Annotated in this window: 55 protein-coding genes, 1 tRNA gene and 2 pseudogenes (1 of these 58 running past the window's edge); 24 read left to right on the forward strand and 34 right to left on the reverse strand. The window is 50.6% G+C overall.

All coding sequences use genetic code 11. From position 1 onward, the window contains the following. The first annotated feature begins 484 nt into the window (after positions 1 to 484). On the forward strand, positions 485 to 715 hold the full coding sequence (locus EYQ01_09685) for a hypothetical protein (protein ID HIE66055.1): 231 nt from the start codon (positions 485 to 487) through the stop codon (positions 713 to 715). A gap of 2,681 nt (positions 716 to 3,396) precedes the next feature. Here EYQ01_09685 and EYQ01_09690 read toward each other — a convergent pair. After that, a pseudogene (locus EYQ01_09690) lies at positions 3,397 to 4,047 on the reverse strand (IS6 family transposase). A gap of 94 nt (positions 4,048 to 4,141) precedes the next feature. Here EYQ01_09690 and EYQ01_09695 point away from each other — a divergent pair. Beyond that, the gene (locus tag EYQ01_09695) at positions 4,142 to 4,390 is read left to right on the forward strand and encodes a hypothetical protein (protein ID HIE66056.1); all 249 of its coding nucleotides are present in this window, start codon (positions 4,142 to 4,144) and stop codon (positions 4,388 to 4,390) included. Between the two features lie 14 nt (positions 4,391 to 4,404). Here EYQ01_09695 and EYQ01_09700 read toward each other — a convergent pair. Beyond that, a tRNA-Leu gene (locus EYQ01_09700) sits at positions 4,405 to 4,494 on the reverse strand. Between the two features lie 463 nt (positions 4,495 to 4,957). On the opposite strand from EYQ01_09700, the gene nirD reads away from it, so the two are divergent. Further along, positions 4,958 to 7,978: a nitrite reductase small subunit NirD gene (gene nirD / locus EYQ01_09705; protein HIE66057.1), complete on the forward strand. Its 3,021-nt coding sequence runs from the start codon at positions 4,958 to 4,960 to the stop codon at positions 7,976 to 7,978. 257 nt (positions 7,979 to 8,235) lie between these two features. Here nirD and EYQ01_09710 read toward each other — a convergent pair whose 3' ends face one another. The 6 genes from EYQ01_09710 to EYQ01_09735 form a co-directional block, all read right to left on the reverse strand. Then, positions 8,236 to 8,553 carry a P-II family nitrogen regulator gene (locus tag EYQ01_09710; protein HIE66058.1) on the reverse strand — a complete coding sequence of 106 codons (318 nt, stop codon included), beginning with the start codon at positions 8,551 to 8,553 and terminating at the stop codon, positions 8,236 to 8,238. Positions 8,554 to 8,555: 2 nt separating this feature from the next. Then, complete coding sequence (locus tag EYQ01_09715) at positions 8,556 to 11,801, reverse strand: hypothetical protein (GenBank protein ID HIE66059.1); 3,246 nt, start codon at positions 11,799 to 11,801, stop codon at positions 8,556 to 8,558. Next, the gene (locus EYQ01_09720) at positions 11,749 to 13,335 is read right to left on the reverse strand and encodes an MFS transporter (GenBank protein ID HIE66060.1); all 1,587 of its coding nucleotides are present in this window, start codon (positions 13,333 to 13,335) and stop codon (positions 11,749 to 11,751) included. Before EYQ01_09720 ends, EYQ01_09715 begins: the two co-directional genes overlap by 53 nt. Positions 13,336 to 13,497: 162 nt before the next feature. Then, a complete protein-coding gene (locus tag EYQ01_09725) occupies positions 13,498 to 13,815 on the reverse strand; it encodes a P-II family nitrogen regulator (protein ID HIE66061.1) in 318 nt (105 codons plus the stop codon). Beyond that, positions 13,812 to 14,915, reverse strand: coding sequence for a hypothetical protein (locus EYQ01_09730; GenBank protein ID HIE66062.1), 1,104 nt, complete (start codon positions 14,913 to 14,915; stop codon positions 13,812 to 13,814). Before EYQ01_09730 ends, EYQ01_09725 begins: the two co-directional genes overlap by 4 nt. Before the next feature lie 288 nt (positions 14,916 to 15,203). After that, positions 15,204 to 15,617, reverse strand: a complete 414-nt coding sequence (locus tag EYQ01_09735; protein HIE66063.1) for a hypothetical protein — start codon at positions 15,615 to 15,617, stop codon at positions 15,204 to 15,206. Positions 15,618 to 15,862: 245 nt separating this feature from the next. Here EYQ01_09735 and EYQ01_09740 point away from each other — a divergent pair, with 245 nt between their 5' ends. The 10 genes from EYQ01_09740 to EYQ01_09785 all read left to right on the forward strand — a co-directional run bounded on the left by EYQ01_09740 (position 15,863) and on the right by EYQ01_09785 (position 23,781). Then, positions 15,863 to 17,740, forward strand: a complete 1,878-nt coding sequence (locus tag EYQ01_09740) for a hypothetical protein (GenBank protein HIE66064.1) — start codon at positions 15,863 to 15,865, stop codon at positions 17,738 to 17,740. Positions 17,741 to 17,811: 71 nt separating this feature from the next. After that, on the forward strand, positions 17,812 to 18,522 hold the full coding sequence (locus tag EYQ01_09745; protein ID HIE66065.1) for a hypothetical protein: 711 nt from the start codon (positions 17,812 to 17,814) through the stop codon (positions 18,520 to 18,522). A gap of 122 nt (positions 18,523 to 18,644) precedes the next feature. Further along, on the forward strand, positions 18,645 to 19,499 hold the full coding sequence (locus EYQ01_09750; protein ID HIE66066.1) for a pirin family protein: 855 nt from the start codon (positions 18,645 to 18,647) through the stop codon (positions 19,497 to 19,499). A gap of 121 nt (positions 19,500 to 19,620) precedes the next feature. Next, a complete protein-coding gene (locus EYQ01_09755; GenBank protein HIE66067.1) occupies positions 19,621 to 20,385 on the forward strand; it encodes a ParA family protein in 765 nt (254 codons plus the stop codon). Beyond that, positions 20,375 to 21,223, forward strand: a complete 849-nt coding sequence (locus EYQ01_09760; protein HIE66068.1) for a ParB/RepB/Spo0J family partition protein — start codon at positions 20,375 to 20,377, stop codon at positions 21,221 to 21,223. Before EYQ01_09755 ends, EYQ01_09760 begins: the two co-directional genes overlap by 11 nt. A gap of 65 nt (positions 21,224 to 21,288) precedes the next feature. Beyond that, entirely contained in the window at positions 21,289 to 21,690 is a 402-nt protein-coding gene (locus EYQ01_09765; GenBank protein ID HIE66069.1) for a polymer-forming cytoskeletal protein, read from the forward strand. Continuing rightward, complete coding sequence (gene mnmA, locus EYQ01_09770) at positions 21,662 to 22,795, forward strand: tRNA 2-thiouridine(34) synthase MnmA (GenBank protein HIE66070.1); 1,134 nt, start codon at positions 21,662 to 21,664, stop codon at positions 22,793 to 22,795. Before EYQ01_09765 ends, mnmA begins: the two co-directional genes overlap by 29 nt. Positions 22,796 to 22,807: 12 nt before the next feature. Beyond that, the gene (locus EYQ01_09775; GenBank protein ID HIE66071.1) at positions 22,808 to 23,116 is read left to right on the forward strand and encodes a hypothetical protein; all 309 of its coding nucleotides are present in this window, start codon (positions 22,808 to 22,810) and stop codon (positions 23,114 to 23,116) included. Between the two features lie 14 nt (positions 23,117 to 23,130). Continuing rightward, positions 23,131 to 23,478, forward strand: coding sequence for a hypothetical protein (locus EYQ01_09780; protein HIE66072.1), 348 nt, complete (start codon positions 23,131 to 23,133; stop codon positions 23,476 to 23,478). Positions 23,479 to 23,499: 21 nt separating this feature from the next. After that, positions 23,500 to 23,781 (forward strand): hypothetical protein, encoded by a 282-nt coding sequence (locus tag EYQ01_09785; protein HIE66073.1) that lies wholly within the window; start codon positions 23,500 to 23,502, stop codon positions 23,779 to 23,781. 21 nt (positions 23,782 to 23,802) lie between these two features. Here EYQ01_09785 and iscX read toward each other — a convergent pair whose 3' ends face one another. The 8 genes from iscX to EYQ01_09825 all read right to left on the reverse strand — a co-directional run bounded on the left by iscX (position 23,803) and on the right by EYQ01_09825 (position 29,499). Beyond that, the gene (iscX, locus tag EYQ01_09790; protein HIE66074.1) at positions 23,803 to 24,009 is read right to left on the reverse strand and encodes a Fe-S cluster assembly protein IscX; all 207 of its coding nucleotides are present in this window, start codon (positions 24,007 to 24,009) and stop codon (positions 23,803 to 23,805) included. Then, positions 24,009 to 24,341 carry a 2Fe-2S iron-sulfur cluster binding domain-containing protein gene (locus EYQ01_09795; GenBank protein ID HIE66075.1) on the reverse strand — a complete coding sequence of 111 codons (333 nt, stop codon included), beginning with the start codon at positions 24,339 to 24,341 and terminating at the stop codon, positions 24,009 to 24,011. Before EYQ01_09795 ends, iscX begins: the two co-directional genes overlap by 1 nt. Positions 24,342 to 24,357: 16 nt before the next feature. After that, a complete protein-coding gene (hscA, locus tag EYQ01_09800; GenBank protein HIE66076.1) occupies positions 24,358 to 26,193 on the reverse strand; it encodes a Fe-S protein assembly chaperone HscA in 1,836 nt (611 codons plus the stop codon). Then, a complete protein-coding gene (hscB, locus tag EYQ01_09805; protein ID HIE66077.1) occupies positions 26,194 to 26,904 on the reverse strand; it encodes a Fe-S protein assembly co-chaperone HscB in 711 nt (236 codons plus the stop codon). It abuts the gene before it with no gap. A 133-nt stretch (positions 26,905 to 27,037) separates the two neighbouring features. Then, on the reverse strand, positions 27,038 to 27,412 hold the full coding sequence (locus tag EYQ01_09810; protein HIE66078.1) for an iron-sulfur cluster assembly accessory protein: 375 nt from the start codon (positions 27,410 to 27,412) through the stop codon (positions 27,038 to 27,040). After that, positions 27,399 to 27,782 carry a Fe-S cluster assembly scaffold IscU gene (gene iscU, locus EYQ01_09815; protein ID HIE66079.1) on the reverse strand — a complete coding sequence of 128 codons (384 nt, stop codon included), beginning with the start codon at positions 27,780 to 27,782 and terminating at the stop codon, positions 27,399 to 27,401. Before iscU ends, EYQ01_09810 begins: the two co-directional genes overlap by 14 nt. A 54-nt stretch (positions 27,783 to 27,836) precedes the next feature. Further along, positions 27,837 to 29,051: an IscS subfamily cysteine desulfurase gene (locus EYQ01_09820; protein ID HIE66080.1), complete on the reverse strand. Its 1,215-nt coding sequence runs from the start codon at positions 29,049 to 29,051 to the stop codon at positions 27,837 to 27,839. Positions 29,052 to 29,073: 22 nt separating this feature from the next. Then, positions 29,074 to 29,499 carry an Rrf2 family transcriptional regulator gene (locus EYQ01_09825; protein ID HIE66081.1) on the reverse strand — a complete coding sequence of 142 codons (426 nt, stop codon included), beginning with the start codon at positions 29,497 to 29,499 and terminating at the stop codon, positions 29,074 to 29,076. Between the two features lie 221 nt (positions 29,500 to 29,720). Between EYQ01_09825 and EYQ01_09830 the strand changes: the two genes are divergently transcribed. Next, positions 29,721 to 31,136: an HD domain-containing protein gene (locus EYQ01_09830; GenBank protein HIE66082.1), complete on the forward strand. Its 1,416-nt coding sequence runs from the start codon at positions 29,721 to 29,723 to the stop codon at positions 31,134 to 31,136. Positions 31,137 to 31,169: 33 nt separating this feature from the next. Here the strand turns inward: EYQ01_09830 and EYQ01_09835 are convergent, their stop codons facing one another. From EYQ01_09835 to EYQ01_09895, 13 genes are all read right to left on the reverse strand, one after another. Continuing rightward, entirely contained in the window at positions 31,170 to 31,697 is a 528-nt protein-coding gene (locus EYQ01_09835; GenBank protein ID HIE66083.1) for a hypothetical protein, read from the reverse strand. A 5-nt stretch (positions 31,698 to 31,702) separates the two neighbouring features. Further along, a complete protein-coding gene (locus EYQ01_09840) occupies positions 31,703 to 32,074 on the reverse strand; it encodes a response regulator (protein HIE66084.1) in 372 nt (123 codons plus the stop codon). Between the two features lie 337 nt (positions 32,075 to 32,411). After that, entirely contained in the window at positions 32,412 to 34,172 is a 1,761-nt protein-coding gene (gene pheT / locus EYQ01_09845; GenBank protein ID HIE66085.1) for a phenylalanine--tRNA ligase subunit beta, read from the reverse strand. Then, positions 34,117 to 35,715 (reverse strand): phenylalanine--tRNA ligase subunit alpha, encoded by a 1,599-nt coding sequence (locus EYQ01_09850; protein HIE66086.1) that lies wholly within the window; start codon positions 35,713 to 35,715, stop codon positions 34,117 to 34,119. Before EYQ01_09850 ends, pheT begins: the two co-directional genes overlap by 56 nt. A gap of 5 nt (positions 35,716 to 35,720) precedes the next feature. After that, positions 35,721 to 36,395: a ribulose-phosphate 3-epimerase gene (locus EYQ01_09855; GenBank protein HIE66087.1), complete on the reverse strand. Its 675-nt coding sequence runs from the start codon at positions 36,393 to 36,395 to the stop codon at positions 35,721 to 35,723. 46 nt (positions 36,396 to 36,441) lie between these two features. Beyond that, complete coding sequence (gene rsmB, locus EYQ01_09860; protein HIE66088.1) at positions 36,442 to 37,806, reverse strand: 16S rRNA (cytosine(967)-C(5))-methyltransferase RsmB; 1,365 nt, start codon at positions 37,804 to 37,806, stop codon at positions 36,442 to 36,444. A gap of 155 nt (positions 37,807 to 37,961) precedes the next feature. Next, a complete protein-coding gene (htpX, locus tag EYQ01_09865; GenBank protein HIE66089.1) occupies positions 37,962 to 38,825 on the reverse strand; it encodes a zinc metalloprotease HtpX in 864 nt (287 codons plus the stop codon). 53 nt (positions 38,826 to 38,878) lie between these two features. Next, positions 38,879 to 39,820, reverse strand: coding sequence for a methionyl-tRNA formyltransferase (locus tag EYQ01_09870; GenBank protein ID HIE66090.1), 942 nt, complete (start codon positions 39,818 to 39,820; stop codon positions 38,879 to 38,881). Between the two features lie 46 nt (positions 39,821 to 39,866). After that, a complete protein-coding gene (gene def, locus EYQ01_09875) occupies positions 39,867 to 40,394 on the reverse strand; it encodes a peptide deformylase (GenBank protein ID HIE66091.1) in 528 nt (175 codons plus the stop codon). A gap of 123 nt (positions 40,395 to 40,517) precedes the next feature. Next, positions 40,518 to 40,841: a type II toxin-antitoxin system PemK/MazF family toxin gene (locus EYQ01_09880; protein ID HIE66092.1), complete on the reverse strand. Its 324-nt coding sequence runs from the start codon at positions 40,839 to 40,841 to the stop codon at positions 40,518 to 40,520. After that, entirely contained in the window at positions 40,828 to 41,058 is a 231-nt protein-coding gene (locus EYQ01_09885; protein HIE66093.1) for an addiction module antitoxin, read from the reverse strand. Before EYQ01_09885 ends, EYQ01_09880 begins: the two co-directional genes overlap by 14 nt. Before the next feature lie 433 nt (positions 41,059 to 41,491). Continuing rightward, positions 41,492 to 41,779 carry a CPBP family intramembrane metalloprotease gene (locus EYQ01_09890; GenBank protein HIE66094.1) on the reverse strand — a complete coding sequence of 96 codons (288 nt, stop codon included), beginning with the start codon at positions 41,777 to 41,779 and terminating at the stop codon, positions 41,492 to 41,494. Beyond that, positions 41,752 to 42,408 (reverse strand): CPBP family intramembrane metalloprotease, encoded by a 657-nt coding sequence (locus EYQ01_09895; GenBank protein ID HIE66095.1) that lies wholly within the window; start codon positions 42,406 to 42,408, stop codon positions 41,752 to 41,754. The genes EYQ01_09890 and EYQ01_09895 overlap by 28 nt, the downstream gene beginning before the upstream one ends. A 211-nt stretch (positions 42,409 to 42,619) precedes the next feature. On the opposite strand from EYQ01_09895, the gene EYQ01_09900 reads away from it, so the two are divergent. The 3 genes from EYQ01_09900 to EYQ01_09910 all read left to right on the forward strand — a co-directional run bounded on the left by EYQ01_09900 (position 42,620) and on the right by EYQ01_09910 (position 48,226). Continuing rightward, positions 42,620 to 43,801, forward strand: a complete 1,182-nt coding sequence (locus tag EYQ01_09900; protein ID HIE66096.1) for an efflux RND transporter periplasmic adaptor subunit — start codon at positions 42,620 to 42,622, stop codon at positions 43,799 to 43,801. Further along, on the forward strand, positions 43,798 to 46,917 hold the full coding sequence (locus tag EYQ01_09905) for an efflux RND transporter permease subunit (protein HIE66097.1): 3,120 nt from the start codon (positions 43,798 to 43,800) through the stop codon (positions 46,915 to 46,917). The genes EYQ01_09900 and EYQ01_09905 overlap by 4 nt, the downstream gene beginning before the upstream one ends. 700 nt (positions 46,918 to 47,617) lie before the next feature. Next, positions 47,618 to 48,226, forward strand: coding sequence for a hypothetical protein (locus EYQ01_09910; protein HIE66098.1), 609 nt, complete (start codon positions 47,618 to 47,620; stop codon positions 48,224 to 48,226). 101 nt (positions 48,227 to 48,327) lie between these two features. Here EYQ01_09910 and EYQ01_09915 read toward each other — a convergent pair whose 3' ends face one another. After that, positions 48,328 to 48,897 (reverse strand): hypothetical protein, encoded by a 570-nt coding sequence (locus EYQ01_09915; GenBank protein ID HIE66099.1) that lies wholly within the window; start codon positions 48,895 to 48,897, stop codon positions 48,328 to 48,330. Positions 48,898 to 49,031: 134 nt separating this feature from the next. Here EYQ01_09915 and EYQ01_09920 point away from each other — a divergent pair, with 134 nt between their 5' ends. The 7 genes and pseudogenes from EYQ01_09920 (at position 49,032) to meaB (ending at position 55,827) form a co-directional block, all read left to right on the forward strand. Beyond that, entirely contained in the window at positions 49,032 to 49,625 is a 594-nt protein-coding gene (locus EYQ01_09920) for a hypothetical protein (GenBank protein ID HIE66100.1), read from the forward strand. 601 nt (positions 49,626 to 50,226) lie between these two features. Then, entirely contained in the window at positions 50,227 to 50,919 is a 693-nt protein-coding gene (locus EYQ01_09925) for a JAB domain-containing protein (GenBank protein HIE66101.1), read from the forward strand. A 72-nt stretch (positions 50,920 to 50,991) separates the two neighbouring features. Further along, on the forward strand, positions 50,992 to 51,198 hold the full coding sequence (locus EYQ01_09930; GenBank protein HIE66102.1) for a hypothetical protein: 207 nt from the start codon (positions 50,992 to 50,994) through the stop codon (positions 51,196 to 51,198). Positions 51,199 to 51,466: 268 nt separating this feature from the next. Further along, positions 51,467 to 53,203 carry a DNA polymerase/3'-5' exonuclease PolX gene (polX, locus tag EYQ01_09935; protein HIE66103.1) on the forward strand — a complete coding sequence of 579 codons (1,737 nt, stop codon included), beginning with the start codon at positions 51,467 to 51,469 and terminating at the stop codon, positions 53,201 to 53,203. A gap of 125 nt (positions 53,204 to 53,328) precedes the next feature. Continuing rightward, positions 53,329 to 53,820, forward strand: coding sequence for a Zn-ribbon domain-containing OB-fold protein (locus EYQ01_09940; GenBank protein HIE66104.1), 492 nt, complete (start codon positions 53,329 to 53,331; stop codon positions 53,818 to 53,820). Continuing rightward, a pseudogene (locus EYQ01_09945) lies at positions 53,820 to 54,932 on the forward strand (acyl-CoA dehydrogenase). Before EYQ01_09940 ends, EYQ01_09945 begins: the two are co-directional and overlap by 1 nt. Beyond that, entirely contained in the window at positions 54,910 to 55,827 is a 918-nt protein-coding gene (meaB, locus tag EYQ01_09950; protein HIE66105.1) for a methylmalonyl Co-A mutase-associated GTPase MeaB, read from the forward strand. Before EYQ01_09945 ends, meaB begins: the two are co-directional and overlap by 23 nt. A 7-nt stretch (positions 55,828 to 55,834) precedes the next feature. Here the strand turns inward: meaB and EYQ01_09955 are convergent, their stop codons facing one another. The 4 genes from EYQ01_09955 to EYQ01_09970 all read right to left on the reverse strand — a co-directional run. Next, complete coding sequence (locus EYQ01_09955) at positions 55,835 to 56,422, reverse strand: gliding-motility protein MglA (GenBank protein HIE66106.1); 588 nt, start codon at positions 56,420 to 56,422, stop codon at positions 55,835 to 55,837. A 107-nt stretch (positions 56,423 to 56,529) separates the two neighbouring features. Beyond that, entirely contained in the window at positions 56,530 to 57,021 is a 492-nt protein-coding gene (locus EYQ01_09960; GenBank protein ID HIE66107.1) for a roadblock/LC7 domain-containing protein, read from the reverse strand. 128 nt (positions 57,022 to 57,149) lie between these two features. Then, positions 57,150 to 57,386: a hypothetical protein gene (locus EYQ01_09965; protein HIE66108.1), complete on the reverse strand. Its 237-nt coding sequence runs from the start codon at positions 57,384 to 57,386 to the stop codon at positions 57,150 to 57,152. A 96-nt stretch (positions 57,387 to 57,482) separates the two neighbouring features. Continuing rightward, positions 57,483 to 57,671: the 3' portion of a pyruvate ferredoxin oxidoreductase gene (locus tag EYQ01_09970; GenBank protein HIE66109.1), read on the reverse strand. 24 nt of this gene lie beyond the right edge of the window; the window shows 189 of its 213 coding nt (coding positions 25-213); its start codon lies off the right edge, out of view; the stop codon is at positions 57,483 to 57,485.

The raw sequence follows: 57,671 nt of genomic DNA on the forward strand, positions 1-57,671 counted from the left end.
CGAAGGAGTTCCATTTAAAGATGGGATTGAGATCAATAAATCAGATCAGGTCGCCGCTTAATGAAGATCTCATACACCAGATTTGACAATAACTCCATATTGAGTGGCCAGAATCCTAATGGTACAAGCATCCAAGTTATCATTTCAGAAGTTAGAGAGAATACGGTTTTGGTTGACTTTAACCATCGACTCGCAGGAAAGGAATTGACCTTTAATATCAAGGTAATTTCTGTTGAATAAATAAATTCTTGGTTTTGTTCCGAATGCACAACCTAGGGGATGAGGGCCCCTTGCAATACCCTTAAAGATAAAATTGAAGGCAGGATTGCCGCAAGGAGACGGTATGGATGTGGCAGATTCGAACCCGTGACGTTCCATTTCTCTTTTGCTCAGGAAGATGGCGAAGAGTTGATTCCTCACGCCCTGTAGGTCCGCTGTTCGGGGAAAATAGGGCTAAAATCTTGATCCTGGAAGGGATAAAGGGATGGAAGATGACCACAGATGGCTTGGAAATATTTCCCCCACAACTCTGGAAAAAGTAAGCGATGAAATCGAATCCTATATCCAAAAAGGGAAGGTGCAATGCAGCTGTGGCCCTTTAACCATTTCCGTGGAAACAGACCGGCAGGAGATTTATTATACTGCTCGGATCACATGTAAATGCGGCGATACGAACGACTTTGGGATTATTGAAGGCATGATCCCTATAGAGTAAAAATGATGGCAAATAAATACCATTTTTTAGATGACACATTGAACCCTGAGACAAGGAACCATTGTAAAGAACATATCGAGAAATTGATAAAAGGCCAGGCTATAAACTGCTCCTGCGATGACCTCAGAGTAATCGTCAATTTCAAGGATAGTTTTGGGATACGGTTTGGTGCGATGGTTAGATGTGGATGCGGTGACCTCAAGTCTGTGACATTTCATTTCTCTTTGGGTTAGGAAGACGGTAAAGAGATGATTTCTCACGCCCTGTAGGTCCATTGTTCGGGTAAAAATAAAAAGGTTTAATAATGGAAAATAGATATAAGTGGCCCCCTTTCATCTCGCCAGAAGTGAAAGATAGAGTAAAAAAGGAAATAGGCCATATCACCGAGCATAATTTAGTTCGGTGTGATTGCGAGTCGCTTTCGATAAGGATACATACTTATGCGCTTGATACGCGTTTCAAGGCTGAATTGCGATGTAAATGTGGCACTGCTGACCAATGGGGAGTTTTAGAGGGGGAAATACCAGAGACGGAGGTAAATGTTCGTGGACTCGAAGAGCGTCGTCCTGGAGAACAATTAAGGTCAGCGATAGGCCGTAGAAAATTTATGGACCCCAATGTACCCAGCACACGGTGCGGGAAAGAGAGAAGGTCCAGGTAGAACAGGAGACCACCAGGAATTAGAGACCTTAACCTGAAAATACTCAGTGAGGCGATAATCAGCCTTTCGGATATGGAGGAGATTTCGGAGAGGGAAGAGATCTTGGAGGAGATAAAAAGGCTAAAGAGTGGAAGATGACTACAGGTGGTTCAGCAACGTTTCCCTCGAAGCCCGGGTAAAAATAAAAGAATCAATTGACTCCTATATCCAAAAAATGATGGGATGATGCAGCTGCCGCGAGTCTGACAAATTTAGGGAGATACAGGGGACGGTCCCTATCGAGTAATTTATGACAAATAACTACCACTTTTTAGATGGTACCTTGGGAGACGAAGCAATGGACCTCTGTAAGGAAATCATAGAACAGAAGATAAGAAATCGTGGCTTAAGGTGTTTCTGCGGTGACCTCAGAGTAGCGATCATCTTATCGGACCCGGGCGAAGTAAAATTCGATGCGACAGTAACGTGTTCCCGCAAGAATCTGCGTGATGTCACTTTCCCGTTCTCGTTAGCTTAGGAGGGTTTTGTGGATATGGGCAAGCAATTATTGACATGTCATTGTAATGACTGCTCCTGTTGGACTGTATTTGAAGTCGAGCAGGCTCAAGGAGGCCTTGCCATGCTCTGCACACATTGCAAGGCAAAGAGACTAAAAAGTGGGACGAAGAAAGAGATCCTTAATTTTATTTCCATGACGAATCGGATCATGAAAGAGTTTTCAATCTTGAACCCGAAAGTGGCTGAGTTGCAGAATCCGGGGGATTTCGTTGAACCTTCATCATGACGTTAAGCGACCTACAACGGGGTCAAGGACAATTCCGTATTTGGCGATAAGCTGAGACGAGCCATTCTTTTAGAGGAAATCAATGCACATAGATTACCTGTTCTTAGATGTATCGATTCAAACGAAGACAAAGAGGCTCTGTCAAAATAAGATCGAACAACACGTCAAAGACAACGATGTGAATTGTCGTTGTCAGCACAGTCTAGTAACCGTAAATGGGACAGATCTCCTCGACAATAAATTTTCTGCAGTGATAAAATGTGCTTGTGGGAGGCTTAGAGTCGAACCGTACCTCTTCTCCATTGGAACAGATTAGAGAGAAAATATGTCAATATAGCCCATTATTTGAACGCAAAGTTGACGGCGCCTGTCCCGGTCAGGCCTCATGGCGGGGAACTAATCTTGAAGAAATCGGAGACTCTTTGCCCTGTTCTTTTTTAATCCCGAATGAAATCTTAGGGAAGTAGTAGAGAGGTAATGGAGATACGATATGTCAGATAAAAAAGGAATGACCAATCAAGGACTGAGGTGCGAATGTGGTGGTCCCCTTGGGATCAAAGTGTATTATAAAGATATGCCAACGAAGCACACCGTGGCTTCCCCCTGTAACGAATTCAAGCCGAAGGCTTAGGTGTGTCGGATCAAATGAAAAAATATGCCGGGATATGGAATACAATTATAAGAAGCTCACCGATGTCTCACCCGATGTCCAAGCAAGAATAAAATAAAACAAGAAGTCGAATTACTTAAATCGATTTTCAGTGAGATATTTACATGATACTCGCCACATATAACTTTGCTTTTTAGTAAATGTGCTCATTTTGGGCTCAACTCAATCACCCTCAGGCCTATTCCAGCCTACTCCAGCCAATTAAGGCTTTTTTCGTAACTCTTTGCTGGAGTTGGTTTTTGTTGGTTAGGGTAGGTTGGATTAGGGAGCGTTTACTGCTTTCCTAAATCGTGTGTCGGGTGTTCGAATCACCCCGGGGGCACCAAAAATCAATAGGTTAGAGAACCATAAGTGAGAGAATCGCCGCGATTGTGCTCATTCGGGCAAACTGAGGTGAATCTCTTCTTGAATCCTCGCTGAATTCCTTATTCCCTTCTGTAGTAAAATCGCCGTATTTGAAAGATCCGTTTCGTCCACGATATCATACCGGTCAAAAACAGAGCGAGTTTTATGGGTTCTGTCGCAAATATTGTCGAGAGATATAAAAGTTCTTGAAACGGTATTGCCTATGCGGCCAAGGAATAAAATTGTTGGGCGAAGGTCTGGTGTTGTCCGGCTCGTTGTTTCATCTGTCCCTTGTAAATCATATGAATTACTTCAATACCGCTCAGAGTGATCTTGGCACTTCGGAATGATTTGAATCCAAGCATGGGTCGTATTTTCTTTTTGATGAAGCGGTGGTCTTGCTCGACAATATTATTCAGGTATTTGCACTGTCAGATCTTTATCCGTTTCCGGTTTTCATGATTATATATTCTGATGCCTGCTTTATTGGCCCCGCTCTTGTCGATGTTAATCTGAAGGGTTTCTTCTGGAACTTTAACGCCTTGTTTAGGAACCTCAGCACTGCCTTCCGATCCCGCTTTGCAGGGAGGGTAAAGTCAATCGTCCGGCCCTGTTTATCGACCGCACGGTATAAATACTTCCATTCACCTTTGACGGAGACATAGGTCTCATCCATTCTCCAACTCTGGCCAATGGGTCTCTTCTTCTTTCTAAATTCTTTTTCAATGAAAGGAGTGGAGTGATCCACATCGACTCCACGTTCTTCCATCATTTCTTCGATGTGACGGTAGCTCAGAGGATAAGACAGGTACCATCGGTTGCCATAACAAGATGATGTCTTTCTCAAAATGGCATCCTTTAAAACTCAGCATGAGGGCTCCAAGAGTATTGTTTGTTTGATGCCACGAATGCTACTATGAAACCGCTGGTGATAACAATCTGAACTTTGCGACAGAACTCAAAGGGATGCTATTTCACGATCTGAGAAGAAGTGCGGTTAGAAACATGATCCGGGCTGGCGTCCCCCAAAGTGTGGCCAAAAGGATTTCCGGTCACAAAACGGATGAGGTCTTTCATTGTTACGATATCGTATCTGCGGAGGATTTAAAGGAGGCTTCGAGGAAGGTTGAAGCCCATAATCGGGAGAGAACAGTTACAGCTACGGTTACAGTGCTTCCATTCCAGGGGAAAGGAGCGGTTGCCAGTAAGTCATAAGATCTTGATTTAGTTGGTGCCGGAGGCCGGAATCGAACCGGCACGCTCCTTACGGGGCGAGGGATTTTAAGTCCCTTGCGTCTACCTGATTCCGCCACTCCGGCGCTGATTTTTAGCCATAAATCCCCTCCCCTTTTATCATCTTTTACAAACTTTCGTCAAGGGAAGTGCGCTTTTTGAGATTGCCGTTTTCAGGGGTATTTATGACAAAATTGTTGCCTGTCCGATAAAATTATCGGGTCCATGCGAGGTAGATCCGATAAACACAGGCATATTCAAGGCTATTCTTTTGGCATGTAGTTTGCTAATATCTCTAAGAGTGTAAAAGCGGGTGTAGATCCACGCGAGTCGAGGTGGTCTATACCGCTGGCAAGGGCGCCGTTATACCCATGGAGAGGACTGGTTCAAGGTCTTCTCGCCGGGACGGCGCTTTTTTTGTTGTAACGATTCAGCACCCCTCTCTTTTCCTCCATGGCGGTGTTGCTGTGGTACTCGAATCCTCGCGAAGCCAATCGAGGCATGCTGAGTCGTTACTTTTTGTTTTTATAAATGGAAATCGGGAGAACAATGAGGACAGGGTTAAAGGACAGGGACACGCGAAAGAATATCGTCGTGATCGGAAACGGGATGGTTGGGCAGCGGTTTTGTGAGAAACTGGTGGCCTTCGATACCGGAAAAAAATGCAGGATCACGACCTTTTGCGAGGAACCCCGTGCCGCATATGATCGCGTCGGCCTGACCTCGTTTTTTGCGCATCGCGATGCAGAAAAACTCATGTTGGCAAAGAGGGCATGGTATGACGAGCACGGCGTGGAATTGCATGTCGGTGATCGCGCTAATAAAATTGATCGGAAGTCGTGTATTGTCCATTCCGACAAAGGGGTCAAGATTGCCTATGATGTATTGGCCCTTACCACGGGTTCTTACCCCTTTGTGCCCAAGGTGTCAGGGATTAATAAAAATGGCGTCTTTGTCTATCGCACCATTGAAGACCTGGAGCGCATCATCGCTTACGGAGCGAAGATCAAGCGGGCCGCGATCCTCGGAGGAGGTCTGCTCGGTCTGGAGGCGGCCAAGGCCGCCCATGACTTGGGTCTCGAAACGCATGTGGTTGAATGCGCGCCCCGGCTCATGCCGAGAAATATTGATGATGCCGGGTCTCGGATATTGGTTCTAAAAATCGAAGAACTCGGGGTTTCTATTCATCTCAACAAGATGCTGGAAGAAGTTATCGGCAACGGCGTTGTCGAAGCGATGCGCTTTACAGATGGCGAGATGCTTGATGTCGACATGATTATTGTTTCTGCCGGGATTTGCCCACGGGATGAGCTTGCCCAGGATTGCGGTCTTGAGGTGGGTACGCCCGGCGGCATCGTAGTGAACGATCACCTTCAAACCTCTGACCCTTCCATTTATGCCATGGGCGAGGTTGTCCGGCACCGCGAAGTGACTTACGGCCTGGTTGCGCCGGGCTACGAGATGGCAGACGTGGTGGCGGCCAATCTTACCGGAGACGATGTGACATTCACCGGATCCGATCTTTCCGCCAAGTTAAAGCTCTTGGGTGTGGATGTTGCCAGCTTCGGAAGTTATGAAGCCGGGCCAGAGGAGGCCAAACCGCTTACCTGGGAAGACCCCTTCGGAGGGATCTATAAGAAACTTCTCTTCAGTCATGACGGCACCCGTCTGATCGGCGGGATGCTGATCGGGGATGCCGGTGATTATGGTCTTCTCTCCATGATGGTCAAAAGTAACGACCCCCTCCCCTGTAAACCCCATGAACTGATTCTGGGCAAGTCAGGCGGCGCGTCAGTGCTGGGTGGGGTCGAGGCCATGCCCGACTCGGCCCAGATCTGTTCTTGCAACAACGTGACCAAGGGAAACATTTGTACGGCAATTCGTGAGGGTGAGCTTACGACAATGGCACAGGTCAAGGAAGCGACGACAGCAGGAACAGGATGTGGTGGCTGTGTGCCGTTGGTGACCGACCTTTTTCGCGCAGAGATGCGCGCGGCGGGGGTGACGGTGAAGAACCACCTGTGTGAGCACTTTGCTTATTCACGCACCGAAATCTTTGCCCTGATCAAGGCAAAGAAGCTTAAGACCTTCTATGAGATTATTGCGGCCACCGGAACGGGTGACGGTTGCGAAATCTGTAAACCGGCCATCACGTCCATTCTGGCAGGAATGTGGAATGAAAATATCATGGAACCCGATCATCAGACACTCCAGGACAGCAATGATCGCTTTCTTGCCAATACACAGCGCGGCGGGCTGTACTCTGTCATTCCGCGTATCGCGGCTGGAGAGATTACCCCAGACAAACTGGTGGCCCTGGGTGAAACAGCCAAGGCTTATGGGCTCTACACCAAGATTACCGGCGGACAGCGAATAGATTTGTTCGGCGCCCAGGTACAGGACCTGCCGGATATCTGGGAAAAGCTGGTTGCGGCCGGCTTTGAAAGCGGCCATGCCTATGGCAAGGCCCTTCGGACGATCAAGAGCTGTGTCGGCACTACCTGGTGCCGTTACGGGGTGCAGGATTCCGTCGGCTTCGCAGTTCGACTGGAAAATCGCTACAAGGGAATTCGCGCGCCACATAAACTCAAGAGTGCCGTCTCAGGCTGTGTCCGTGAGTGCGCGGAGGCCCAGGGGAAAGACTTTGGATTGGTGGCGACGGAACATGGCTACAATCTCTATCTTTGCGGCAACGGCGGGGCCAAACCACGCCATGCAGATCTTTTTGCGACCGACATCGACGAAGAGACCACCGTGACTTATATTGATCGTTTTCTGATCTACTACATAATGACGGCGGATAAACTGACCCGGACCTCGGTCTGGATCGAGAAGTTGGAAGGCGGTATTGAACACCTGAAAGAGGTGATCATTGAAGACAAACTCGGCATCTGTGCCGAACTTGACGAGCGGATGCAATACTTGGTCGATACCTACAAATGTGAATGGACGGAGGTGGTGAACGATCCTGAAAGGCGGAAGGCCTTCCGTCAGTTTGTAAATACCGACGAGACGGAATCCAGTCTCGAAATTATCTCGGAGCGCGGCCAGCAACGGCCTGCAGATTGGCCAAGTGAATCGGTCTCGCTTGAACAGTTCAAGTTACTCCAGCAAAGGCTTCCCGAAGCCGACTTGGTACAGGAAAATCAATCTGCGTGGGTGAAGGTTGGAATCGTCTCTGACTTCCCAACGAACGGCGGAGCGACGATCAAGGTCGGAAAGGTCCAGATTGCCGTCTTCAATTTTGAAAGCCGGGGGAAATGGTATGCTTGCCAGCAGATGTGTCCGCATAAGAAGGCCTTTGTCTTGTCACGCGGCATCATTGGAGACGTCCAGGGGACACCCAAGGTGGCCTGTCCACTACACAAGAAAAACTTCTCGCTGGCTTCTGGAGAATCCCTGAACGGCGAAGCGTATGCAATTCGGGTGTTTCAGGTCAAGGTAGAGGGGGAGGAGGTCTTTCTGGATCTCCCGCCGATAGAGGTCTTGGATCAGATCCTGGCGACGGAAATAGGCTGCCGTCTTGCAACATCGTGTGATACCAGTCCGGACTTGTTACAGGTTTTGTAGGGTAAGAAACCGCCGATTCGCCTGAAATACTATGTTATCGGCCTAAGGGTTCCTCACCGTACAAGAGTACGCCTCGGTCGCCCTTATGGCCTCTGGCCTTGTCTTTCAGGCGACTTGACGGTTTCCCAAAAAATGACAGTCTCGTAAAAAATCGCACTCCGGTGGAAACCGGAGTCTAGAGGGGATGTACCAACTTGAGAAAAATTGGATTTCGGCCTTCGCCGGAATGACGGGAAATGGTTCTTTTCAGATCCGATTTAAGTAGTTTCTGTTTGTTTCCGAACCGACCGCGCCTCGGTAAGCGCGGAGACAAAGATTTTACCGTCCCCCGGGTTTCCGGTACGGGCGGCGATTTTGATGGTGTCTACGACGCGGTCGACCTCGTTTTCGTTGACGACAATCATCAACCAGACCTTTGAAAGCTCTTCGTATCGAACCGGCCCAACCTGTATCCCCCGTTGTCTCCCCCGCCCAGAGACTGAAAGGCGTGTGTAGGAGAAAAACCCTGCCTTCTCAAGGGCTGAGATAACCTCCCGTTCTTTTTCGGGCCGGATAATGGCCTGAATCATTTTCATCATCATGAAATCTCCATCAATTCAGGGGTCATGGCCACGACCTCAGAGGCCTCCGGAACGAAGGGCTTAATTTTCTCCTCCAGAATCTCCATCACCTTGTCGGTCCCGAGTCGTGAAATCACCTCCTGAAATGATTCATCGGCGTGGCGGTGTGCCAAGGCGATATCTAGAAGGGCATCTACAGTGGGAACAACCATCTCTTCTGTGATTGCTTTCCGGACCATCTTTCCCAGGCGGAAATTCCCCGTCAGACTTCCCCCTAGGAAAAGTTGGTAGGAGAAGCGCCGCGAGGCCCCGACAGGAGACATGGACCCTGCCAGGCCAATGTCGCCTACCTGATGTTTCGCGCAACTGTTGGGACATCCGGAGATATGAATCGAGAGGGCATTGAACAGGGCCCGCTTTTCAGGGTCGGCTGGATTATGATGATTGAGCAGCTCCCGAGCCGCCCCCTGGGAATGGGTAACGGCAAGCGTGCAGAATTCAATCCCGACGCAGGCGATCAAGTTAGGTCCGTTCGCCTTTCCTTTTAAGGAGAGCCCAAGCTGCTCAAGTATCTTGGCCACCCGGCGGATCTTTCGGGCTGGAATCCATTGAAGTTCGACATCCTGGTCTTTCGTAAAGTGTAAGCGGCCGTTACCATGCTGTTTAGCGATCTCGCCGAGGGCTGCAAAGGTCTCAGCGCGGATGTCACCCAGAGGGACAGCCACCGCGAGACGGACATATCCGCGCTGCCGCTGTGGGATGGCACCTGAGGGGAGCTTTGAGGCTTGGGCAGGAATAAGACCCGCTGCCAGCCGTCCCCCGCTCCAGGGCCTTCTATCGACATCGGCCATCGTCGGAAGGCAAACCTCCCGGTTTTCAGGGAGACCCTGTTTTTCCTGAAAGATCTTGTCGAAAGTTTTGATGAATTTTTCCTGTCCCCATTCTTTGATCAGAAATTTCAGGCGCGACTTGGCTTTACTTCTGTTACCAAACTTCACATGAATTTCGAAGACGGCCTGGCAGGCCGGAAGCGCGTCCGCAAGGGGAATAAATTCGCGAAGCCGGAATCCGAGGAGGGGGCGTGAACCAAGGCTCCCGCCGACCCAGAACTCAAAGCCGATCTTAGGGCTTCCACCTTCCGTCTCGCGTTTAACGGCGACAAAGGCGATGTCATTGATCATCGCGTCTGCGGCGCAGACCCCGCAAGCGGAGAAGTTGATATTTAACCGGTTCGGCATTGTCGGATTGATTAAATCGGAGCGTTTGATGAAATAGTCGCTGATCTGCCGGGCCCAGGGCTGAACGTCGATCAGGCCGTCCTGAGCAATCGACCCAAGGGTACAGGCCGTGACATTCCGCATCGTGTGGCCACAGGCCGAGCGGCTGGTCAGACCCATGGATTTGAGCTTTGCAAAGATCGTCTCCGCCTCTTCGACCCGGACCCAGTGAAGTTCCAGGGCCTGCCGGACGCTCAGATGGATTCGGCCACGCCCATGGACTTCTGCCAGGGAGGCCAGCTGCGTGACTTGCTCTGAAGTTACAATCCCCCCCGGAATTCGGATTCGCATCATTGAGTACCCTTCATGCTTCTGGGTACAGATGCCATAGGTCTTGAGGCGGTAACCGTCTTCAGGTGAAAGGGCACGCGTCCCCTCCTCTCTGATACGGGAAAAGTCGAGCCCCAAACCTCCCTGTTTTATTTTCTCCAGATCGAGTGTTTTAAGGGAGCCCGACCTTGATTTCCTAACAAGAGAGGGGGGCGCAGTTGCAGATCCCTTCTGCTGAGAGGGCTTGTTCACCAGATCTAGTAAATCGTTCACCAGTTGGGCGCAACTGCCGCAGCCCGTGGTCGCATCGGTGCAGCCTGCGACCTCATCCCGTGTCTTCAAGCCCTTTTCGCGGATGGCGGAACAGATGGCTCCCTTCGAGACGCTGTAACAAGTGCAGACCAGGTCGGACTCGGCCAGGGAGGCAACACCGGACAGGGAATCGGGTGCCCCCTCCATCGCGATGTTTCCGAGGAGGGTGTTCTTGATGGCCGAGATGTCTTCCCCCTTCTGGAGGAGATTAAAAAGGCGAGGGCCGTCTGTATTGTCGCCGAGTAGGATGAATCCGGTTAGACGATTCTGACGGATGACGCACTTTTTATAAATTGATTTTTCCGAGTCGACAAAAGAGACTTCCTCAGCCCCGCCTCCGCCGGTAAAGTCACCGGCCGAGGTGAGATTGATGCCGGCCACTTTCAAGGTGGTTGCACATACGGTTCCTTCATAGCGTTTCGTATTCTTACCGGCAATGGCGTCCGCCACAACTTCTGCTTGCTCCTTCAAGGGGGTCACTAGACCGTACACCTTTCCTCGGTGCTCTATGGCATCTCCCACGGCAAAGATGCCTGCGCGGCTGGTCTCCATCCGGTCATCGACGACGATCCCCTCATTGACCTTCAGACCCGCCTCTTTTGCAAGGGAGAGGTTTGGTCGTGTTCCGGTGCAGATCAGGACCATCCCGGCAGGGAGAGTCTCTCCGCTCTTTAGGCGAACGCCGGAGACCTGATTGTCTCCAGGCTTGTCTCCCATAATTTTGTCGGCGGTCATATTCAGAATGGAAGGAATTCCCATCCGCTCCAGATCCCTTCTCAGGATAGACGCGCCGATGGTGTCGAGCTGCTGTTCCATCAAACGGTCGCCCAGGTGGACGACGGTCACGGACACCCCGTAATTAATCAGTCCCCGCGCGGCCTCCAGGCCGAGAAGTCCGCCGCCAATGACCACTGCCTCGCGATTTGAACGTGCCGCCGCAATGATCTTTTCCGTATCCTTCATCGTCCAGAAGACGAAGACTCCCTCTTTATCCGATCCGGCAATCGGCGGGACCGTGGGGCTTCCCCCTGTCGCCAGGAGGAGGCTGTCATAATCTGTGACCGTCCCTTCGGAATCGCTAACCTGCTTTGCCTTTGGATTAATCGAAACGACCTTGACCCCCTGCCTGAGATCAATTTCATTCTTAGCGTACCAAGACTCCGAATGGAGAATAATCTTCTCCCCCGTCGTTTTTCCGGCGAGAACATCCGAGAGGAAAATCCGATTATAATGCGTCTGGGCTTCGTCGCCAAAGATGGTAATCGAGAGATCAGACTTCGTTTTCAGGATCGCTTCAACCGTGGCCATCCCTGCCATCCCGTTTCCGATCACCACTAGCCGGGTCGGGTTCTTATTCATTCGAACCGACCTCCATTTTAACCTGCTCCTTTTTGACGGGGTCATTCCTGTCCGCGGTTTCTTCCTGATTCAATTTATCTAATGCCGGGAGGAGGTCATGGAGGAGGGCCTCTCCCTCAATCTCACGATCGACCGAAGAGAGATGGTATTCCCTTCCGAAGGCCCCCTCCGGTTCTTTCAGGTAGCGCCAGCAGAAGAGGAAGCTGATGAAGGCGCCGGAAGCAACCACAAAGAAGAAGGTCCGGGTGTCTACAAAAGAATAGACCGTCAGGTAGATCACCGCGCCGACGTTCCCGTAAGCCCCGACCATCCCCGAGATTTGGCCCGTGAGGCGGCGCTTGATCAATGGGATAATGGCAAAAGTGGCCCCGCCTGCCCCCTGGACAAAGCAGGAACAGAGGACCGTGATGATGATGGCAAGCGGGATGGGCCAGGCCGGAGAGATCAGTCCCATCAGAAAAAATCCGACGGCGGTTCCAAGCATATAAAGGACCATCACCCCTTTCCGACTCTTCATTCGGTCAGAGATCACCCCTCCCAGCGGTCGGGCGAAGAGATTGACAAAGGCAAAAGAGGAGGCAATCAGACCGGCCGCTGCGGGTGAGAGGGTAAAGGTGCTTTCAAAAAAGGCCGGGAGCATGGAGACCACCGCCAGCCCGGCCCCAAAATTGGCGACATAGGTGGTGTTGAGGGCGCCGACGCTGTTGAAGTCGTAGAGGTCATCCTTCGGGACCCCCTGCCGCAGAATCGGAAGATTGATCTTCAAGACCTGAAGTGCCTGATAAATAACGCCGGCGGCGACCACGCCATAGGCCGTTATCGTCCCGATTCTTCCGAGAAAACCGGTTCGTTGGATCTTCCAGACGAGGACGGCCAGCACCCCCGTCATCGGGATGGTCCAGAGGATCAGTTTGATCATGTCGGACCAGCTGCTGACCTCCATTGCAGCGACCTTCCTGGGCTTTCTAAAGACGGTCCCGATTGGCCCATCGGTAATGGCAAACCAGTAGTAGATCCCATAGAGGAGCAGGAAAATGCAGTTGGACGCCACAGCATAACGCCATCCCGCTTCTCCTCCAAAGAAGATGAAGGCAATGGAGGGAAGGGTCATCGCCGCCGCTGCGGACCCGAAGTTTCCCCATCCGGCATAGAATCCTCCGGCAAAACCGATGTCCTTGGGTTTGAACCAAAGGGTGGTCATATGAATCCCGACGACAAAACCGGCCCCGATACAGCCGAGGATGAGACGGGAAATCAGCAACTGTGCAAAACTTTCTCCAAAAGCAAAAACAAAGCCGGGAAGGGTCATGACGATCATCATGATGGAAAAGACCCGCCGGGGACCCCATTTGTCCATCGCCATCCCGATGAAGACGCGGGCCGGGATCGTCAAGGCAACATTGCAGATCGCGAGAAGCTTGATCTGCTCCACCGTCAGCCACCCCACCGATTTGACAATCGTCGTCGCCAGCGGCGCCATGTTAAACCAGGTATAAAAGCAAAGAAAAAATGCAATCCAGGTCAAATGGAGCGCCCGAATCTCGGGGCTTCTAAATTTAAAAAGTTCTTTGGTTTTCATTTTAAAGTACTCGTAGTCGGATATGTATAATGGTTCAGCTTACCTGGATTTTGCTTCAGGGCAAGGCGCGAGAAGCGCAGACCCGGAGCGTATGTTCCATACGTGAGGATTCGAGCCCCACAGCAACGCCGCCATGGAGTAAAAGCCAGATGAGATGGACCGTTATACATCTTTTATGCCGGTCCGTATGTTGTACGCCTCCGAGACCTCCTGGACAAAGATCTTTCCATCCCCCGGATGATCGGTGTCCGCCCCGCTTTCGATGGCCTCAAGCGCTTTTTCATACTCTTCTTCCTCAACAAACAGGATGAGCATTAACTTTGCCAGGGTACTATAACTGACGCGGCCCACCTGGATTCCCCGCTGTTGCCCACGGCCCAGAACCGGGATCTTGGTCACCGCATAGAGTCCTTTGTCCTCCAGGTTCTTCAGGACTTTTTCCTCCTGTTCGGTGCGGATAATGGCCCGGATCATCTTCAAATGGCTTCTCCTCCCCGTTCATCGGTACTGATCCGAACGGCATCCTCGATATCGCAGACGAAGATCCGCCCATCGCCGACCGATCCCTTTCCGGTCCGGTTTGCTTTCATGATCACAGCAATGGCGGCAGAGAGGCGCGTTTCGGGGATGACAATTGAAAAGAATTGCTTTGGCAGAAATTTAATCGCGACCCCTTCTTTTTTATCTGATTGAAACTTTAGGCCCCGTTGATGGCTCCGTCCCAGGGCGGGATAGGTTGTATAAGAGGTAATCCCGGCAGCCTCCAGGGCCTGACGGGTAATCTCATGTCTGTTCGGACGGAGAATCGCGATGACCTCTTTCAGCACGGCTTTGACGGTTTCCGTCCCTCCTTTTACCTCGGAATCAAGTTCTCCTTTTACGGGCTGAAGCAGGACCTGAGGTGCGATATCAGAGACCTGCTCGGGTTTTACCTTCGTTGGAAAGAGCGGAGGGTCGCCCGCCTTTCCCTCGGGAGGGATGATTTGATGTTTTTCACGCCACTTTTCGTTCAGTTGTCCGCTGGGGCTTTGTCCAAGAAGCCGCTTGGACCCGATCGGATCGTGGCGGAAGGCCCGGATCGCGCCGACCCACTTCACGCTTTTATATCCCTGAAGGAAAGGAACGATCAGACGAAGCGGCCCCCCATGTGCCTCGGGGAGGGGCGCGCCATTTAATTGTGTGGCAAGCAGTACGTGCGGGTCTCGCGCCTCGTCCCGGGAGAGTCCTTCGAAGAAAACCCGATCCCGGGAGTAAAAGGCAAAATATCCCTCCGGATGTGTGTCGATCCTCAAAAAATCAAGAAGGTCGACAAGACGGATTCCTTCCCATTCGACCTCCTCAGACCAATTGAAAATCTGGCAGATCAGGGGGACCTTCAGCTTGACCCGGGGGAGATCATTCAGGATCGCCCAGGAGATCAGCCGGGGCTGGTCCTCAAGTCCACAGACATCGAGGCGAAGCACCTCCAGTTTCAGTGGAGATGGCGGCGGATAGAGAGAAAGGACCGGCATCGGCGCGGCGTCGAAATCGGCCCAGAAAAACTTATCGACAAACTTTGGAGGGGTGATTCCTTCCCGCATATTAAAGTGACCTCAGGTAAAAATTGTAAAAAAAGGCGCCTGGATCTATCATCATGAGTCTCCAGGCGCCTTCGCCAAAAAATTAAAGTACATCATCGTACCTTCTGTATCGGTTTTATTAAGCAATAGTCGTACCACGCCATTCTAACACAATTTTGTGATGTAAGGTCCTTATATTTCAATGGCTTGATTAGGGTGATTGGATATTGAGTCAGGAGGGTGTTTCACAAAACGTGAAACATTTTTGTCAGGTTTCTGACGCGAATAGAAGACCGGGTTGGTGCGTCTTCACTTCAAAGCCAGAAGTCTCTGGCGGAGTTTCTTCGCACGAAAAGAGGCCTTTTCTGCTGAGGCCAGGGCGGATCGTCGCTTGTGTTTTTCACCGAAGCGGACTGCCGCTTCCGTTTTTTCTGTCATCTCTCTAAGCAAGTCTATAATGTTTTCTTTGTTTTTTATCTCTGGGGAGGTGTGGGACTTGATTCCCTCAAGCAATACTGCCGCCCGTTCGAGGATCTTTCTCCCATAAGAGACAATCTCATCCGTATGACCATCGCTTCCATGTTCCACCATGTCCTGAGCAATGCGATAGATCTCATTGACCTGTTTCTGAATAGATTTAAGCGAACCGTCGGCGGCAAGGATCACGGGAGTCCAGAGAAGAAAGACGATCAGCAGAATGAGGGGGGGTAAGCGCTTTTGCATTTTGGTCCCAGATGTTGTAAAAAGATAGCATATAGAAAAAAGAAAGATCAAGTATCACTGTAACGATTCAGCACACCCCTCTTTCCCTCCATGGCGGCGTTGCCGTGGTGCTCGATCCTCACTATAAACCATACGCTCCGGATTCTGCGCTCCTCGCGCCTTACCCCGAACGGATGGGTCTCGCGAAGCCAAATAGTGGCATGCTGAATAGTTACGTGTAACTTCGTGTTCTTTTTGAGGGGAAAATGACCTGTTTTAGAAAATATTCCATTGTTTTCATCGTGACGCTTCTCTCATGTATTGGACCCGTCGGTCGTGCCACTCCCGCCGGTGACGTGGACGGGCTGGGAGAATGGCGCATTGAACAAGGGGAAGTCAGTTCAAGTGCCCTTTGGGGAGTTTACTTTATCTCCGCCAATGAAGGCTGGGCCGTTGGCGCCCTCGGCAGTATTCTCCACACAACGGATGGAGGGGTGCACTGGCGGGCGCAATTCAGAAAAAGAGGAGAACGCTTCTTCTCTATCCATTTCCCCGACCGGAAAAATGGCTGGGCGGCAAGTTGGACGGGAAACCTCTATCACACAAAAGATGGTGGAAGAAGCTGGGTGAAACAGAAAGGTCCGAAGGTGGCCTGGCTGTGGTATATCCGCTTCGTTGATGACAAGACGGGCTGGGCCGTCGGTGCCCAGGGGGCGGTATTTCATACCTCTGATGGCGGGGAGCACTGGGTGCTTCGGGATGTCGGGTACAATGCCGGCCCCCTACTAGAGGTCTTTTTTCTTAATAAAAAACTGGGTTGGATCACCGGATGGGATGGGGTCGTTCTCCACACCAGAGATGGGGGGAACAAGTGGGTTCGACAGGATACCGGGACGAAGATCCCTCTCGAAGGCATCTTTTTTGTGAATGAGAATGATGGCTGGGCGGTTGGACGAAGAGGGGTGATAGTCCATACGAACGACGGGGGAAAGACTTGGAGTCCTCAGGAGAGTCATTTTCAAAAATCGCTGCTGCTCTCTGTACAATTTTCTTCTCCTAAGATCGGGTGGATTGCCGGGGGTTCGGGGGTCTTCCTTAGGACAGAAAATGGGGGGGAGACCTGGGTGGCGATTGAGGTGCCGACCGACAAGACGATGGAAGGGATGTCCTTTGGTGACGCAAAGCATGGCTGGGCCGTCGGTTGGGGAGGGTTTATTATTCACACGGCAGACAGCGGCCTGACCTGGGACACCCAGAACTATGGTTTTGCGGAACGCCTTTTCAAGATCCATTTTTTTGATAAGCGCCACGGCTGGATCGTTGGAGAAGCGGGGGCGATTAAATATTCAGACGACGGCGGCGACACCTGGACCTTTCAGGAGAGCGGAACTGAATCCTGGCTTTTCGGGGTTCAGTTCACCTCCCTCAAAGAAGGTTGGGCCGTCGGCGCACAAGGGGCGATCCTCCGTACCGTGGATGGCGGAAAACATTGGAAGACGCAGAAGAAATTGACAGAGGGCAGCCTGGAAAACGTCTACTTCTTAACATCGAAAATTGGCTGGGTCATTGGAGGAACCGGAATTATCTTCAAGACCGTCGACGGGGGAAAGAACTGGCGTTTGCAATTCAGTCACACGACTCAATCCCTTACCGATATCATCTTTATGGATGAGAAGAGAGGCTGGCTGACGGGGGCCGGCGGGACACTTCTTCAGACCAAGGATGGCGGGAACACATGGGACCCTTTCCCCTTCCCTGTCAGGGCGCTTTTTGCCAGAGTTATTTCCCAGGGACCTGATAAGGGCTGGATTGTCGGGGGGGACGGAATTATCCTGACGACCGAAAATGGAGGGAAGACCTGGGTCCCAAGGGAGAGTGGACTGACAGAGGGGCTTTGGGATATTGCGATGATTGGAGATGAGGGTTGGGCCGTGGGTGATCTTGGGTCGATGGTGTATACCCGGGACGGAGGGAAAAGCTGGGTAATTGTAGAGAGTGGTGTGAACCAGCAGATCAACAGCCTCCACTTTTCCAATCCTGATAAGGGAATGGCCATCGGAAAGGGAGGCCTCGTGCTCCGATATGAGCGTAAAAGCGCAAAGGCGCGGTCCACGGGAACCCGAAAGACCTCGTCCAGGAAATAGGCCTGAACACGCTTAGCGAGCACAATCCTCGCCGCTCTGAGGCGGGGATCTTCAAAATCACAAAGGACGCTATGGAATCACTTCCGGATCGACGTTCAGAATGGTTCGTTCCCCGGTTTGGCCCCCTCAAATTTCGTATATTTATCGGCCTCCTCTTTCTCCCTTATACCGGAATGGTTCTCTCTTATACCGTCATCGGCGCCATGCTGGCAGAAAGAATCTTCTGGGACCGTGTTCTTGCAATCGTCCTGATTTATTTTCTGGGGCTGGGGGTTGCGGCCCATGCCCTGGACGCCATCGGCGGAGAGGCGGCGAAGCCCTGGGGACAACATTTTTCAAAACGGGGACTGTGGTTTCTTGCAGTCAGTGCCTTGATTCCGGCATATGGTATCGGGATATATTATATCCTCTATTGGACACCCTTGCTTCTCGCCATCGCCCTCCTCGAAGGGTTTTTTCTGTTCGCATACAACCTGGAATGGTTCAATGGGCGTTTTCACACCGATTACTGGTTTGCCTTTTCCTGGGGTGTCCTTCCGGTGTTGGGTGGGTACATCATTCAAACCAACAGCATTTCCCTCCCCTCGCTGATCGTTGCCGGTGCGATGGGGCTTGTCAGCCTTGTTGAAATAAATGCCTCACGTCCCTATAAAGAAATCAAGCGCTCAAAAAGGGAGTCTGATTTACATCACTTGAAGCGGTATGAGATGATCTTGAAGGGAGTCAGCATGGCAATGCTCCTCCTGGGAACGGGAATGCTCCTCTGGCGATTGAAAATGTAGGGGAGAGGATCGATGAAGCTGTCCAGTTTGTTTTACTTATTTTTACTTAAAGTGGCATTTATTGCGCTGATCATCCTGCTTGCCAGGAAGTCAGGTATTTTCTTTTTGTAGGGGGCTTGGTGATGGATACCTTTCGCAAGATTCGGAAGATCCTGAAGGGTCAGCCGGTCATTGAAGGCGCAGGGGTACACCTGATGCGTCTTTTTGGTTCCCCGGAGACTCAGCTCCTCGATCCCTTCCTTCTTCTCGATGATTTTCACTCCAGCAACCCGGACGATTACATGGCCGGATTTCCGATGCACCCTCATCGGGGAATCGAAACAATCACCTACATGCTGCATGGGGAAGTCGCGCATCGGGACAGCATGGGCAATCGCGGGGTCATCCAAGGCGGAGATGTTCAATGGATGACGGCGGGGGGAGGCATTATCCACGAAGAGATGCCGAAGCGTTCAGAGGGGGAGCTCTGGGGGTTTCAACTGTGGGCGAATCTGCCCGCGTCACACAAAATGGTGGCCCCCCGATATCAGAATATAAAAGCCAATGAGATCCCAAGAGTGTCTCCAAATACGGATGTTTCCATTAAGGTGATCTGTGGAGAGGTCGGAGGCATAAAAGGACCGGTTCAGGGGACCGTGAGCTGCCCGGAATATTTTGATGTTACGATCACCCCCGATGCCGTTTACGAGCATGCGACGGAGAAAGAACACACCGTATTTGCCTATGTGATTGAGGGTGAAGGATTGTTTGGAGAGGAAGCCCCTGTACCGATCCTGCCTGGAAACCTGGTTCTTTTCGGACAGGGTAGTGGAATCCGAGTAAGGACCGTAGCGCAACCGGTCCGTTTTCTTCTGGTCTCAGGACAAGCGATCAGAGAACCGATTGCCTGGTCCGGCCCGATTGTCATGAATACAAAGAAAGAACTTGAAACCGCCTTCGAAGAATATCGTCTCGGCACATTTTTAAGGCACAATTAGTTGAGGAAGCTCTGATTTAGGGTGCCCAATTGGTCTGGCTTTGAGACTTTTTTTCACAAAATAAATGTGTTAGGATAGCGAAATTTAAGATTTTTTTAGTGTTTTGAATAAGATGCCTGACATGGGAAAAATCATTGCGATTGCAAATCAAAAGGGAGGGGTTGCCAAGACGACGACAGCGATCAATCTCGCTGCTTCTCTGAGTGTCGCAGAAAAAAAAGTCCTCTTGATTGACCTCGACCCGCAGGGAAATGCAACCAGTGGTCTGGGGGTCGATTCGGAAGAACTCACTGGAAGTGTTTATGATCTTTTCACCGGTCGAAGCGTGGTCTCTGAATTGCTGGTCGAGACCGGAGTGTCGAGACTGGATCTTCTTCCATCGCACATTGATCTGGTAGGTGCTGAACTGGAGTTGGTGGGGGTCAAGGGCAGAGAGAAGGTCTTGAAAGATCATTTGGCGGGGGAGATCGATCAATATGACTATGTTCTCATCGACTGCCCCCCATCACTCAGCCTCCTGACGGTAAATGCGCTTACGGCGGCAGATTCTCTTCTCATCCCCTTACAGTGTGAATACTATGCCATGCAAGGACTCAAACAACTGATGGATACCGTGATGCTGGTGCAGGGATCCCTCAATCCCAACATCCGGATTGAAGGAATTCTGCTGACCATGTACGACCGACGAAATAATCTGAGCAATCAGGTTTCAAGTGAGATCCGGACGCACTTCGGGCAACAAGTATTCAAGAAGGTCATCCCGCGCAATATTACCCTGGCCGAGGCGCCAAGCCATGGAAAGCCGGCCCTCTATTACGATGCACTCTCACGCGGGGCTCAGGCCTATCTCGCATTGGCGAAGGAGGTGATCGAACGTGGCGCGTAAGGCACTCGGAAGAGGATTGGGTCTCACCGCACTTCTTCCTGCAGCAGAGACCGGGACACAAACCATTCGTGAGATCGGTATCGATCAGATTGTTCCGAACCGCTACCAGCCCAGAAAAAACTTTGATACGGATGCCCTGGCTTCACTGGCGGCCTCACTGAAGACGAATGGCTTGATCCAACCCCTTGTCGTTCAAGGTGAAGCCAATGGGAAGTTTGAACTGATTGCGGGAGAACGGCGTTGGCGGGCGGCCCGGATGGCCGGTTTTTCAAAAATTCCGGTGATGGTCAAGAAGCTCCAGGAGCGTGAAATGATGGAGTGGGCCCTTCTTGAAAATATTCAACGGGAAGATTTGAACCCGATCGAAAAGGCGCAGGCTTACTCCCGTCTGACGACGGAATTTTCATTGACTCAGGAGGAGATCGCCGAACGAATCGGGATCGATCGCTCCTCGGTTGCAAATTTCCTTCGACTCCTCCAGCTGCCTGAAGCGCTCTGGAAGGAGATTTCAGAAGGGCGACTTACGATGGGGCACGCGAAGGTCCTCCTTTCTTCAAATATCAAGGAAGATCTCTTGCGATTTGCAGAAGAGATTAAATCCAAAGGTTTGTCTGTCCGGCAACTGGAGGCGCTCGTCCAGAAGAAAAAGGGGACTTTCTCGTCGAAGACTCCCCGTGCTGGAGAGGCCTCGTCGCCTGAAAGTCTGGAAGTCGAGGACCGGCTCCGCCGTTCCCTGGGAACAAAGGTTCGCTTGATACAACAGGGTCACAAGGGTGAGATCCGGATAGCGTACTACTCATTGGAAGATCTGGAAAGAATTCTGGAGAAAATAGTTTAGGATATTTATAAGCTGTCATTAACCTGGAAGCGGCCAATGCTTCTAGAACGTGTAACGGAGGAGAGATGGGAAGAAAAGAAAACATGGATGAGATTATTGCCTTTCTTGGGAAGGGGACCGAGTTTAAAGGAATTATTACCTATACAGGAACGATTCGAATCGATGGAAAGGTTGAGGGAGAGATCGTTTCAGAGGGATCCCTGGTCATCGGAGAATCCGCAGATGTTCAGGCGGAGATTATCGTCGAGACTGTCGTCTGCAGCGGAAAGATCTCAGGTAATGTCCGAGCCAGCAAGAAGGTCCATCTTCTCCCGAAGGCGATATTCGATGGCTCCATAAATACCCCCTCTCTGGTGATTGATGAAGGCGTGCAGTTTAATGCTACCTGCAATATGAACATGAAAAATAGCGAAAAGGAAGAGTCTGTCACGGCATTACATGCTGTTGGTCAGGAGACGCAAGGGTAGCTCTTTCGTGCAGAATACACGGAACAAGAAAAAGGTTGTTGTCGGGATGAGCGGCGGGATAGACTCCGCCGTCACAGCCGTCCTCCTTCAAGAGGCGGGTTATGATGTCATCGGTGTGACTTTAATCCTTTGGAAAGATGAAGGGGAGGAAGAGAAGCGTTGGCAGGACCGGTCCTGTTGCAAGGTCGGGCTTGCCAGGCACGTCGCGAAAGAGCTTGCTATCCCGCACCATGCCATTGATATTCAGAAGGCCTTTCAGGAAGAGATTATCGATGACTTTAGCGATGCCTATCTCGAAGGCTTAACCCCCAACCCCTGCGTTCGTTGCAATGAACGGATGAAATTCGGACATCTCCTCAAAGTTGCCGAGAAATTCGATGCCGTCTTTATTGCGACAGGCCATTACGGTCGCATCCGCTATCGACCCGAGCAGGACCGATACACCCTCTGCAAGGGCCTTGACCATGAAAAAGATCAAAGCTACTTTCTCTACCGCCTTAACCAGAAACAACTCTCGGCAACACTCTTCCCGCTCGGAGAAATGAAAAAGAAAGCAGTCTACCAGAAAGCGGCGGAGCTGGGGCTTCCTTATGAGGAGGTCTTGGAGAGTCAGGAGGTCTGTTTTGTAACGCAAAAAGACTACCGGGCCTTCCTCTCAGAGAATCGTCCGGAGGCCGCGGCCTCCGGAGAGATCGTAACCGAAGAGGGAGAAGTGGTCGGTCAGCATGCAGGGGTGGCCTTTTATACGGTGGGCCAGCGGCGAGGCTTGGGAATCGCGCTGGGAAAACGAACCTATGTCACCCGGCTTGATCCGGTTAAGCGGGAGGTGGTGGTCGGTTCGGAAGAGGCTCTGCTCCAGGAGGATCTGGTTGTCGAAGACCTCGTGTGGGGTGGGGTTGGTCTTCCCTTAGGGCCGCTTCGGGTCAGGGGGAAAATACGATATCGCACCGAGGAGCATGAGGCGACTCTTTTCCCACAAACGAACGGGACGGTTCATGTGACTTTCGATGCTCCCCAGCGCGGGATCTCCCCCGGACAGTCCATTGTTTTTTATGACGGTGATGAAGTCGTCGGGGGCGGCGTGATTTCCAAGGCCGCCTTCTAGCCTCAAAAACATATGAAAAATAAAAAGCTTGGTATAATTTTATCAACCCCGCCGGAGGAAAAGAATCTTGCCCTGGTGGTTTCGCTTGCCACAGAGGCCCGTCGGCAAGGGATTGGTGTTTATCTCTATCTTATTGATGACGGCGTGAAGCACATCGACCATCCGGAGATGACCCGTCTAAAGGAGACCGGGGTAAAGCTCTTCCTCTGTGCCTACGGTGCGCAACGACGCTCCATCCCACCGAGCGACAAGGCGGCCTTCGGCGGTCTTGTGGTCCTTTCAGATCTTATCAAGGGCTGTGACCGTTTTATCACTCTGTAACTTGTAATTGTTCGATGTCAAAAAAAATCCTTATCCTCATTCGAAGCGATCCACGTCAAAGCCACCGTACCTGCGAAGGGGTCCGCATTGCCTTGGGTCTGGCCGCCTCAGGGCATCAGGTCGAACTCATTTTTACGGAGGAAGCCCCCCGCATATTAGAAAATGATATCGAGGATCTTGTCGATGGAGAGATTGCGATGAAATATCTCACCACACTCAAGGAATTTATTCCGGTTCTTTATATTGATGATGCGGGCGCAGGCGGGATTGACCTGTCAGGCAGTGATTATCAGATCAAACCTCTCTCGAAGGAAGAGATCGCATCAAAAATGGCGGAGTCCGACTGGTTTGTGAGGCTTTAGGAAGCTTTAGGAGGGACATATTTGAAGCGAATTTTACATATCCTGAAGGAAAGAGAGGATGCCTATCCGCTGGAGTTGATTCGGAAACAGGCCGAATCAGATCATGTAGTCGTCATACTTATGCGGGATGCAATAGGCATGGAAATCCCGGACCCAAAAGTATCAGTTTGTGTCCTCTCAGAAGATGGAAAGGATCAAAAAATTCAAAATTATGCCTCTCCCACTCATGTCCCTCATAGAAGGATCGGGTGTAAGGAGATGCTCGAAACGATCTTTTCCTGTGATACTGTATTGAGCTGGTAGAGTCTATTACCTTCTGAATCGTTAGTCGTCTTCAAGCTCTTCATGCCAGGCCATCTGGATCCCTTCAAGGATCCCCTCATTCGAGCCTTTCGGGTCATCCTCAAAGTCGGCAAGTTCTGTGACCATCTTATGAAGATCGGTAAATCGGAGCGTTAAGGGGTCGATGTCAGGATGCGCTTCGATTAAGGCGAATGCAACCTCTTCGTTATCGCGCCATGTGAGTTTCATTAGTGTTGTTCGGCCTTTCTAAATTCCTGTGTCCGCTTGGGAATCTCGACGAGAATATCTCCGTTTACGCGTGCCTGACAGCCGAGACGGGAACTCAGGGTGAGTCCTTCTGCCGTGTCGAGCCGGTCTTCTTCATCCTCTTCCATCTCTGAGAGATGGCCCATCCCCTCCCGGATAAAGACATGACAGGTTGTGCAGGCACAACTTCCGCCGCAATTGTGCTCCAGGTCAATGTTGTTATCAAGGGCCACATCAAGGATTGTTGTTCCCTCTTTTACTTCAAGGGTGACATTCTCACTCGGACGGTCTGATTTAAATGTAACTTTCGGCATTGCCCTTTCCAATCCTTTATGAACCAGCAATCTCTTTGTTTTTGAGGGCCACCTGGACCGATTGGTCCATCAAAAGTTCTGCAAGTTTTTGCGTGGCTCCATCCAGGCCCCCGAGTTTTTCCCGGATGAGACGATGGTCCAGGCCTTTCATGGCTTCTTTCAGATCAGCCATGCTTTCTTCTATTTTGTTTCTTTCTGACTGATCGATTAGTTCCTTTCCCTGGGTCAAGCCCTTTTCCGCGTGGCGGAGAACGGTGTCGGCATCGTTGCGGGTCTCGATCAGCATCCGCGCTTCCATATCTTTTTTGGCATGTTCAACCGAGGCCAGGATCATGGCCTCGGTGTCTTCGTCGGTGAGGCCGTAAGTGGGTTTAACCTCTATCGATTGCGCTTTGCCGGTCCTTAAATCTTTCGCGGAGACCTTGAGAATACCATTCGCATCGATCAGGAAGGTCACTTCGATCCGTGGCATCCCGGCAGGGAGGGGGTCGATCCCCGTCAGGTTGAACTGGGCGAGGCTCCGGCAATCTTTGACTAGCTCTCTCTCCCCCTGGACCACATGGATAGCAACCGATTTCTGCCCGTCTGTAAAGGTGGTAAAGGACTCCTTCGCGCTGGTAGGGATGGTGGTATTTCTCGGGATGAAGCGATTGATGACGCCGCCCATCGTTTCCATACCGAGAGAAAGCGGGGTCACATCGAGAAGAAGCATGTCCGTGATGCTTCCCGCCAGAATATCGGCCTGGATGGCCGCGCCAAGGGCGACCACTTCATCAGGGTTGAGTTCACTCTGAGGTCTTTGTTTAAAAAGATCCGCGACCATGTTCTTGATGAGGGGAATCCGAGTAGAGCCTCCGACCAGGATGACCTCGTCAATCTCTTCTGCTTGAAGATGTGCGTCTTCCAGGGCCTGACGGCAGGAAACAATCGTTCGGTCAACCAGGTTCTGAATCAATCCTTCAAATGTATGCCGGCTGATTTCCCTTTGGTAGCGGATGTTTTGGTCTGGCAGGGTCAAAGAGATCGTTGCATTTTCTTCAGACGAGAGCTGGCATTTCACATGTTCCGAGAGGAGCCGGACTTCCTGAAAGGCCTTCGGAGAAGTCATGAGGTCAACCCCGTATTGTTGCTTTATCTCGTCGACGATGAGCCGGATGAGACATTGATCGATGTCGTCGCCACCGAGATGGGTATCTCCATTGGTGGACAGGACCTCAAAAATACCATTCTTTATCTTGAGGATGGAGACATCAAATGTTCCTCCTCCGAGGTCATAGACAACAATCCATCCTTTTTTCTTCTTTTGCAGCCCATAGGCCAGTGAGGCAGCGGTCGGTTCATTGACAATCCGAAGGACCTCCAGCCCAGCGATTTTCCCGGCATCTTTGGTTGCTTGACGTTGGCTGTCGTTGAAGTAAGCTGGTACGGTGATAACGGCTTGTGTGACGGGGGCTTTCAGGTGTGCCTCGGCCCGTTGTTTCAACTCGGTCAGTATGAGAGCCGAGACTTCGGGAGGGGTATACAGATGTTCATCAACCTGGATACGGATAACCTCTCCGGGCTGACCAGTCAAGGGAAAGGGAAGATACTTGAGATCGGATTGAACCTCTTCAATCCCTTTTCCCATAAGGCGCTTGACGGAAAAGATCGTGCGCCTGGGACCCTCTATTAGGGATTTTTTAGCGGCTTGTCCGACGACAATGCGTTCCACAGAGCCTTCGGGATGAAGGGCAACGATAGATGGGACCGCCGATGCCCCGGACAATCCTGGAATGATCTGCGGTTGCCCCCCCTCCATGTAAGCTACGAGACTGTTCGTTGTGCCGAGATCGATTCCAACGACCTTTGACATTTATTTCCCCTCGATTGCTGTACGAATATTTTTAACCATCCGCTCCAGGTAGGCCCGGTGAGAAAGGATCTTTTTCATCTCCTGCAAGCTGGCCATTTGTTTCGCAGTGAAGGCTTTGGCTTTTTCGGAGCCCTCTAGCATATCCCATTTCCCGGAAAGGACGCCAAGCTGCTTTCGTGCCTCCATTTGCCGCGTCTGCAAGCTCTCACTCGATGCTTTCAGAGTTGAAAAAAGGGCGTTCTTTTCAGCCGACTCCCCCGGAGGAAGGGTCTTTGCTTCTTCCAGGGCCTCTTGAAGCGTAAAGATCTCTTCAAACAGATCCGCGGGGGCTTCCGTATTGATATCCTCCCCTCCCTCAACAAGACCGATGAGGTAGACGACTCTCTCCAAGGGATCTTTCAGGGTCCTGTAGGCCCGGTTCAGAATGGCGGTATTTTCAAGGCTGATCTGCTGCTCTTCCTGAGAGCGTCTTTGGTAGAAATCCGGGTGAAACTTCCGGCTTAAATCATGGAAGGTTCCTTCGAGTTGATCCGGATCAATCTGTAAGCGGACGCCGAGTCCGAGACAACTAAAATAATCAATATTTTCCACATAGGCCTGGAGCGCGTCACAGGAGGAACAGAAGAAGAGGTCCGCTACCTCAAAATTGCAGCTCCAGCATGTGCGTGTTTTTAAGGTTTTTTCCGAATCGGTTTTCACTTCAGATGTCATTGGCGCTTCCAGTAATAAAATGGCCCCAAATCCGGAGTTTGCCGGAGAAACAAAGAGTCCACTGCGATGATCCTCTCTTCCGGCAGGCTCCTGGGGGCCTGATTTTTGAATAAGAATACTTATTTACAAGGGATCAGGTTGAAAAGGACTCGCCGCAGCCGCAACTTTGTTTCGCGTTGGGGTTGCTGAACTTAAATCCTCCCCCGACCAGGGCGTTGCTGAAGTCAAGGGTTGTTCCGGCGAGATAAATGGCGCTTTTCTTATCGACAATGACCTGTAAGCCATCCACCTCATAGGAGATATCATGGGCGTTGATCTCCGAGTCGAACTTGATTGAATAGGAGAGACCGGAACACCCGCCTCCATCGACGCTGACACGCAACCCGGCATTTCCCAGGTTTTTTCGCTGGATTATGCCCTTCACTTCACGAACGGCTTCGGGCGTGAGGAGAACAACCACTTCATCATTTATGGCGTCTGACGCGGTTATCTCTTCAGTCTTTTCCATTTTTCTTCCTGTAATCCGTGATAGCTGCCTTGATTGCGTCTTCCGCCAGGACGGAGCAGTGTATTTTTACCGGAGGCAGACTCAATTCATTGACAATCTCTACATTTTTTATTGCAAAGGCTTCATCGATTGTCTTTCCTTTGATCCATTCCGTCGCCAGACTCGAACTCGCAATCGCACTCCCACAGCCAAAGGTCTTGAACTTGGCATCTTCAATCACCCCGTCCGTAACCTTCAGTTGAAGTTTCATGACATCTCCGCACTCAGGCGCTCCGACAATGCCGGTTCCGACTGTGCTGTCCGATTTGTCCAGGCTTCCCATATTTCTGGGATTATTATAATGATCAATGACCTTGCTGCTGTAAGACATTATATGTAACCTCCTAAGATTAACAATTAAACCCTGAGATGCTCCCGGGGAGAGTTAATGTTCCGACCACTGGACGCTGTTCAGGTCGATCCCTTCTTGTGCCATTTCATAAAGGGGCGACATTTCCCGGAGCCGGATCACGGTTTCAATCACCCGTTTGGCAACATAATCGACCTCTTCATCGGTGTTAAACCGTCCCAGACCAAAGCGTAGAGAAGAATGTGCCAGGTCGCTTCCGACCCCCAGGGCCCGAAGCACATAAGACGGTTCCAGTGACGCAGTTGTGCAGGCTGAGCCGGATGAGAGGGCAATTTCTTTCAGGCCCATCAAAAGGGATTCTCCCTCAACATAAGCAAAGCTCATATTGAGGTTCTGGGGAAGCCGTTTTTCCGCATGACCATTCAGGTAGACCTCGTCCAGTTTGTCCAATATCTGGCTTTGGAGGCTTTCTCGCATTCGTGTCATCCGGGCAGATTCTTCAGACATCTCTTTTTCACAGATTTCACACGCCTCTCCCAAACCAACAATTCCCGGAACGTTGAGCGTCCCTGAACGCATTCCCCGCTCATGTCCGCCGCCGTCAATCAGCGGAGCAATACGGACACGCGGGTTTCTTTTTCTGACATAGAGCGCCCCGATGCCTTTGGGTCCATAGATCTTATGTGCGGAAAGGGACAACAAGTCGATCCCCATCGCCTGGACATCCACCGGGATTTTCCCCACACCCTGGGTCGCGTCGCAGTGAAAGAGGACCCCTCTCTCTTTCGCGATTGCTCCGATTTCTGTGATGGGCTGAATGACGCCGATTTCATTATTGGCCATCATAATGGAGATCAGGATAGTCTTATCCGTGATGGCCTCTTTGATGCTCTCAAGACTGACCAGTCCATCCTTCGCGACTGTGAGGTAAGTTACCCGGAAGCCGTCTCTTTCAAGATGTTTCACGCTGTCCAGAACCGCCTTATGCTCTGTGACGACCGTAATAATATGATTCCCTTTCTCACGGTACATCTCGGCTGCACCTTTGATGGCCAGATTATTGGATTCGGTCGCTCCGCTTGTAAAGATAATTTCTTTCGATCGGCAGTGGAGCAGTTGGGCAATTTGTCCCCTTGCTCGATCAACCGCTTTTTCAGCTTCCCAGCCAAATGAGTGGTTCCGGCTGGCCGAATTACCAAAGGCCTTCGTAAAGTACGGGATCATCACCTCCATCACGCGCGGATCTACCGGCGTTGTTGAGTGATTGTCCATGAAAATAGGAAACTCCATCCTACCCCCTTTATTAAACCATCTAAACCGTCAGTTCTACCGGAACCTCTTCGCTACAGATCTGATCGATGGAAACATTGTCCAGATAGTCAACAATCTTATGCTCGATCTTCCGAAGCGGACTCCGAATGGTACATCGTGCTGTTTGTGAGCAGGACGTGTCCCCTTCCACGCAGTGAACAATTTGAATCGGCCCTTCAATGGCCCGGATCAAATCGCCTAAAGAGATCAAACTCGGATCTTTTGCCAGTGTGTAGCCTCCCTTTGGGCCGTTCTGGCTGATAATAAACCCTTTTTTTGCAAGCCGCTGTAAGACCTTTGCCAGAATTTCAAGAGGAATATTGTATATCTCTGCGATATTCCTCGTATTTGCAACAGACTCGCCTTTAAAGGACATAAAGTTAATTGCCATGAGGGCGTAGTCAATCTTCTTGGTCAGCTTGAGCATGTCATCTTTCGTCTAGTAAGTAGGCCTTCATAAAGTACGACACTTTTGATCGGAGACCATTAGGGTCGGATATATATTTACCATAGGGACTCCCTTCCTGTCAACCCAAATTTACGAAGGGTCTGACCCTGGGGGTTCCCTTTTTCTTGCGAGGTTTGTGGAAATCAGTTATGATCAGCCGAGCTGAATGAATAGAGCAGCAGTGAGAGGACACATGTTTTATGGATAAATCAAGCCGTTTCCCCTCCCTGAATAGCCGCGAAATGCTTTACGAAGGGTTGGCGCTTCTCGCCGACCCGATCCACAATTATATCCCTTTTACTGTGCCGATCGGGAACCGGGATGAAGCAACCGAGAAGGATCTAATCGATTCCCCCTGGATGCAGCGGCTTCGGTATATCTATCAGTTACAGTCGGCGCGATGGGTCTATCCCTCTGCTGAGCATTCCCGTTTTGTTCACTCCCTTGGGGCGATGCATGTTGCAGGACGTTTTGGGAAACATCTTTACCCCTCACTTAAGGAAGTGACCTCTAGCTGTCCTTCTTTTAATTTTATAGAAGAGCTCCTGCGCGTTTCTGTCATGGTTCACGATATCGGTCATGGCCCATTCTGCCATTTCTTCGACCATAACTTTCTGGATGAATACGGCCTGACGCATGAAAAACTCGGGCAGGCGATCATCAGACAGGAATTGGCCTCGATACTAAGACGAATCAGGCGCAGCCCCAGTGGTTTGTTTGAACCCGGAGAAGAACTCAACCCGGAGCATGTTGCCTTCTTAATTCATAAGGATGACACCTACAAAACGCCGGAAGACTATCCCCGCTGGCTGGTGATGTTGAAACCGCTCCTGTCCGGGATCTTTACCGCCGATAATCTCGATTATGTGCTTCGAGATGCCTATATGTGCGGGGTGGCCATCGGGCCAGTCGACCTGAATCGCCTCATGCACTATACTTTCTTCACAGAAAAGGGCCTGACGCTTCACAAATCGGGGCTTCCTGCCTTGACGATGTTTTTAAATACCCGTTCTTACCTCTATTTCAATGTCTATTATCACCGAACAACCCGCTCACTCGATATGCACTTGCGTGATGTATTCCGTGAGACGATTAAAGAAATTTTCCCTTTCAATCCGCTGGACAAACTCAGCGCCTATGTTGATCTCACCGACTGGTCCCTCCTGCTGGAAGTGAAGTCGTGGAGGAATGACGACTCACCCATGAGAAGAAAACTTTTCTCTGAGTGGAACAAGATTCTTCTCAGGGATGTTAAGTGGAAGATGGCCTACGATACGACCCTTTCCACAGAAAGAACGAAGAACGGAAGATGTACGATAACCCCGGTGGATTTTGAGGAGCGAATGCGAAAGTGCCTCCCACCGGAATTGAAGGACCTCCCCTTCCGTGTTGATCTGGCCAGTCAGGACCCCCGACCGGCCGATACGCTCAGGATGGGAGAGAGGCAGGTCTATGTCTTTGAGCCCTCCACCGGAGTTGTCTCAAAGGAAGCACTGTCGGAGCATGTCGATTCTATTCCGGCATGGCTGATTCAGTGCCGCGTCTATGCCCTGAATCACGACCATGACTCGGTATTATCCCACGCCGCCGAAAAGGTCCTCTCGAAGTATTCCTGAATTTTTTTGGGGGGTGGGTGCGCGAACGCGCGTTCAATCTTCACTTAAAGGCAGGTTTTCTAGTACGTCAGTCCTTTGAGGTCCATTTGTGACTTCCTGAGCTGAATAAACCAAGATAGCTGCCAACAAACAAAAAATGAGTACCATCAGAATCCGGTTTTCTCTTAAAAAATGTATTTGCAGGCCGCCGCAGTAGGGGCATTTATTCGTATGCTCTCCTGAATATTCCTGATGACACCATCGGCAGGATCTCACGATCCCAGGCGTCTTTGCATCGGCCTCTGTCTGAGGCGACTTCTCTTGTAGGGTTGTTTTACAATGCTTGCACAACGATGCTTCGCGTCTGATCATCTCTGCGCAAGCGGGACACTTTATGTATCCCCTCTCTTCCGGGCCCTGATCTTCATACTTTTTGTCTCCGATGGCCGCGACATGGATGATCGCGACAAAGAAAAAAAAGAATCCATAGAGGGCCCAGGGAAAAAAAGAGCGGTTTTTCTGCTCTGCGATGACACCGACAATCGCCCCGAGAATAATGCCTATGACAAGCGTTAAAGTCATACGCCTTATGCCGAACCGTTTGCTAGAGGATTAGTATCGTTGATCTTACTTACAAGCGTTTCAAAAGAAAAAGGTTTCGGGAAGTAGCCATCCGCTCCCGCCCGGTAAACATCCTTGAGCAGATCTTGAGTATCTCTTGCCGTCATGATGAAAATAGGTGTGGTTACTTCATTTTCTCTCAGCTGTCTACAAACATCCAGGCCATTTTTTAAAGGGAGGAAGACGTCAAGAAGAATGACATCAAAGGGCCGCGACTCAGCCATGTCCACTCCCGTTTGGCCATCGTGAGCAACCTCGACCTCGTGCTCCTCGGCTTCCAACCCTCTTTGCATATACCCTGCGATCCGTTCGTCATCTTCGATGATTAATATCCGCATTTTTTCCCTGATTCAAGTAATGGCTCCCCTGGGGAACCCACTCCAGAGTACCCTTTAACATATCACACGATTTTCCGAAGTCAATCCCCAGCCCCAAGACGGCTGTGAAGACAAGGCCAGAGTCCATAAGGACGACCGAAGCGTACTCACCGTGCGGTGAGGAGTCTGTTGGCCGATAACGCAGTATTTCCAGGCGAATCGGGGGTTTCTAATTCCGCAATCGCGGAATTAGGGCCAGCCTCTTCCAACGATACAACCGGGAACGGTTTGGGAGACCAATCTTCTCATCATAGAGGATGTGGGACAGATCTTGTTCCGGAGGAGGAGCCGTCCCTGTTTAAATCTTTTCGATCTCGATTTCGAAGGAGACGCAGGGCATGCCGATCTGCCAGCGGGTCAGGACATCCGGATCAAGTTCTCCGATCAGGCCGATCTTTCCTTTTTCGGCAGAAATAGTCCCGGACCGGCCTTCGATAAAACTCGGATGGCAGATCGACTCCAGACGGCATCGCCCGGAGAAACTTAGGAACAGGGCCTCCAGGACGGCATGGAGTTCGGAGAAGGTCGCGTTGGGATGGGCAATCAATGCTGCCAGATGGATGGATGTTGTCGTCGCTTCTTTGGGGTTTTCCCTTCCTGGGCCGGGTGACGTCAATCGGGCAATCTCTCCAACCTCAAAGATCCGATGCGGGTAGAAGGCCTTCGAGCTTGCTCCTTCAACACGCAACAGAGAAGGGAGAAGGGAAGGTCGAAGGAGAGAAAAGCGTTCGTTCATCGGATTTTCAATCTCGACGATCTTTGTTTCCGACCTCTCCTCATCCAATGCGGAGAGTCTCATCCTCTCAATGAAGTCCTGCCGTGAGCCCAGGATATTTGAAATAATCTCCTGGAACCCGAAACCCACCATGGCTTCCCTCAGAAAATCAGAAAGGGTTTCGATTCGGGAGAGAGAGCCCACGGTAAAGGTAGACGGCATCTCCGGTTCGAAAGAGCCATAGCCCCGGCAGATGGCAAAATCCTCAATGACATCAATCGGGTGCATCGTATCGTCCCGGTAGGGGGGCGCGGTGACGTTTAGGTTTTTCCCCTTTGTCTGAACTGTGTAACCGTAGGCTTGAAGCCCTGAGACGGCATCCTCCATCTTCACTTTTTCTCCCAGGACCTGCTCAAAGGTGTCGAGGCTCAGATCGATACTGCTTGAAAAATCATAAGGCATCCGTATGGCCTTCCCGTAATCCGTTTTATCCGAGTATTGGATAGAAACCGGTTCAATGGCCGCGCCGCGATCCGCGAGGTTGCAGGCAAAGATATTCAGGGCCAGCATCACCATTCGTAGATCTGTTCCCGTCACCTCGACAAAGAGTTCTGTGTCGCCGACCTTTACTTCGCCGACCTCACGGCTGTTGATGATGGGAGGGAAGGAAAGGATCTCTTCTTTCGCGTCAATGAGGATCGGGTACTTTGCTGCCCCGAAGAGGGTGTCGGCATGGGCCACCCCTTTCGGATGGTTTTTAATAATTTCCGCAAGGGACATGGACTCGTTAAACCCGAGGGGGACAAAGGAAGTGCTCTCAGGATCGACCAGGTCATAGCGAACCGGGAAGGTGATTTTTGGGAGGCGATAGAGGCCGATCGAAACGGTCTTCCGCTTTCGGCCAAAGGACTCAGCGAGTTTTTCCTGGACCTGGATCAGCTGCTCCAGGATCGGTTCGGTGATGACCATGCCGCGGGCGATACAGGCGGCCAGATAGGGACGGACGCCACTCATCTCTTTTGAGACAAATACTTCTCGATCCGCCTTTGTTTTTGGATCGAAAAAGGGATAGTCCGGTCCCGTTTTTGACTTTTTAAGACAGATCTGCCGGGCAATTCCCTCCGGAGACCAGAGGTCGGGCCGGTTGGTGTCATTCAACTCCACCTTGGCGATGTCCTGCTCCGGAAAAAACTCCTTGACCTCCCCCTTGACCTGCTCCAATAACAACTCCAGGCGGGCCTGGTCAATTTTCTCATGCAAGAGGGATTCAAGGTCGCTGATGGTGACTTCAATTGTCGGGATTTTCGGCCTCCCCTGATTTTTCCAGGACAGTCTGTTTCTCACGGATCATCCCAAGATCGGAAGAAAAAAGATCCCGGATATCTAAGATCTCCAGGGCCACCATTGCCATGCGATCCAGGCCAAGCCCCCAGGCAATGACCGGCACATCCACCCCAAGCGGTTCGGTCACTTCCGGCCGGAAGAGGCCGGCACCCCCCAACTCCATCCAGCCAAGTTTGGGATGCCGAACGTGCATCTCGACCGAGGGTTCCGTGAAGGGAAAGTAGGCCGGAAGGAATTTAATCTCCTCCGCACGGGCCACCTCTTTGGCAAAGAGGGTCAGGAGCCCCAACAGCGTCCGAAAATGAATCTCAGGACCCAGAACAATCCCCTCGACCTGAAAGAAATCCGGGGCATGGGTTGCGTCGACCTGATCATACCGAAAACAGCGGGCAATCGAGAAATACTTTCCAGGAATATTTGGTTTCTCGCCGAGCGTCCGCGCTGACACCGAAGTTCCCTGACTGCGAAGGATCAATCGACGGGTCCGCTCTGCGTCAAAAGGGTAGCGCCAACCGCGTGACCCGCTCTTGCCACCATTCTGATGTGTTGCGGCAACACGGTCGATGGTCTCTTTCGGGATTGTCTGGTCATGGAGGTTCCCTTTGACGAAGTAGACATCATGGATCTCCCGGGCGGGATGAAATTGAGGCATGTAAAGGGCATCCATATCCCAGAACTCACTCTCCACCAGAGGTCCCCGCATCTCACTAAACCCCATCGAAACAAATTTCAGCTTCACCTGGTCGAGGAAACGCTTGTAAGGATGCTTCCGACCGCCGGTGATCCGTGGGGGGAGGAGCTGTATGTTATATTTTCGAAATTGCTTCTCTTGCCAGCTTCCTTCTTTGAGCATTTCCGGAGTCAAACCCCCGATCTCTTCCACCGACCCGACGGCCAGCATTTTCTGATAGATGGCCCCGAAACGTTCCGTCGGTGCATAGGTCCGATGAACCCGCTCGTCGACACGGAAGATCCCTTTGGCCTTACCTCGTTTCCGATGGTGGGCTTCAATGGCCGCCTGATCTTCGGGCGGAAGGGTCGCCACTGGAACGGAATTCTCCATCTTGCCGAGTTGTTCGATCACACGCTGAAGGGACTCGAATTCGGCCAGCTTCGAGCGATCCGCCAATTCCAGCTTCCCTCCAGAAACAATCACCACGGCCCCGCTTGCCTTGAGTGCTCCGATGGCGGAGCTCTTCTCCTCCGGCTCCATGTCAGTGCGTTGCTGCAGTTCACGAATCGGGACCTGTCCCTTATTTTTGATCTCTTCCACCATCCTGAGGAGGGGAGTCTTTTCTTTTGCGTAGGCGGACCCAGTCGGGGTTAGGGACACAAGGGCCTCTACCGATTCATCAACCACCTTCACGATCTCCTTCGTCAGAAGCCATCCAAGCGCCATGGAAAGCTGGGAGGGCTGAAGAGAAGTGTCTCGCTCGAGAATCACCTCTTCAGTCAGCTTGTCGTGGCCGGAAAATTGGACCAGGACTTTCTTTTCAAGAGGATGAAGGCTTTCCGCCAGTTTTGTAATTTCATCATCATTCATGGCTTCTATTTTGTGCTTCCTTCTTCTCTGATGTCCCTGATCGTCTGCCCATAATTCGGGCTCTGAAAGATGGCCGATCCGGCGACAAATACATCGACGCCCGCCTTTGCCAGCATCTGCGTATTCTCCACCTTCACGCCGCCGTCCACTTCCAGGTCTATTTTTAGATGCCGCGCATCAATCTCCGTTCGTGCCTCTCTAATTTTGTTCAGAACCCTCGGGATGAAGGCTTGTCCGCCGAAACCCGGATTGACCGACATGATCAGAAGAAGATCGATTTCTCCGAGAATCTCTTCAACAGACGAAATCGGTGTGGCCGGATTTAATGACACACCTGCGCGTGCTCCATGCTGCTTGACCATCTGGATCGTCCGATGAAGGTGAGGACAGGCCTCCACGTGAACCGTGACCGAGTCGGCCCCGGCCTTGATGAATTCAGGAATAAGATTATCCGGCTCAACAATCATCAGATGAACGTCGAGCGGCAGCGTCGTCACCTTTCGTACCGCGTCAACAATGAGTGGCCCAATGGTCAGATTCGGAACAAAGCGCCCGTCCATGACATCGATATGAATCCAGTCGGCACCCGCCGCTTCCACCGCTCGGATCTCTTCCCCGAGCCTGGAAAAATCAGCCGCCAGGATAGATGGGGCTATTTTGATTGGATCGGATGAGACCATCGTATCTTACCTGCCATTCTTGAACAGCGTGTTTCCAAAAAATGCACTAAGCCGTCCTGATCCACCGGACGGCGAAGAATCGGTCCATTCTATCCGAATTGAAGAGCGTTGTAAAATAACGTTTTTCATTCAGATATTTTCTTGCGGCGGGGGGGAGGCCTTCAGATGGATCTTCGAGTTTCAACTCCGGATGTAAGCTGAAAAAGGCCTCAACAACCTCTTCATTCTCTTCCGGTTCAGTGGAGCAGGTAGCATAAATCAACCTGCCGCCGACCTTCAGATGATGGAACGCTTTTTCCAGGATCGCACGCTGAATCTTGGCATAAGACTCTATGGTTTCGGGCCTCTTCCTCCATTTTCCTTCCGGGATTCTTCGCAGGATCCCAAGCGCAGAACAGGGGGCATCCACCAGGATACGGTCGTATTCCCGCTCCGGGGCCATCGCCTCTTCCGGTGCTTCCGCCGAAACCCCCGGCGTCTGAAGGCGCTTGATGTTTTCTCTCACCAGCGCCATCCTGTCCGGATCGATGTCGGTCGCGACGACCTGTCCCTTCCCTAGCATCAACTCTGCCAGGTGGGTCGTCTTTCCTCCGGGTGCCGCGCAGACATCTAGAATTGTATCTCCGTTCTGCGGGTCTACCAGGTTTGAAATCAGTTGGGCCCCTTCATCCTGAACGTAGAGTCTTCCTTGACTGTACGATGGAAGCGATCGAAGCGACACCCCGCTGATGGCAATCCCGACCGGCGAAACAGCGCTCGGGGTGACGGTGGCCCCCTCCTCTTCCAATTGTTTGATTAAGGCCTTCCGATCCGTCTTTAACAGATTCACCCGAAGGGTCATCGGGGGAACCGTATTGTTCGAGCGGCATAAATCAGTCGTCTTCTCTTGGCCCCATCGATTGATCCATCGCCGGACCATCCAGGCTGGATGCGAATATGTGATGGAAATACAGGAAATGGGGTCGCCCGGGTCGGGTGCTGGCAGCTTATCTTTCTGCCGGAGAACCGTTCTTAAAAGACCATTCACCAGGCGACTTGCCGAGATCCCTCCAACTCCTTTTGACAATTCGACCGAGGTGTCGACCGCGGCAAAGGAGGGAACCTTATCGAGAAAGATGAGTTGGTAGAGTCCAAGCCGAAGAGTATTTCTTATCGGGGCCTTGATATAGCGGACCTTTGAAAAGTGGTCGATCTGCCAATCAAGATAAGTCCTCTGGCGGAAGATCCCATAGACCAACTCTGTCAGGAGACCTCGTTCCTTCTGCTCCAGCCGATGGATCTGAAGGTAACGATCAATAAGAAAGCTCAGGTCTTCCCGACTCTCTTCGGCCTCAGCCAAAAGAAACAACGCCCCCTTCCTGGCAGAGGGGGGCGTTCTCTTCACTTTAATGTAACGTCTCATCTTACCCATCTAAGGTCCCATGGCCGCGTTACTGTGGTGTTCGAATCATCACGTACACACACAACGCTCCGGTTCTGCGCTCCTCGTGCCTTGCCCTGTAACCTTATCTAGGCAACCTGAACATGGGATGCGAAAAGGTGAAGTTATTTTTTAGTAAGTCCTTATTATCTCTGACCGTAGGCCATCCCTTCCAGCCGGGCGACGCGTTCTTCCATCGGGGGATGGGTTGAAAAAAGGGAACGCATTCCTCCGCCCCTCAAGGGGCTGACGATAAACATGTGGGCAGTTGCCGGGTTGGCCGCCTTCATCGGAACACGCCTGTTTGCAGTCTCTAATTTCCGCAGGGCTTCTGAGAGCCAGAGGGGATTGCCGCAGAGCTTTGCCCCGCCCGCATCAGCCGCGAATTCACGAGAGCGGGAGATTGCCATCTGGATCAACATGGCCGCCATCGGGGCGACAATCATCATTACAATCATGCCCAGAAAGCCTCCGCCCCCTTCGTCATCGTCCGAGCGTCCGCCGAAGCCGCCAAAAATCATGGCCCATTGTGCCATATTGGCCAGCATCGAGATCGCGCCGGCAAACGTCGCGGCAATCGATCCGATCAGGATGTCCCGGTGGAGGACATGGGACAATTCATGCGCCAGAACGCCGGTCAACTCCTCACGGCTTAAGACCTGTACGATGCCCGTGGTCACGGCAACGGCGGCATGGCTGGGGTTGCGCCCTGTGGCAAAGGCATTCGGCGTGGGGTTGTTGATGACATAGATCTTGGGCATAGGCATTTTGGCTCGCATCGCCAGATCGGCAACGATCCCGTAGACCATCGGGGCCTCTGCCTCAGTGACCGGCTGGGCGCGGTACATCTTCAAGACAATCTTGTCGGAAAACCAGTAGCTGACCCCATTCATAACCAGCGCAAGGATAAAGGCCAGCATCGCCCCGCCCTGTCCGCCCAGGGCCTGACCGGCAAAGACCATCAAAAGCGTCATCAAGGTCAACAAAAAGGTTGTTTTTATTATATTCATCTCTTAACTCCGTAACAAATGTTGATCACGGCTGCGTTGGGAAAGGGCCCTAATCAGGGGTTCTTTAATTTTCTCGTGGACACAAGGAAGGCCCCTTTATTCATGTGATGGCCCACCGCATATTCATGCGGGGTCATCTTTCGCTTTCCCTCTGGCTGCAGTCTCTTTATTAGTATATAACCTCTCCCTGCTGCCACTTCAAGGCCTTTTTCTGAGAGTTTGAGTACTTCTCCGGGAACACCCCATTTCCCTTCAGCTTTTCCCATCTCCAGAGCGGGAATTTTCCAGCGGTCCCCGCCAAAAAAGGTTACCGTCCCCGGCCAGGGGCTCAGCCCCCGCCATCGGTTGTAGACCGCCTGTGCACTTTCTTCCCATCGGATCAAGCCGTCCTCTTTCTTCAAGAGCGGTGCCTTCGTTGCCCTTGCGTCATCCTGCGGGATGACCTTGAGCTTGCCCTCTTTTAAGGAGGCGACCGTCTCAAGCAGCAATTCGGCCCCGAGCTCTGCCAGACGGGCTGAGAGAAATTCTGCCGTTTCATCGGAATCGATTTGGACCGAACGCTGCAACAGGATCGGACCCGTATCCATCCCTTTGTCCATCTGCATCGTTGTCACCCCGGTTTCTACTTCTCCTTGAACAAGTGCCCACTGGATGGGCGCGGCACCCCGATACTTCGGCAGGAGCGACGAATGGACGTTAATGCAAGGGTACTTTGGAATCTGGAGGATGGTTTCAGGAAGAATCTGGCCGAAGGCGACGACAATGATTAGGTCGGGTGACAATTCAGAGAGAATTTTCGTAAAAAGGGGGTCTTTTTTCAGTCGTTCGGGCTGATAGACCGGCACGCCCTTTTCCAGGGAAGCGACTTTAATGGGTGGCGGAGTGAGGGTCTGTTTGCGGCCTTTTGGGCGGTCAGGCTGTGTGACGACTCCGATGACATTTTCTGATTCACAAATGGCCTCAAAAGACGGAAGGGCAAAGTCGGGGGTTCCCATGAAAATGACGCGTTTTTTATCTAGGGTTCGAACGTTCTTCAGCGTATTACCATGACCTTCCCCATCTCATCTTTTTCTTGAATTTCCGAAGGAATATATCTTTTTTCAGGCTGCTGAAATGGTCGACCATTAAGACGCCATTGATATGATCGACCTCGTGTTGAAGCATCCTGGCAAAGAGCCCTTCCGCTTCAATCCGAATCTCTTTTCCTTCCCGGTTCAATCCTTTTAACTGAACACGAACGGCCCGCTTGACCTTCTCAAAATAGCCCGGAATAGAAAGGCAGCCTTCGTCATCAATCACTTCTCCTTCCTTCTCGATGATTTCAGGGTTGAGGATGACCGTAGGTCCTCTTACATCTTTCGGTAGTTGATCCGACAGAGAAAGATCGTAGATGAAGATGGAGAGAGAGTGGCCCACTTGGGGTGCCGCCAGGCCGATCCCGGATACGGCGTAAAGGCTTTCAAACATATCATCGATTTGTTCCTGAAGCATGCCGTCAATTTCCGTAACCAGTTCACCCTTCTCCGAAAGAACCGGCTCCGGATATTTAACGATCTCGATCACGGCCATGCCATTTCCTCAATCATAGAACACACCTGAAACATGACAGGAAAGCTAGCACAATCTCCTGATGGAGGCAAGGCGAGGGGCATCTTCAAGCACCACTCCCAATCCAGAAGTAATCAATGCTCTCTATCTTAAGTCCAACTGCGTCTTGATCGCTGCGTTTATTTTTTCCATATCTGATTTTCCTACAGATCCATGCTTCCTGATCAATCGCAGCTTGCTTACAGTCATGATCTGGTCTGCCATCGCTTTCCCCTTCTTCCCTTTCACTTTGAGATATGACTCACTCGGGTAAAGACGATCCGTCTTGCTTGATAAGGGAATCACCTGAACCCGGTTTAAAAATTTATTGGACGCATCATTGCTCACAATGACTGCAGGGCGTTTCTTCTTTATTTCCCCTCCAACAGAAGGATCAAACTGAATCCACCAGACCTCACCACGCTTCACGGGCACGATCTCCAATTGCAGCTTCTGACCACTCCAGGGCTTCGGCTTCCCGCTTTTCGTCTTCTGCCATCTGTTCGTATGCGGCCTCCAACTTGGGTTTTATGACATGAGGGCGTACCAGGTTTTCGATAAAACGGCTGATTTTCCCTGGACCAATCACTTCTCGAAGCCCCTGATAGACCGCTTCATCCACTGTTATTGTTAATTTCTTCTGCATGATCTCCCCTCCATACGAATACGTATTCCATACGTATTCTACTTATTTGTCCGAGAAAAGTCTAATTCCACAATCTTGGAATGCAAATGCCTTTCTTTATGCATTTATGCAAGACATGTCCCGATATAGACCACTCTCGCTACGATCCTATTTCTCCGACAAACTCCTACAACAGTTGCCTTTCTCATGCCGGTTCACTAATGGAAGGGGTCAGGCCTGCTCATTGCCTTATTAGCGGAGGTGGCTGTGCGTTTTGGAAGAGATATAATAACCGTAAGCAAAGGCACGCGGCGAATTACACAGCGCCCCAAGATCGGAGACTGAGTCGATACGCTTGAGGAATCTTGTACCATGAATGAAACACAGATAACCCATAAGCCAAGCCTGACCCTGTGCACTGTCGCAAGAACTAAACCTCTCCCTTTAGAGTTGATTAACGAGAGGTTTTGCCTGGTGTACCTGTTAGGGTATGTCCTCTTTTTAGCATCGCGCGGTATATTATTTCCAAAGTTAGGAATATTGATGTTAAAAGGAATGCAGTCCATCCGAATGCGCTTTTGAGATCTGCTATCGAGTTCACAGCCCTGTAGTTAAAATAATTTAAAACGGTCGAGAGGTTTTGAATGGCATGTGCCAAGATGACTGGCATGAGGGATTCTGTTCGTTCATAAATATAAGCATATAAAATTCCCGCTAAAAAAATGCCATCATGGACCGCAATTCAGGAACACGATGAAATATTGAGAAGAGAACACCCGTGATCAACATTGCCTTCGGTGGACCGAATCTTTTTCTGATAGGGCTATACAGCATCCCGCGAAAGACAAGTTCCTCCACCAACGGCGCCAAAATGACGATGAGGAGAATAGGCATCCATAATGACCACGCACCCAACTGACTTTCAAATAAAGTCACCAGGGCATTAATGATCCCTTGTTGTTGCGCTTGTGATATCCGTAGGGCAAAATTTCGAGAAACCAGGGGCAGATTCAGGAAAAAATAGCCTAGCACGCCCCCAATAAGAAGAACTCCAAAAGCCCATTTAGATCCAAAAATACGAACTGATTGTCGGGTGGAAAAATGATAGAGCAATACAATGCTAAATAAGATGAATACCCTTAGAAGAAAATAATATACAGGATTGAATTCAAGACGAAATAAACTTAAAATTTCGGTGGATAGAGACGGGAAGAATATTAAAATGGAGACTGAAAGGATTCCTGTCCAAACTTCCCAATGCTGCTGGTCAAATAGAGTATCCTGGTCCTTGAATCGGTCCTTCCTTGTAAATATAAAGTACCCGATGCTCCAAAAGACAAGAATAAATAATAGATCTTTCCGCAACACCATATATTAAACCGCATCTTACTATGTTTTTTCCCAAGCGCATCTAATAAATCTATGGGTTTGTTACTTTACCATAGATTAAAAATAAGAATATCTCCATGCAAAGTCGGTTTTGAGTTGTACTCCCTTGCATCGTTAATCATTTATTTAGAAACTTCTCTGGCCTTGAGTGAAATTTCAGGGACACGGGCCCGCTTGAACACTGCAACATAATATGATATTTTATAATACCAATTATGGATGGTTGTGCTCTCTGAAAGGGATTGAAATGACCCACTCCAAAAAGCATTCTCGGTGGATCGATCAATGTTTCACTCGAAGAGGTGTATGCCATGGTGTTGTCCTCCTGGTCTTTCTCAGCCTCACATCCGCTTGCGAAGAAAAGCCGAAAGCCTTCCCCCCTCCGAAGGGAGAGAATCGAGTTGAAGTTCTTCAAGTAGAACCTGAAACCTTTCAGGAGACCATTGTTTCATCTGCCGTGGCCGCCCCCTATCGTGAATACCGTGTCAGTATGCAGATCGGCGGGATGCTTGCGGCGCAGCATGTGGATCGTGGGGATTCCATCAACGAGGGGGACGTCCTCTTCAAGATTGATTCAGAGGCATTTCAACTTCGGGTCAAGGAGCGGGAGGCCAACCTTGCACGCGCTGCGGCTCGACTTAATTTCATGGGGGAAGAGCAAAAGCGGAAAAAACCCCTCTATAAGGAAGGAACGATCTCGGAAACGGCTTGGGATAAACACCAATTTGACCTTGCCCTTGCCCGTGCTGAAAGGGATCAGGCGCGTGTCGCACTCGACCAGGCCGAGCGCGATCTTCGCTTGACTACTCTCCGAAGCGCGATTTCCGGGAGGGTTCTGGAACGCTACCACGATCCTGGAGAAGTGCTTCCAGAGGGAACCGTTCTTGCCTGGATCGTGAATTCGATAGAGATCCTCTTCGAGGTTGGCGTCTCGGATATTGAGTTAAGGAACTTGCATCTGAAAGACGTTGTGGAAATCACTATCGATGCCTTCCCAACGAAGTCTTTCAAAGGTCATGTGGTCCGGATCGCCGGGAATGCAAACCCTCAAACAGGAACCTTTGCGGTCGAGGTCAGGGTCCCCAACCCACAACTTGAGATCCTTCCGGGGATGATCGGTCGCCTCAAACTTTTGGGAGAAATGCACCACGATCAAATTGTCATTCCTCTCATGTCGGTGCATCAACAAGGCGAAGATCAGGTGGTCTACATTGTGGAGGAAAACCACATCTTTAGAAAACCGGTCCGCCTGGGAAAGGTCCTGGGGGACCGGGTCATTATTCAGGAGGGGATTGAAGTAGGAAGCACGGTAATTCTCATGAGCCAGAGGCGACTGGCAGAAGGCAACACCGTCAAAATCACAAACGAACAATAACGATTCAGGAGAGATTTTTGAGTATCGCTCGATTTTCAATTAACAACCGGGTGCCAGTGAACTTACTGTTTGTGATGATGGTGGTCGGGGGGATTATTGGATACGCCTCCATGCCGAGGGAAGTCTTCCCCGTTGTTTCGATTGACCGAGTGGCCATCTCCACGGTTTATTCCGGGGTTTCACCGGAGGAGATCGAAAAAAATATCACGATCCCCATCGAAAAGGCGATCAAGGGAGTCAAGGGCATCGAACATCTCGAATCGACCTCCCTGGAAGGAATATCATTAATCGAGGCCACTCTCGAACCCGGTCGGGACATTAAGGGGGTTGCGGAAGATATCCGTTCGCGAATCGAGCGTATGGAAGCCCTCCCTGAAGAGGCCGACGATCCGGTGGTGATTGATATTGAGTTTGAAGCCCCCGTGGTCATGGTTGGGGTCAGCGGTCCGGTCGGTGAGGCCACGCTTCGTAAAGTGGCCGATGAACTGGAAGATCGGATCGAACAAATAGACGGGGTCGGGTCGGTTCGCCTAAGCGGTTATCGGGACCGGGAAATCTGGATCGAGCTTGACCCGAACCGGATGTATCCCCTTGGGATCGGGATTCGTGAGGTCATCCAGGCACTCAAATTACGGAATCTCGATCTCTCCGGCGGACGTCTCAAGGGACAACGGCAGGAACTCCTTCTCCGAACGGTCGGCGAATTTCGTAACCTCTCAGAGGTCAATCAGATGGTGGTTCGGGAAAACCCGACCGGACGCCATATCACCCTTCAAGACATCGGAAACGCGCGGCTGACCTATGAAGAGGAGGAGGACTATGGGCGGATCAACAAGGAACGATCCATCACCCTTCATGTGACTAAGAGTGCTGAAGGAGACGCGATCAGCATTATGGAGGCAATCGAAGCCACTCGTGACCGACTTCGGCAGGATCTCCCGGAAGGTGTGGAAATCAGCCTGACGCAAAATAGTGCCATGTGGATTCAGTCAAGGCTTCGGACGCTCTATTTCAACGGAACAATCGGTTTCACGCTCGTCTGCCTCACTCTCTTCAGTTTTTTAAACTGGCGGATGGCCCTCTGGACAGCCCTCGGAATTCCCGCCTCCTTCCTGGGCGCGCTCTTCCTAATGCCCCTCTTCGGTCAATCGATCAACATGCTCTCCCTCTTCGCCCTCATTGTTGTCCTGGGAATGGTCGTGGATGATGCCATCATCGTTACGGAAAATGTCTATCGCTATATCAGTATGGGATACTCACCGATCAAGGCCGCCATCATCGGAACAGAACAGGTGATCAAGCCGGTGATTGCAACGGTGGCCACGACCATTGCGGCCTTCATCCCGTTGTTGATGATGACGGGGATTCTTGGAAAATTTATGAGGGTCATCCCGATTGTCGTCTCCCTGGTTCTCGTTATGTCTCTTCTGGAGGCCCTGGTGATCCTCCCCTCTCACCTGGCGGACTTTTCCCATTCTCTGCCAGCGAAGTCGCTTTCCTCCGGCCATGATGGACATTGGTTCATCCGTCTCAGACGGCTCTACCAGAAGGCGCTCGCCGTCACCTTGCGGCGACGATACTGGCTGGTGACTGCAGTGGTGGCGCTGACCGTCACCCTCCTCACCACAGCCTATCAAAGTGGAAAATTTGTCCTTTTCGGAGTAAAGGATATTCCCGGTTTTGTCATTATGCTTGAAACGCCGACAGGGACAAAACTTGAGGAAACATCTCGAAGGGTTGCTGAGATTAAACACCGTGTCGCCACCCTTCGTGCTGAAGATGTCCATGCCACCGTTTCTCTGATCGGACGGCAACTTGACCCGGAGACCAACCGAATCAAGAATGGGAGTCATCTTGGACAGGTTTATGTTGAATTGGCTGATTTTAACATGCCGAACCGGAGAAACGGTCATGAGGTCCTGGCCGAGATGCGTGAAAAGATTGTGGGGATCACGGGCCTGAAATCTTTAAAGGTAGAAGCAATCCAGGGAGGACCGCCCGTCGGCGCGGCAATTGAGATGGAGATCAGGGGAGAGGATCTGGGACAGTTGCAAAATATTTCCGACAAAGTCCTTGATTTTTTGGAGGAAATACCCGGCGTCCGAGATCTCCGTGATGATTATTCACGGGGGAAAAAGGAGATTCAGTTTCAGGTTGATCCGGAAAGGGCTGCCTTGTACGGCCTCGACACGGCGGCGGTGGCTGCCGTGGTCCGTGCCTCCTTTCATGGAGAGACGGTCACACGGATCCGGCGCGATGATGAAACGATAGACATCGTCGTCAAGTTCGCCGAGTCCTATCGGAATGATCCTCGATTTTTTGAGCAGCTTAAGGTGGCAAGTCCCGCGGGCATCCTGGTTCCGATTAAGAGCGTCGCCGTGCCAATCTTGTATGAAGGGGTCAATGCGATCAATCGAAAGGACCACCGGCGAACCATTACCGTCCTGGCCGATGTCGATACTAATATTGTCACCTCCAGTGAAGTTGTCAGGAAAATCGAAGCGGAATTCGGTGATCTGGGCCAACGCGTTCCGGGCTATGATTTCCACTTCGGAGGGGAGACCGAAGAGCAAAGGAAGTCCATGCGCTCTCTCTTGAAGGCATTCACCATCACCGCCCTGATTATCTATGCCATCCTGGGGGGCCTTTTTAAGTCTTTCCTTCAACCGGTGATTGTGATGTTTGCCGTCCCCTTCGGGATCATCGGGGTCATCATCGGTCATTTTGTCATGGGGCAGTCTCTAAGCCTTCTCTCCCTCATCGGCGTAGTGGCTCTTTCCGGTATTGTCGTCAATGATTCCCTCCTTCTGGTTGACTTTATCAATAAGGCTCGGGAAGGGGGAACCAGACGCTGGCGGTCTATTCTGGACTCAGGAAAGGTCCGGATGCGGCCCATCCTTTTGACCACGCTGACGACGGTTCTCGGTCTCGCGACGCTTTCCTTTCAGACCACGGGACAGGCCGGTTACCTGGCCCCGATGGCGATCTCAATCGTCTGGGGACTCCTCTTCGCAACCGGATTGACCCTCTTCCTCGTCCCCGCACTCTTCGCAATCGGAGATGACTTTCTCATCGGGTTGAAGCGGCTAAGAGATCGAAAAAATCCCGTACACTAGTGTCGTGTCAACCGTAAAGAGGCGGTTTCAGGGCGGTGAGAAGTGGCCATATGCTAGGCGCGCGAGTGCAGGACTATCCGTAGATAATTCAAGCGAACGCAACAACGCGGATGGCCGCTTATCGGCTTCATGTAGGCGTCGCTTTACGGTTGATACCACACTAGGACCATCACCCAGGAAAAGATAGACGGCAGGGCCTCTCCGGAAGCCCGTCCTCTCAACAGATCCACAGGTCTTTTTATTCCACAAACTGTGTAATAATTCCACAGTCCCCATCGACACCTCGTTTATAACACATTGAAATAACTAAAATATTTAATACAAGACCATTGACACATACGGCATAATCTTTGCTCTATAAAATGGGTGTCATGAGCGTAACGAAACCTGGAAAGGCCCTGATAGGTTTGACCGCAGAGCGGTCGGAGGAAGTGTTGCATGATGTGAGGTGCGACCGTTGCGGTGGCCTTATGTCTTTTGAATGGTTTGCCAACCGAAACGACGAGGGGGGATATTGGAATTTTCAAGGCTGGCACTGCATCTATTGCGGAGAGGTCGTTGATGGCCTGATCATCTCTGGACGAAAATAAAGGTTGTATCACTATTATTTATAAAGTTCCGAACAAGGCAGGCGATTCCCCGGTTCCATCCGGGAACGCGGTTATTCATAACGAGAACGACTTATAAGGGAGGTCTCAGTATGAAATCAAAAAAGATAAGACAATTCTTCGGATTCTTCAGTGCAAGTCTTATTCTTCTTGCAGGTCTGTCCTTGTCGGGTGTTTTGGCCCAGACAGCACGGGTTCCTGCAGAAGAGGCCTTGCACGGTGATGCGTTGTTCCAGGAGATTGAGCAGCAAAACGCGTCCGTGCCACTTTTACAGGTTTCGAATATGACCCAGCAGGAGGTGATGGGGGCAAGGTTGAATTGGGCAACTGCAGAGATGGGGAAGGCGGTGTTTGCTGCTGTCCGCGGAGAAGTGACTGCTCCAATCGCGGAGAACGCGGTTCATGTTATCCGGTCACAGGCGGGATTTGGACATCTTGATGATTTTCGTCTGGCCCTGACCCTCTTGTCGGAGGAGAGAGGGCAGTCGATGACACACCTCGTTCCGGGTCCAGTCACCCCGATGCCTGCCAGGGCAAATAACTATACAAGTGCTGGATGGGGAGGTTTTGCGGAGTTTGGCTTCTTCAGTCTTGTGGCTTTCGCCTATGTCATGTGGTTGTCCTCCTGGGTCGCAATCGATCTTGAACGGCATGGGGTCAGGGAAGAAGAGAAACCCTACGAATATCCGATGGCGGCCTGAGAACCCCATCGCTTTACAGTTATACAGGTCATTAGCGGGTCGCGGGTTGGTTGCCGCGGCCCTACAGTAGCAGGTCAGTCAGATACTTCTTGCGGGGTCCGTCACAGCTTCCTCGCAAGGCCCTCTTCATGGATGACCACTCCCTCCAGAACGGTGAAGGTGTACTCCAGAAGATTGCTACGGTGTCCTGATTTGTCCCGAACAAAGACCTCGAAAAGATGCGTCGCCTTTGCCGCAGTTTTAGGAACGCGGTCTTTCCCCGTGTAGATCCCATCACCTTTAGAAACATCTCCGTTGAGGCCATCGTCATGGAGGGTGATCTCACTCGACTCTCTCCCCTCTCTCCTCTGAAAGAGCGTTCTCTCAAGATCATCATGTCCCTGTGGATCTGTGATTCGGAGGGTGATCGTAAAGACCGTTCCGGCGGGGCCTTTTCCCGGCTGGACCTTCAGATCGGATATGGCCGGTGAGAGGTCTTCTCCCTGTGCAATGACCCAGGGTCCTGTTATTGCCAAAAAGACGAGAAAAAGAAAAATGTTTTTGAAGAACCCCGCCGCAGAACGGCGAAGAGTCTTCGACCCGAGAAGAAAAACCTTTAATTTGTATTCGCTCGTAAACCCCGCCCTAGAAGGACGGGGTTTACGAGCGTTGTGCGTGTTCCGAGCGAGCATATTCACTCTCCTTTCCCTCCTTCTTATATTGAGGATCTTGGTGGAGGTCAAGATCCAATTCCGGAATGAGGGGAAAAGGTGTTTTTTGACATTAACAGGGTTATAAACTATAATAATTTCTTTATCAAGCGAAGGTGATGAAAGGACTCATCTTATTAATCACAATATTGTTTGCGGGATGCGGAAGTGCGCCTCCGATATTGATGCCGACCGCTGACGGGCCAAGTGCTTCCGGCTCAGAGGTGATTCGGGTATTTGTCAAGCCAATCAACACAAAGGGTTTTGGCTCAGAGGATAAGCGTAAGTGGGGTATTGATCTTTCAGCCCATTTCACCGCGTTTGAAGTGCGTGTCATGAACAATACCCGTAAGGAGATCCTCTTCGAACCCCTGCACACTTTCCTCATAGACGACCAAAATCGGAAACATCCCTCCCTGGATAGGGCGGAAAGTGTTCGATACTATACCGAGGGAGACCAGAAGACACTCTTTGCGCTTATCCCTAAGTCAGAATGGCAACTTGGAAGAGATACGGACATCATCCAGAATGGGGTTATTACGGGTGGGGTGATTCAGCCAGGAAGCCAAAGGAAGGGACTTCTTCTTTTCAAGAAGATGAGTGCAGAGCATTGTCAGAAGGTAGTTTTGACCTTGAATGGAATTACGGTTATTAAAACCAGAGAAGAGAAGCGCTTTACATTCCCCTTGAGTTGCAAGGAAGAGAACTAAGCGTTCATATTTATACGGATTTTTCTTCGATACCGGAGCAAGAAACCATCGGGCAAGGCTCATTCCCGAAAATCCGAATATGCCAGGGAGCAAGTCTGGACGATCAGCATTATCGGAAAGGCACAATCGTCCACTGTTCCGATTGAGGCATGAGGTTCCTGCTTTGGGATTAAGCGGGAGCCGTACTTTTTTTCCGGTTGTCCTGGATGGTCTTGTCAACGACGATTCCACAGTTGATACATTTCCAAGCATGGAAAATGATAAAGAAATCTGATAGACGCTCCACATACATCAGACCATTACATTTAAGGCAACTCATTGTCATCTCCTTTATTTACTGATTCATGGTGGTCACTTTTTAACAAGAGCAAGATGTGTGCCAATATAGATATTTTGCTAACATATTGTAAAATAAGCGGATCCTACAAAAGGGAATGAACTAAAAATACAAAATTTTGACGGTCACGACAAAAAATTGTCAGTTAATGGGGTTGCTTATGTTCGGATATCCCTGACTTAGAGACTAAATCCCATCGCGATGGACTTTTTGTCCCGCTGGAGAGGGTCTGTTAATAAATTCAGTTGATCGATTCTGAGTCCTATGGTATCAAAAATTAAAGAATGGCCCCAGGGAGAGCGACCGAGGGAAAGATTATTAAAGGAGGGGGCTGAAGTCCTTTCTGACGCACAACTTCTGGCCATTCTCTTGCGAACCGGGTCAGTGAATACAAATGCCGTTCAGCTGGCTATCGATCTTCTGACGAAATTTCACACATTACAGGATATTTCAAATCTAAGCATCTCCGAACTTTGTTCAATGAAGGGAATTGGCCCTGCAAAAGCGGCCCACTTAAAGGCAGCGTTTGAATTTGGACGTCGATCCCTCGTTCCGCTAACCCCCGGGGTGAGTCTTTCAAAAAGCGAGGATGTTTTTCGGCATTTTTCACCCTTGTTGCGGAATTCCAGGAAAGAAATCTTTAAAATTATTCTGCTGGATCAAAAGAATAAGGTCCTTCGGGATGTTAGCGTTTCCCAGGGAAGTTTAACGGAAACCGTTGTTCACCCAAGAGAGGTTTTTAATCCGGCGGTTCGTGATTCTGCCGCCTCAGTCATCTTTCTTCATAATCATCCGAGTGGTGATCCGACTCCAAGCCATGAAGACAAAGAAATGACGGGACGGCTCGTTGCGGCCGGATCATTGCTCGGAATTCAAGTCCTTGATCATGTTGTGATTGGGAACGATTCCTATTTCAGTTTTGCGGATGCCGGATTTATTGTGAAGCCGTCTACGTAGTGGGGAGATCACACATGAGTAAAAATTTTCATGATGCATTAATGAGCTTCCCTACCTTTTAAGGAGAAAGAAATGCACCCACTTTTGGCCCTTTGGTTAATCGTTTTTGGGAGTACGGTTGTATTATCCGGCGTATTCTATCTGGCAGAGAATTACTCCCATATCTTTGGGAATTTTTATTTCATTACCGGGACCTCTTTCGGGGCCTACTTCCTTTACATCTTGATCAGCTGGTTGGTCCATCGCAAAAAAAAGAAGAATTCATCTTCATTACCTTGATTGGGCCATCCCTGCCACCAGCTTACAAAATCAGATAAGCGCAAGGTCTCAATTGAATAAGTCATGATTTTTTTTTCAGGGCACTTATGTCCTGCTTCTGCGGTTCAAATTTTGATAATAGCGGGCTATGGCTTCGCGAGAACCATCCTCTGCAATTTGCGCCTTGAAGCGAAACATACAGATTTCCTGAAAACTCAACCCAGACTTAATCAGAGGTTCCTATACAAAATACCTTGAGAACACAGGTTAGTCTTTACAGGAAAAATCCATGGTGAAAGACAATATCATCAGACTTTTCGAGGAATTGGCGATTCTCCTGGAGTTAAATGGCGAGAATCTGTTCAAGAGTCGGGCCTATACCAATGCGGCGCGTATCCTTGCAGATTTTGAGGGCGATATAGGCGAAGCCGTGCAAGATCGCTCTCTTCTGGATCAAAAGGGGATTGGAAAGACCATCTTCGAAAAAGTATCTGAGATTTTGACAACAGGGCAACTCTCGGCGCTTGAGAAGATGAAGGCCGATACACCGCCGGGACTCTTGGGGATGTTAAAAATAAAAGGGCTTGGGACAGGGAGAATCCGGACCATCTACCAGGAATTGGGTGTAAGGGACATTATCGAACTGGAGTACGCCTGTGTTGAGAACAGACTGATCGGTCTCCCCGGGTTCGGAAAGAAAACGCAGGAAATGATTCAGGAGAAAATCACCTATCTTAAAAAGGTTGCAGGACTTTTCCATTGTCATACAGCGCGTGTTGAGGGGGAAAAGCTCCTTGACTCTCTTCGTCAATCCAAGGGAGTCATCCGCGTGAGTCTCGCCGGAGCGCTTCGAAGAAGGAGCGAAGTTGTCGAAGAGATAGAGCTCATTGCAAGCACTGAAGATCCTTCGAGTTTGATAGAAAACTTCAGAAGATCCCCGGAAACAGATAAAGAAATAACGCATTCCGGAAGAGCGGAGGACGAGGCGACAAGGAAAAAATTTTCGTTTTATACAAAGAGTGGGCTGTTTGTAAATCTTCATATCGTGACGGATGATCAGTTCCCTTACCTGCTGCATGATCATACCGGAAGCGAGGTCTATCGCAAGGCCATATCTGATCGGGCCGGCACAATGGGAATGAAGGTTTGCGGTTTCGGCCTTATTCTAGAGGATCACATTCTTCCTTGCAAAAATGAAGAGGATATATTCGAGACCTTGGAACTGGACTATATTGAACCTGAATTACGGGAAAATATGGGAGAGATTGAAGCGGCGGCAGAGCATATTTTGCCGGTATTGATCGAAGAGAAGGATATTCGAGGGATCTTCCATGTACATAGCCATTACAGCGACGGGGCATCCTCACTTTCTGACATGGTCAATGCGGCAGAGCGCTTAGGGTATGAGTACATTGGGATTTCGGACCATAGTCAGAGCGCTTTCTACGCCAATGGCATGAAAGAAGATCGCATCAAAAAACAGCACGAAGAGATTGATCAGCTTCAAGAAAAATATCCGGAGATTCATATTTTCAAGGGGATTGAGTCCGATATCCTTCCAGACGGATTACTTGACTATGATGACAGCACACTGTCTTCTTTTGATTTTGTTATCGCATCGGTCCATTCTAATTTCAATATGTCAGAGAAGGATATGACCCGAAGGGTAATACGCGCAATGCGTCATCCGAATGTCACATTTCTGGGGCATCCCACCGGGCGGATCCTTTTGGCCAGAGAGGGTTACCCCCTTAACCTCCCGGAAGTGATTAAGGCCGCACGCGAACACAAAGTGGTTATCGAATTGAATGCAAGCCCCTACCGCCTTGATCTGGACTGGAGACACTGCAAGATGGCGAAAGAGGCCGGCGTTCGTTTGAGCATCAATCCGGACGCGCATGGGATAGAGGGCCTGTCGAACACAATCTATGGAGTTGGCATTGCCCGAAAGGGCTGGCTTTCCAAAGAAGATGTCCTCAACACCCTCCCTTTAAGCGAAATCTCGCGATATCTTATCGGCAAATAAAATGCTTTTCCTGGGCCAACAGTTACTTCAAGGATCAATTCCAGATCTCTTCTCACCCTACCTCCTTGCTTATCCACCCATTCCGAAGTAAGATAATCTTTAGCGACCTTTTTTATGGAAAGGCGATGCCAAAAAAAACAAAGCTTCCCGAAACGGATGAAGGGGCGACCCTTTACAACATCGATCCGATGATCATGAAGTGGCATTATGAGATCGATTATATCCATTCGTATGCGCAGGACTCTCCCTTCTTTTCCGGCCTCTCTGAGGGAAAGCTTCTTGGGAGTGCTTGTATCCAATGCCCTTCAAAATTTGCCACGCCTCGTTCTCACTGCATGAATTGTGGTGCGAAGACCGACTGGTTTGAATTGCCGCATGAAGGGAAGATTCACACCTTTACGACCTGCTTTTTCGGCGGCGAGGCCTTCCTAAAAGAAACCCCATTTACCCTCATCCTGGTAGAGTTTACGAAAGTTGATACCCTCTTCCTTGCCCGGTTGATCGGGAGTCATTCAGAGGAAATCCGAATCGGGATGCCGGTGCAGGCCCGATTCCTGAGAAAAAGCCGGTTCAAAGTGACTGATATTTATTTTGTTCTGAAGGCGGGTCAGGAATGATGGATTTTGATTTAACCGATGAACAAAAACTTCTCCAACAGACAATCCGTGATTTTGCAAAGACCGAGATTGCTCCCGGCGCAGCGGATCGGGACGAAAAAATGTCCTTTCCCCATGAACTGATTCCTAAAATGGCCGTGATGAAACTTCTTGGAATTGCCATCCCGGAGAAGTTGGGGGGTGCCGGACTCGGCGCAATGGAGACGGTGATTGTTCTGGAGGAGATCGGACGGGTCGATGGGGCGATGGCCCTCATTGTGGCCTGCATAATTCCCTCTGCACCATGCATCTTTATCGCTTTGGGACGGAGGCGCAGCGGAAGAGGTATGTCGTCCCGCTGGCGAAAGGGGAGAAATTGGGGGCTTGGGCCTTGACCGAGGCTGGATCGGGTTCAGATGCGGCGGCCTTACAGACGACGGCTGTCCTGGAAGGTGATGAATGGGTGATCAATGGGAGCAAGCTCTTCACAACTCAGGGGGCAACGGCCGGGATCACGGTCATTTTGGCCTCCACCCTTCCGGGAGAAGGGGCCAGCGGTATCTCGGCCTTTGTTGTAGAAAAGGGGACGCCGGGCCTGAATATCGGGAAGATAGAGAATAAACTTGGCGTTCGGGCCTCGGATACCGCCTCTCTCCACTTTGAGAATCTTCGGATTCCCAAAGAGAATTTAATTGGCACTCCTCATCAAGGTTTTCCGAATATTCTTCAGATTCTGGATGGCCGTCGGCCTGGCTCGAGGGGCGCTGGAAGAATCGATCCGCTATGCAAAAGAACGGAGGCAATTCGGACATGCTATCGCTGATTTTTAGGCGATTCAGGCTAAGCTCTCCGACATGTCCTCAGAGATTGAAGCCGCTCGGCTTCTGGTTTACCGCGCCGCCTTATTGAACGATCATGGAGAAGACTTTAAACTTGCCGCTTCAGAAGCGAAACTGTTCGCGTCAGAGACTGCGATGCGCGCAACGTCCCAGGCGATTCAAATCCATGGCGGTATGGGTTATCTGAAGGATGCCCCTGTGGAGCGTTACTTCCGGGATGCAAAGATTTGCGAGATCGGCGAGGGAACCTCTGAAATCCAGAGGAAAGTGATTGCAAAGGAAGTCCTGCGATAAGACGGCATCCATCAACAAGATTCTTCAGGGAGAGCTTCGTCCTGCTTCAAGACTCCTTACCTTAATAGAGCGCCGTGACCCTTCTGCAATCTCTTATTTGAAACAGCTCTATCCTCATACAGGTAAAGCCCATCTTATTGGGATCACGGGGCCTGCAGGCGTGGGGAAAAGCACCTTGATGTGCCAACTGGTTTCCGCGTTTCGTCAAAAGAAGAAATCAATCGGGGTGCTGGCCATCGACCCGGCCAGCCCTTTCACCGGTGGGGCGATCCTGGGAGACCGGATTCGGATGCGGCCTCATTTTCTGGATAAGAAGGTCTTCATCCGGAGTTTGGCGACGCAGGGTGCGTGGGGTGGGATCAGCCCAGCTATTTTTGACGTGATCCATGTCCTTGATGCCATGGGGAAAGAGATTATTTTCGTAGAGACGGTCGGTGTCGGTCAGGATGAAGTCCAGATTGCCGGGCTGGCTGAGACCGTTGTTCTTGTTCTCTCTCCGGGGTTTGGAGATGTCGTGCAGATTCTGAAAGCGGGGCTCCTTGAGATTGGAGATATTATTGTTGTGAATAAAGGAGATATCAAGGGCGCAGGACGCCTTGTCCAGGAACTGAAAGAGATGGACCCCTCCCGCACGATTATCAAAGTCTCGGCGACGAAGGGAGAAGGCCTTTCATCCCTCGTGACGCTCTTGGAGCGGGAAGGTCTTGTAAAAGAAACGCTCCGAAAGAATAAGACCCGTTTTGTGGTGGAAGAGATGAAGTCTTTGCTCCGGGAGAGTCTCTCCATGGGAGGGATAGACCTTCCGTTTACAGAAGAAGAGATTGACGCGGTTTGCAGGCGGAAGCGAAGCCCTTATACCCTGATCGGCTCCTGGATTGAAAAGAAGCAACCTTAGTTGAACATTAGGATTTTTTCTTGAGTTCGAAGATGACTATTTTTGCGATTTCTTTGAGGGTGTCAAATACCCCCTGACCCGAGGCGGCAACTGCATCAAAAGAAGGGACTTTCCTGGGATTCAACGCGCGATTCAGTTCTTCAATGGGAACCACGTTTGGAAGATCTTGTTTATTATATTGAATAACAAAAGGAATCTCATCCAGATCGAGACCTTGTGCCTTTAGGTTTTTCCTGAGATTGTCCATGCTCTCCAGATTGGCTTCCATCCGTTCTACCTGAGAGTCCCCAACGAATATAACGCCATCTACACCGCGAAGGATGAGTTTTCGACTTGCGTCATAAAATATTTGTCCCGGTACAGTATAAAGATGGAAGCGGATCTTGAACTCTTTGATACTTCCAAGGGCCAGGGGAAGGAAATCAAAGAAGAGGGTCCTTTCGGTTTCCGTGGCAAGGGAGATCATTTTCCCCTTGCTGTTCGGGTTAATTTTTTTATAGATGTAGACCAGGTTTGTTGTCTTTCCACAAAGGCCAGGGCCGTAGTATACAATTTTGCAACTGATCTCGCGGGAGGAGTAATTAATAAAAGACATCGTATATCCTTATGGAAGATGAGTTCTCTGACTGAAGAATACGCAACTATGCCATCGGATGAAGGGAGGGCACAATGCAAGGTGGATGAACCCAGGGGACTCCCTGATTATCCAAACAGGTTTTCAATATCTTCGTCCGTAATTTCTGTAAATGGAGTGGGTTTTCCTTCTTCTGAATTTCTTTCATTCATTGTGTCTAAGATGTTGTTGAAGATGCCGGTAAGGGCTGCGACACTTTTTTTAACACGCAAGCGAACGAGTCCGAGGGAAGAGCGATGGTCAAACACGACAACTAGTATCGCCCTCTGTCCGATCAGAGAGATATGAATGTTGTCTTTTTCACCCTCATGGAACAGGATAGAAAACTCTTTTTCTCCAATTAATTCTGCCATTCCGCCGGTCGCGGCGATATTCCCTGCGGTCAGAGAAGCGAGAGAGGTTGTATCTAGACCCTGCGTTTCACCAACGCTGGCAATAAGCTGACCATTCTTGTCGACCAAAAAAGTGACTTTGGCACTGGCGAGCTGGTTAAGCTTAACAAGCTCGCCGTCTATCTTCTTGAAGTCCTCCTCATATATCTCTATACTGGTGTTCACCACTTCAGGTTCTATCCTCGTGTTTTTTCAGTATATATCCTATACTGTATACCATGCGTTACTCGATTACGCAAATCCCGGCCTGGTAAGGAGGGCAAATCCTGGTGCTCATATTACCAGAGAAGGGTTGATTATTCTCTGGGGCCTGTGCCTTCAATCTCGGCGAGCCGATCAACGAAATGCCGAGACCACGTCAAGTAAAGGGCCCCGGCATCTTTCATCGCCAAGGCTCCTTTGATAAGGGATTGAACCTCTTCTTCATCTGTTCCTTTTTCTTCAAGGGTATCAATCGCTATTTTAAAGCGGTGATTCAAGTCCTCCATCGCCTTCAGAACATTCGATAAGGGTTCTTCTATACTTTCTGCCATGATTTCTCCTTCTCCTGAAGAAAACTTCAATACAAAAAAACCCTATCGCCGAGGCGGGATAGGGTTTTTCCATGAGTCGTGATTAGATTAATGGGCTTATCGGTGTACGAGTACAATTGCATTATGTTTTGCAGCACTACAAACCACAACACAAAGCTCGCAACCCTTGCATCGTTGTTCTACAACGACAGCGACCTTCTTTTCCTTGTCAAACAGAATGGTATCCGCTTCTGGACAATACATGATACATAAGCGACACCCTTTGTGCGCAACACACGAGTCATC

Source organism: Candidatus Manganitrophaceae bacterium (assembly GCA_012960925.1).
Classification (GTDB): Bacteria; Nitrospirota; Nitrospiria; order SBBL01; family JAADHI01; genus DUAG01.

Coding starts and splice junctions, on each gene's coding strand:
- EYQ01_09850 (HIE66086.1), bottom strand. CDS start 35,715: ATGAATGATGATGAAATTACAAAACTGGCGGAAAGCCTTCATCCTCTT.
- htpX (HIE66089.1), bottom strand. CDS start 38,825: ATGAATATAATAAAAACAACCTTTTTGTTGACCTTGATGACGCTTTTG.
- EYQ01_09895 (HIE66095.1), bottom strand. CDS start 42,408: ATGGTGTTGCGGAAAGATCTATTATTTATTCTTGTCTTTTGGAGCATC.
- EYQ01_09925 (HIE66101.1), top strand. CDS start 50,227: ATGGTATCAAAAATTAAAGAATGGCCCCAGGGAGAGCGACCGAGGGAA.
- EYQ01_09885 (HIE66093.1), bottom strand. CDS start 41,058: ATGCAGAAGAAATTAACAATAACAGTGGATGAAGCGGTCTATCAGGGG.
- polX (HIE66103.1), top strand. CDS start 51,467: ATGGTGAAAGACAATATCATCAGACTTTTCGAGGAATTGGCGATTCTC.
- EYQ01_09765 (HIE66069.1), top strand. CDS start 21,289: ATGGGAAGAAAAGAAAACATGGATGAGATTATTGCCTTTCTTGGGAAG.
- EYQ01_09780 (HIE66072.1), top strand. CDS start 23,131: ATGTCAAAAAAAATCCTTATCCTCATTCGAAGCGATCCACGTCAAAGC.
- EYQ01_09820 (HIE66080.1), bottom strand. CDS start 29,051: ATGGAGTTTCCTATTTTCATGGACAATCACTCAACAACGCCGGTAGAT.
- EYQ01_09930 (HIE66102.1), top strand. CDS start 50,992: ATGCACCCACTTTTGGCCCTTTGGTTAATCGTTTTTGGGAGTACGGTT.
- EYQ01_09730 (HIE66062.1), bottom strand. CDS start 14,915: ATGCGGGAAGGAATCACCCCTCCAAAGTTTGTCGATAAGTTTTTCTGG.
- EYQ01_09825 (HIE66081.1), bottom strand. CDS start 29,499: ATGCTCAAGCTGACCAAGAAGATTGACTACGCCCTCATGGCAATTAAC.
- EYQ01_09685 (HIE66055.1), top strand. CDS start 485: ATGGAAGATGACCACAGATGGCTTGGAAATATTTCCCCCACAACTCTG.
- EYQ01_09940 (HIE66104.1), top strand. CDS start 53,329: ATGCCAAAAAAAACAAAGCTTCCCGAAACGGATGAAGGGGCGACCCTT.
- rsmB (HIE66088.1), bottom strand. CDS start 37,806: ATGGGTAAGATGAGACGTTACATTAAAGTGAAGAGAACGCCCCCCTCT.
- EYQ01_09900 (HIE66096.1), top strand. CDS start 42,620: ATGATATTTTATAATACCAATTATGGATGGTTGTGCTCTCTGAAAGGG.
- EYQ01_09830 (HIE66082.1), top strand. CDS start 29,721: ATGGATAAATCAAGCCGTTTCCCCTCCCTGAATAGCCGCGAAATGCTT.
- iscU (HIE66079.1), bottom strand. CDS start 27,782: ATGTCTTACAGCAGCAAGGTCATTGATCATTATAATAATCCCAGAAAT.
- EYQ01_09840 (HIE66084.1), bottom strand. CDS start 32,074: ATGCGGATATTAATCATCGAAGATGACGAACGGATCGCAGGGTATATG.
- EYQ01_09735 (HIE66063.1), bottom strand. CDS start 15,617: ATGCAAAAGCGCTTACCCCCCCTCATTCTGCTGATCGTCTTTCTTCTC.
- EYQ01_09910 (HIE66098.1), top strand. CDS start 47,618: ATGAAATCAAAAAAGATAAGACAATTCTTCGGATTCTTCAGTGCAAGT.
- EYQ01_09720 (HIE66060.1), bottom strand. CDS start 13,335: ATGAAAACCAAAGAACTTTTTAAATTTAGAAGCCCCGAGATTCGGGCG.
- EYQ01_09835 (HIE66083.1), bottom strand. CDS start 31,697: ATGACTTTAACGCTTGTCATAGGCATTATTCTCGGGGCGATTGTCGGT.
- EYQ01_09855 (HIE66087.1), bottom strand. CDS start 36,395: ATGGTCTCATCCGATCCAATCAAAATAGCCCCATCTATCCTGGCGGCT.
- def (HIE66091.1), bottom strand. CDS start 40,394: ATGGCCGTGATCGAGATCGTTAAATATCCGGAGCCGGTTCTTTCGGAG.
- hscB (HIE66077.1), bottom strand. CDS start 26,904: ATGACATCTGAAGTGAAAACCGATTCGGAAAAAACCTTAAAAACACGC.
- EYQ01_09810 (HIE66078.1), bottom strand. CDS start 27,412: ATGGAAAAGACTGAAGAGATAACCGCGTCAGACGCCATAAATGATGAA.
- EYQ01_09955 (HIE66106.1), bottom strand. CDS start 56,422: ATGTCTTTTATTAATTACTCCTCCCGCGAGATCAGTTGCAAAATTGTA.
- EYQ01_09915 (HIE66099.1), bottom strand. CDS start 48,897: ATGCTCGCTCGGAACACGCACAACGCTCGTAAACCCCGTCCTTCTAGG.
- EYQ01_09775 (HIE66071.1), top strand. CDS start 22,808: ATGAAAAATAAAAAGCTTGGTATAATTTTATCAACCCCGCCGGAGGAA.
- EYQ01_09695 (HIE66056.1), top strand. CDS start 4,142: ATGCTATTTCACGATCTGAGAAGAAGTGCGGTTAGAAACATGATCCGG.
- EYQ01_09745 (HIE66065.1), top strand. CDS start 17,812: ATGGAATCACTTCCGGATCGACGTTCAGAATGGTTCGTTCCCCGGTTT.
- EYQ01_09740 (HIE66064.1), top strand. CDS start 15,863: ATGACCTGTTTTAGAAAATATTCCATTGTTTTCATCGTGACGCTTCTC.
- EYQ01_09965 (HIE66108.1), bottom strand. CDS start 57,386: ATGGCAGAAAGTATAGAAGAACCCTTATCGAATGTTCTGAAGGCGATG.
- EYQ01_09710 (HIE66058.1), bottom strand. CDS start 8,553: ATGAAAATGATTCAGGCCATTATCCGGCCCGAAAAAGAACGGGAGGTT.
- nirD (HIE66057.1), top strand. CDS start 4,958: ATGAGGACAGGGTTAAAGGACAGGGACACGCGAAAGAATATCGTCGTG.
- hscA (HIE66076.1), bottom strand. CDS start 26,193: ATGTCAAAGGTCGTTGGAATCGATCTCGGCACAACGAACAGTCTCGTA.
- EYQ01_09795 (HIE66075.1), bottom strand. CDS start 24,341: ATGCCGAAAGTTACATTTAAATCAGACCGTCCGAGTGAGAATGTCACC.
- EYQ01_09715 (HIE66059.1), bottom strand. CDS start 11,801: ATGACCCCGTCAAAAAGGAGCAGGTTAAAATGGAGGTCGGTTCGAATG.
- EYQ01_09870 (HIE66090.1), bottom strand. CDS start 39,820: ATGGGAACCCCCGACTTTGCCCTTCCGTCTTTTGAGGCCATTTGTGAA.
- EYQ01_09750 (HIE66066.1), top strand. CDS start 18,645: ATGGATACCTTTCGCAAGATTCGGAAGATCCTGAAGGGTCAGCCGGTC.
- mnmA (HIE66070.1), top strand. CDS start 21,662: ATGCTGTTGGTCAGGAGACGCAAGGGTAGCTCTTTCGTGCAGAATACA.
- iscX (HIE66074.1), bottom strand. CDS start 24,009: ATGAAACTCACATGGCGCGATAACGAAGAGGTTGCATTCGCCTTAATC.
- EYQ01_09755 (HIE66067.1), top strand. CDS start 19,621: ATGGGAAAAATCATTGCGATTGCAAATCAAAAGGGAGGGGTTGCCAAG.